Source organism: uncultured Dubosiella sp. (assembly GCF_964018005.1).
GTDB lineage: Bacteria > Bacillota_I > Bacilli_A > Erysipelotrichales > Erysipelotrichaceae > Dubosiella > Dubosiella muris.
The window spans coordinates 1-53,944 of the sequence record NZ_CAXHOA010000018.1 but is presented as its reverse complement, the minus strand read 5'-3'; the positions used below and the strand labels follow the sequence as shown (position 1 = coordinate 53,944).

The window sequence follows — 53,944 nt, the reverse complement described above, 5'->3', positions numbered from 1 at the left end:
TCGAAAGAAGCAAAGAAAAAAAGAGCTGCAACGCTCTAGTGATTTCTAAAAATCACTGATTCGTTACAGCCCCTTTTCATGCGTCAGCGATCAAATTTTTTCCGGCGCGCCGTCGACTGGACCATCGCGGATTTCATCGCGTCCACATCCTCGCGCACGAGCAAGTCCCGAAACTGCTGCACCGAGGCGGCGAACTGGTCGATCTCGTCCAGCAGGATGTCTTTGTTCAGCAAAAACAACTCGGTCCACATATCCTCGTTGATTTTGGCGATTCGCGTCAAGTCCCGGAAGCTGTCGCCCGTATACTCAACAAGATGGCTGTTTTCGTGCGTGTTCATCAGCGCCACCGCGATGACGTGGGTGAGCTGCGACAAAAATCCAATCATCCGGTCGTGTTCCTCGACGCTGAGCACGCTGACGTTTTTGCAGCCGAGCTCTTTGGCGAAGGCGCTCGTAAACACGATCGCGTTCGTCGAATTGGAGGGCTGCGGGATGATGATGAAGTTGGCCTGGTCGAAAATCGCCGGATCGGCGAATTCGATGCCCCGGGATTCGCGTCCGCACATCGGATGGATCGAAAGCAGCTCCAAATCGTCGCGCAAAAGCGCCTGCGCGGGTTGGGTGACGTTGGATTTCACCCCGCTGATTTCCAGGATCAGCGTGCCGGGATTCATGTCGTGCTGGTAGCGAAGCAGCCATTTTTGCATTTGGCGCGGATAAAGCGCCAGCAGCACGATATCGCACTGGTCGAGCAGGATCGACGCGTCCGTGCTGCCTTTGTCCACCATGCCGCGCATGACCGCGTACTCGATCGTGTCCGGATCCAGGTCGATGCCAAGAACCCGGTACCCGAGCGCTTTGGCGCGCTGCGCGAAACTGGCGCCCATGACGCCCAGGCCGACAATACCAATGGTTTTCATTTCCATTCCACCTTTCCACCAATTTTTTGAATATCCTGAAAAAACGTCGGATACGATTTCGCGACGGCTTGCGCGCCCGTGATTTTGGAAGGAGAGCCGGCGCATAAGCCAAACACCGTGCAAGCCATGACGACGCGATGGTCGTTGTGGCCGTCCATCACGATCTCGTGATCGGCCACGTAGTGGCATTGACCGCAAATCGTGATCGTGTCTTCGTCGCTTGTGATGTCGACGCCCCATTTTCGCAGCTCGGTTTCCATCGCCTCGATTCGATCCGATTCCTTCATCCGCAGCCGCCCCGCGTTGCGAATCGTCGTCGTTTCAGGAATGAACGCGGCCAGCACGCATAAAATCGGGCCTAGATCCGGGCAATCCGCCAAGTCGATCGTTTGACCGCGTCGCTGTCCGGGCCGTATGTGAATGCGATCCGCTTCGACATCGACTTGCGCGCCGGCTTTTTGGACGAGGGACAAAATGGCTTTGTCGCCCTGGCGGCTTTCCAAATCCATGTCCCGCAAAACGAGCGGTGCGTTCAACGCGGCCAGCACCGCGAAAAACGCCGCCTGCGAATAGTCTTTTTCCACGTGGAAACGTCCGGGCCGGTACGATTGGGCGCCGGCGAGGCGGTACGCGCCCTTTTCCTCCCGAATGGCGATGCCCGCTTGCGCCAGCGCTTTGAGCGTCAAGTCCACATAGCTTTTCGACTCGAACTTTCCGTCAATCGTGATGACGCTGTTTGCGTCCGCCAGCGGGAGCGCGAACAACAGCCCGGAAACGAACTGGCTCGACACATTGCCGGGCACCCGGTAGTTTCCGCCAGGCAGCGGTCCCTGGACGAGAATTTGTTCCTGGTCGTGGACAAAACGTAAGCCGTGGCTGGAAAACAGCGTTTCGTACACGGTCATCGGTCTGGACAGCAGCCTTCCCTGACCGAGAAAGCGGGCGGGACCGGAACCGAGGGCAGCAACCGGAACGAGAAACCGCAGCGTCGAACCGGATTCTCCCGCGTCCAGCTTTGCCGGGCTGGTTCGGGCTTTCGGGTCGCAGCCTTCCACGATCCACTGGTCGCCGCGTTCCTGAAAGCGCGCGCCCAGCGCTTGCAGACAGCGCATCGTCGCCTCGATGTCCTTGGACATCGACAAGCCGGTGACGACGCTTGTTCCCGCGGCGAGGCTTGCGCACAGCAAAGCCCGGTGTCCCATGGATTTGGAAGCGGGCACGACGACTTCTCCACCTACAAACGAGGGCTGGATCGAGACGATCATCGAACCACCTCCTCGAATGGAGCTCTCGCGGCCTGGCTCATCCACAAGTCGAGCAAGGCGAACGCGCTCATGCTTTCAATCACGACGCACGCCCGATGCGCGATGCAAGGATCGTGGCGGCCCTGGATTTCCAGCTCGACTTCCTCTTTGGAGTCGAACCGCACCGATTGCTGCTTTTGGAAAATCGAAGGCGTCGGCTTGACGACGCAGCGGAAAACGATAGGCATCGCGTTGGTGATGCCGCCGTTGATGCCCGCGTTCCGGTTTGTTTTTGTCTCTATTTTTCCTTCGCGTACGAGCAGGGCGTCGTTGGCCTCGCTGCCTGTAAGCGCTGCGAAGCCGAAGCCTTCGCCAAATTCCACGCCTTTGATGGCGGGAATGGAAAACAAGGCGTGGGACAACACGCTTTCCACCGAGTCGAAGAGCGGTTCCCCGACACCGGCCGGAAAGTGGGTGATGGCGCACTCCACGACGCCGCCTACCGAATCTTTGGCGCAAGCTGCCTGCTCGATGCGCGCGACCATCGCCAGGCCGGCTTGCTCGTCGATGGCTGGAAATTCGCGGGCGTCGAGCGCTTCGATTTGCGTGTCGAGCGCGCAGGCGTCCGCGCAAAACGGGACGTCGCGCACCGTGTGCACCTGGGCCAGATGGGCGCCGATCTTCACGCCTTTGGCGGCCAGGATCTGGCGGCAGATGCTGCCGCAGGCGACAAGGACCGCCGTCAGCCGGCCGGAAAAGTGGCCGCCGCCGCGATAGTCTTGAAAGCCGTGGTATTTCTCGAACGCGCTCCAGTCCGCGTGCGAAGGGCGCAGGCGGTATTTCAGGGAGGCGTAGTCAGCGGAGCGCTGGGCGGTGTTTTGAATGAGCAGCGTCAGCGGGGTGCCGGTCGTCCGGCCTTCGAAAAAGCCGGAAACGATGTGGACTTCGTCGGCTTCGTGGCGCTGGGTGGAAATTTTTCCTTTCGCTTTGCGTCTGGCCATGTCGCGTCGCAGCCGTTCCATGTCGATGGCGAAGCCCGCGGGCAGTCCGTCGAGCACGGCGCCAATCAGCGGGCCGTGGCTTTCGCCAAAGACGGTGAGCGTGACGTTGGAACCGATGCTATTTTTCATACGGACTCCTTTCCAAAATCGTTTCGATTTGATCGTAAGTCATTGGCTCGATCCGGCAGGTGCCGGCGTGGTCGACGACAATCGCGCGCACGCTGTCGCCCTGGCCTTTTTTGTCGTGCTCGACAAAGGCGCGCAGCGCTTTCGGGTCGTAGGCGGGGGTGGCGGGAATGCGCAGCCGCTCCAGAATACGCTGCACCCGCGCCCTCAGCGTGGGATCGGGAAGAAAAAACAGCATACCCATGCCGACGCATTCGCCATGGTAGTAAGGAACGTCGTGGTAGGCGCTTTCGATGGCGTGGCCGATCGTGTGGCCGAAATTGAGAATGGCGCGCTGGCCGTTTTCCTTTTCGTCGTTTTCGACAATCGCCCGTTTCAGGTCGATGGAGCGGGCGATGATCGTGTCTAGATCCAGCGGTTCCTGTTCGAACAGCTCGACGAGGCGCTCGTCGAGAATGAGTCCCATTTTGAGAGCTTCGACAAGTCCGCTGCTCACCTGGCGCTGGTCTAGTGTGGACAGCGTTTCGGGGTCGATGAGGACAGCTTTGGGCTGGTGGAAGGCGCCGACGATGTTTTTATAACCGGCCATGTCGATGGCGACTTTGCCGCCGACGCTGGAGTCCACCTGGGACAGGACGGTTGTGGGGATGTTGTAGAAGTCGATGCCGCGCATGTAGGTGGCCGCGACAAAGCCGGCCAGATCGCCGACGACGCCTCCACCCAGAGCGATGATGGCGTCCTTGCGGGTAAGATGGCTGGAAATGACTTGTTCCATGACGCTTTCGTACGTGGCCAGCGACTTGTTCGCCTCCCCGCAAGGGAAGGTGATGACGCGGGCGTCGGAAAGCTGGCTTTGCAGCAGGTCGACCCAGCGCGCCGGCACGCCATCGTCGGTGACGATGACGTATTTGCGGTGCGGGTCCAGAAAGTCCGCCACATGCTCCAGGGCGTGGCGCTCTATAAATATGGGATAACTGTGATCTTGCAGTTTCACGGTTAGTTTCATAAATTTTCACCTCTTTTCAGCATCATACCACGGAAGGCAATGGATTTGACAGCGGTGTTTTCTCTTTTTTTGTGACTTCCGACGCAAAAAAACATGACAAATCGTTGAAAAGCGTTTCAGAAACGATTTGGAAAGTGTTATGATAGGAACGAGGTGAGATGGTGAACCAATTGGAACAAGCGCGAAAGACGATCGACGCGATCGACGCGCAAATCGCGGCGCTGTACGAGCAGCGCATGGATACGCTCAAAGAGGTGGCGGCTTACAAAATGGCGACCGGCAAACCGATCGTGGACCATTCCAGAGAGGCGGCGATCATTGAACGCAACGCGCGCTACATTCAAAACGAGGCGTACCGGGACTCGTACGTGCGCCTGCTTCGCTTCATGATTCGCGAATCGTGCGACTATCAGCGTTCGCTGGCGGCCAGGGAAGTCGTAGCGTACGCCGGGGTGGAAGGTGCGTTTTCGCACATGGCGGCCGAGCATTTGTTTCCGGGCAACCGCAAGATCGCGAAGCCGGGCTTCGATGAGGTGTTTCAGGCCGTCGTCAACAAGGAGGCCGAATTTGGTGTGATCCCGTTTGAAAACACCAATTCCGGGCTGGTGGGAGAAGTGCTTGACGGCTTGCTGCGCTATCCTGTCCTGATTGAGCGGGTGCAGGACGAAACGATCGAGCAGTGTCTGCTTGGCGTGCCGGCGGCCACGCTCAAAGACGTGGAGGAAGTGTACTCCAAGGACCAGGCGCTGGCGCAGGCGAAGCGGTTTTTGACCGAGCTAGGCGTGCAGCCTGTCGCGTACGCCAACACGGCGCTGGCCGCCCAGTACGTGGCGCGGGAAGGCGACGTGCGCAAGGCGGCGATCGGGGCGAAGGAAAACGCCGTGTTGTATGGCTTGCGGGTGCTGGCTTCCAACATCGAGGAAAATCCGCAAAATACGACCCGTTTTCTCGTGGTGTCGCTCAAAGGCGCGCGGCAAGGCAATCATTCGAGCTTGATCGTGACATTGAAAAACGAAGTTGGCGCGCTGGCGAAAGTCATCGAGGTCATTTCGCGGCACGGCCTGGATATGTGTTCGATTCAGTCCAGACCGCGCAAAGGACATCCGTTTGAATATTTTTTCTTTATCGAAATCGTGGGCGGCGTCGATGAACAAGTCGTGGCGGACTTGCGCGACGTATGCGAGCAAATCAAATATTTAGGAACGTATCCGTTGGGACAGGGGGAATAATCATGAATTTTGTGAAAGACAGTGTAAATCAGCAGCCAATCGTGGACACGGTGTTCGTCATCGTCGACCGGGCGAAAAAAGCGAAAGCGCAGTTTGGCGAAGATGCCGTGGTCGATGCCACAATCGGAAGCTTGTACGACGAGGGCGGCTCGCTCGTGGCGCTGGACACGGTGTTTGACAGCTTAAAACAGCTCGACAACCGCACGCTGGCAAAATACGCGGCGAGCTTTACCGGAAACCCGGATTATCGCGAGGCGGTCGAACGCTGGGTGCTGGGCGGAAACAGCCATCTGTTCCGGGAAGTCATCGCGACGCCGGGCGGAACCGGGGCCGTCGGCATGACGGTTAACGAGTGTCTGGAGCCGAAGCAAACGCTGATCGCGCCGGAAATCGCGTGGGGCTCGTACGATTTGATGGCCCAGATGCATGGCGTGGACGTGGCGAAATACAGCTTGTTCGACGGCGATCATTTCAATATGGACTCGTTCGAGCGCACGTGCCGGGCCGTGATGGAGAAGCAGGACCGGCTTGTGATCATCATTAACGATCCATGCCACAATCCGACCGGCTATTCGCTGAGCGAGGCGGAATGGAAGCGAATCATCGATTTCTTGAACGAGTGCGCGAAAACCCACGCCGTCGTCCTGCTCAACGACATCGCCTACATCGACTATTCGTATCGCGGCGACGAGGCGAAGCGATACTTCCGCGTCTTTGACGACATGAGCGACAACATGGTCGTGATCGTGGCGTTCTCGCTGTCCAAGTCGATGACGTCGTATGGCTTGCGGTGCGGCGCGGCCATTATTTTAGGGAAGACAAAGGCCGCCGTCGACCAGGTGCGCACCGTGTTTGAAAAAGACGCCCGGGCGACGTGGTCCAACATCAACAATGGCGCGATGGCGATGTTCGTCGACGTGATGAACGCGCGTAAGGACGCGTATTTGGCGGAAAAACAAAACTATGTCGATTTGCTCAAGACGCGCAGCGATTTGTTCATGAAGGAGGCCGACGAGGCCGGCCTGGCGTATTATCCATACAAGGAAGGGTTTTTCGTGACGTTGAAAATGGACAACGCGACCCGCGACGCCTATCACGAGGCGCTCATGGCCGAGCACATTTACACGGTAAAAGTGAACAAGGGGATCCGCGTGGCGGTGTGCTCCCTGCCGGTGGACAAGACAAGAGGCCTGGCGAAGCGAATGAAGGAAATTCTCGATCGAATTGGGTGACAAAAAACAAATATGAAAAAATATAAAACAGTGTACGACCATTATCGCAACGCGATCTTGGACGGCTATTTGAAAAAGGGCGACGCGCTGCCAAGCATTCGCAAGGCGTGCGACCAGTTCCAGTGTTCGCAGACGACGATTGAGCACGCGTACGAGCAGCTCGTTTTGGATGGCTATATCGAAGCCATCGAAAAAGTCGGCTACCGTGTCCGGCTGGAAGAGGCACAAATCAAGCTGCACCGCGAAATGGAGGCGGCGCCGGACAAAGCGAAAGAGGACTTGTACGACCTCGATTTCAGGCCGCGCTCGGTCGCCATCCAGACAAGCGACGTCCAGACCTGGAAGCGGTACATCCGCCAGACGTTTGAAAACGAGGTCATGAACACGTACGGGGATCCGCAAGGCGAATTCGTGCTGCGGCAGGCGCTGTCGTTGTACGCGTATAAAAACCGCGGCGTCATGTGCCGGACGGAGCAAGTGCTGGTCGGCCCGAACTACCAGACGTTGCTGTTTGTGCTCTGCGGCATGTTTGACGTGCCTGGCGTTGTCGGGATGGAAAAACCGTTTCATCCGCAGGCGCACCGCGTATTTGAATCGTATGGCTGGGAAGTGCGCGAGGTGGAGCTCGTGGACGACGCGGATTTGTCGGAAATCGACATGCTGTATGTGAACAGCTCGTCGACGGGTCCGAAAAAGGAGCCGTTGAGCGCCTCGCTGCGGGATTATTTGCTGGAGCAAGCCGATTTGCACGATTTTCTCATTATCGAAGACGACTACAATGGCGAGCTGACGTATCGTTCCCGGTCGCGCCGGGCGATGTATGGCAGCGATACGAACGACCGCGTCATTTACTGCGGCTCGTTTTCGCGATTACTGCTTCCGTCGGTTCGAATCAGCTACCTGGTGCTCAACGAAATGTGGACGCAGTATTATTTGTCGCATAAAACCGAGTATGGACCGATGGCGTCCAAGCTCGAGCAGCTCGCGTTTGCCAGCTACATCGCGGACGGCCATCTGGAGCGGCATGTCCGTAAGCTGAAACGGGACTATCGGGAAAAGTCGCTGCGGATGGAACAGGCGCTGGCGCAGCATGGCTTCTCGTTCTTTTTAAACGAGGCTTATTTGTCGTATGTCGTCCAGGTCGACGCCGACCCGCGTAAACTGAGCGAGGAAGCGGAAAAGGCGGATATCGGCTTGCTGCCGATGGAAAACGGGACGGTGGAGTTGTCTTTCGCCTCCATCGAGCAGGAAAACATCGCGGCCGCGGTTTCCCGGTTCGCCAATTTGGTTCGATTGTCAAAAAATGAGCTTTGATCGGCTGATCAAGGCTTTTTTCGTGAAAAAGACCTGCCATGGATTTCGGTTTCGTGATAAAATAGAGAAAATGAAAGGGTTTTCACGGTGAGAATATGACGACTAGAAGGGCAGGGTTGCTGCTACCTATGTTTTCTGTTCCCGCGAATCAAGGAATTGGTGATTTTGGCCAAAAAACGATTCGTATGATCGACGAGATCGCAGATGCGGGTTATACAATTTGGCAGATCCTACCGCTTTATGCCACTGGGGTGTCCCATTCTCCTTACAAGACGTTGTCGAGTTTCGCGGGCGATTCGATCTACATCAACATAGATCGGCTGAGTGAGATGGGACTTTTGACGCAAAGCTCCATCGTCAACTGCAACAAGTTCAAAGATTACGTCAATTACGACGAGGTCCGCGCGTTTAAGGAATCGTATTTTCGAAAAGCGTTCCGGACATTCCGAAAAAACTTTGAAACGTACAAGGTGGAATTTGATCAGTTTGTGAAAGAGGCGTTTTGGCTCAAGGACTGGTGCGTGTACGCGCTGTTCAAGTCGTTGTACGGCAACGTGGCGTGGATCGACTGGGAAGAGGAATATCGCGATTATCCGCTCGATCCATCCAACGTGGATTTGAAGGAGCATGAAAACGAGCTGTTTTACCACGCGTTTTTGCAGTTTATTTTTTATCGGCAGCTCGGTGAAATCGTCGCCTACGCCCGCAAAAGAGGGGTGCAGCTCATGAACGACATGCCGTTTTATGTCGACTACGACAGCGCGGATGTCTGGATGGCGCGCTCCCAGTTTTTGCTGCATCCCGACGGCCGGCCTGCCTTTGTGGGCGGCTGCCCGCCGGACGACCATGTACCGTCCGGGCAGTGCTGGGACATGCCGCTGTATGATTTTGACGCTCAAAGCAAAACCGGCTACGCGCTGTGGCTGGATCGGGCGCGCTGGATGGCGCGCTGGTTCCAAATCATCCGCATCGACCATTTCCGCGCCTTCGACCGGTACTGGCGCCTGCCGGGATTCGCCAAAGATCCAAGACATGGCAAGTGGATGCCGGGACCGGGAGCCGGCCTGCTTGGCGCGATCGTGGAATCGTGCCCCGATGTAAAGTGGGTCGCCGAGGATCTGGGCGAACCGCGCCCGGAAGTCGAGGAACTCGAAACAATGTTTTCCATTTTGGGTACCGAGATTCTGGTGGACCGGCTGGAGGCGAAAAGCCTGAAAAAGCCCGTCAAGAAAAATGTCATTTTGTATACGGGAACGTACGACAGTCCGACAGCCGAGGAGGAATACGGTGCGTTTGAGGGCAACAAGCGCATCAGCTTGCGCCGCTTTTTCAAGAAACGAGGCTATACGACCCGCAGCTTCCACGACATGCTTTGCCAGTACGCCCTCGATTCCGAGGCGGACGTCGTGATTTTGCCGATTCAGGACGTGTGCGGATACAAAGGACAGGCGCGGATCAACATCGCGATGACGCTGGACGAGAAAAACTGGACGTGGAAGCTGAAAGACTTTAAGACGTTTCCCGCCGAATTGATGAAAACAAAAGCGTGGATCGAGAAATCCGGACGATAGAAGGAAGCGTGCGTGCTTCCTTTTTTTCGTGAAATCCGGACTTTTGTTTCGGTGTGTTGAAAGCTATAATGGAAAGCATGAATAAGGAGGAAGGGAATATGGAGCATGGGATGGATATGACAAAAGGCGATCCGGTCCGGCTGATTTTGGCGTTTGGGACTCCGCTTTTGTTTGGAAACATTTTGCAGCAGCTGTACAACTTTGTGGATACGGTCGTGGTCGGACGCGGCGTAGGCATCGACGCGCTGGCCGCGGTCGGAACGACGGGATCCATTCATTTTCTCGTGCTGGGCTTTGTGATGGGCATGGCGCAGGGCGTGTCGATTTTGGTTTCCCAGTATTTTGGCGCCAAAGACGTAAACCGGCTGAAACGCGCGGTGACGATGTCCGCGTACATCAATTTGCTGGTGGGGATCGGAATGAGCGTCGCCTCGGTGGCCGGCAGCCGGTGGATGCTGGAATGGATGAACACGCCGCCCGAGATTTTGGATATGGCCGTCGTCTATATTCAGCGGATCTTTTGCGGCATCCTGATTTCGCTGGCTTACAATTTCTTTTCGGGCATTTTGCGGGCTTTGGGCGACGCGCGCAATCCGCTGATCGCGATGGTCATCGCCTTTTTCATCAACACGATTTTGGATGTGGTGTTCGTGATGGGGCTTGATATGGGCGTGGCAGGCGCGGCGTACGCGACCGTTCTTGCGCAAGGCGTCAGCGCCCTGTATTGTCTGGTTTGTTTGCGAAAAGTGGAAGTTTTGCGTTTGAAGGCGGCCGACTGGCGGATGGACGGGCGGCTGCTTGCCCGCTCGTTTGCCTTGAGCCTGCCAGTGGCGCTCATGAACGCCGTAACGGCGGTGGGCGTCATGGTGCTGCAAGCGGCCATCAACGGGTTTGGGGCACTGTATGTCGCCGGCTACACGGCGGCTTCGAAAATCATTGTCATCCTGGAGCAAATCAGCAGCACGTTTGGATTCGCGACTGCCACCTACGTCGGGCAAAATATGGGCGCGGGGCTGCCGGAACGCATTCGTGCCGGCGTATGGAAAATCAATATGGCGGTGCTCGTCATGAACGCCTTCAGCGCGTTGGTCATGCTGCTGGGCGGCCGGTTTTTGCTTGGGTTGATGGTTTCGAGCGCGCAGCAAGACGTGGTGGACATCGCGTACCACTGCCTCGTATTCCTTTCGTGCTTTTTGGTCGCGCTCGGCGTTTTGTGGGTCGTCCGCTGTTCGCTGCAGGCGATGGGCGATACGGTGTTTCCGATGCTTTCGGGATTTCTGGAGTTTGGTTCCCGGGTGTTTTTCGTCTGGTTGTTCCCGCGCTTTTTTGGCTTTGACGGGGTGCTGGGCAGCGAGGTGTCGGCCTGGATTGGCGCGGCCGTTTTTTTGGGGATCGTGTTTGGATACCGGATGCGCTATTTCCGGCACGAAAGGGCAATCATTCAGGAAGCGTAACGTCTGGTTGCATGTCAACTGCTTTTTGTCCTCCGAAAAATTATAATAGAAATAGATCTTAAGAGAGAGATCATTGAACATAAAGGAGGATTTTTATGTCTGGACTTGGAACTGGAACCAAAATCGGATATATCGTGATTGGCATCATTTCGTGCATCGCGGGGATCTGGTTGTTTATGTACCCGGCCGTGGAGGAGCAGGTGCTCGGCATGGTCATGGGCTGGTTAATGATTTTTTACGGAATCATGGCGATTGTCAGTTATTTTTCGGCGGATGCGTTAAAGCCGATTTTCCGCTTCAATATTTGGTTTGGGATCTTGCTGATCGTGTTTGGCATCGTTTTGCTGACGAACATTCACGGCACGATGAATTTCCTTGGTATTTTGGTTGGCATCTTCCTGCTGTGCGACGCCGCGCTGCGGTGCTGGCTGGCGTTCGAACTGAAAAACACCGGCGTGAAGGGCTGGGGATTCATTCTCCTGTTCGCCATTTTAATGGCGATCGTCGCGTTCTTCTTCCTGTTTAACCCGGGATCGAGCGGATACTTGCTGACGGTTTTGATTGGCGCGATGTTCCTGACGCAAGGCATTACCGATGTCAGTGTTGGCATCTTCGCCATGTAAAAACGAAAAAAAGATCTGGAAACGGATCTTTTTTGTTTGGAGCCATTGAAGGGAAGGCGGGAGCACGATATAATAAAAAAATAAAGGAGAGGAGAAATCCTTTTTTTTTGAAAGCGAGGCGATGATTTTGAAAATCGAACACAATGTTTTGCTCAAATCGTACACGACGCTAGGAATCGGCGGGCCGGCCGATACGATCGTCCATCCGGAAACGATTGAGGAAATCCGCGATTTGATTCGGGAAAATTCGATTGAGCAGCTATATATTTTAGGCAACGGGTCGAACGTGTTGTTCGGCGACGAAGGATACGCAGGGAAAATCGTGCACATTGGCGCGCCGCTGAACGCGATCGAATGGCTGGAAAATGGACTGGTCGCGGTGGAAAGCGGAGCCACCAACCAGGAGCTGGCGGCGTTTTGTCAGAAACACGGCCTGCAGGGGTACGAGTTCGCCAGCGGGATCCCGGGAACCGTAGGCGGGGCCATTGTCATGAACGCGGGCGCGTACAACGGGGAAACCAAAAACGTGCTCGATGGCGTGGAGTACGTGGACGCGGCGGGCGAGCTCGTGTACCGGCATCGGGACGAGCTGGACTTGTCGTACCGGCATTCGTTTTTTTCGGATCACTTTGGCGTGATCGTCAAAGCGTACTACCGGTTTGAAAACGGCGATCCAGAAGAAATTCAGGCGCGCATCGACGATTTGACCGAGCGACGCTACGCCAAGCAGCCGATGGACCAGCATAGCGCGGGCAGCACCTTCAAGCGGCCGGAAGGCCATTTCGCATCCGCCCTGATCGACCAGAGCGGCTTGCGTGGCTATGCGGTCGGGGACGCGGCGGTTTCCGAAAAGCACACGGGTTTTCTCATCAACAAAGGAAACGCGAGCGCCGAAGAGTTTTTGCGGCTCATCGAGGCGGTGCGCCAGAAAGTGCATGACGACCATGGCGTGTGGCTTGAATGCGAAGTGAAGCAAGTGCCTTCGGGGCGCAAGTAGTCGGGCGGATGTCCGGCTTTTTATTTTAAAATGTATTCAAATCGTTTGGACACAGATAAATCCATGGCTGATATAGGCAACTTTATAGCATTGCTTTGGAGATATTTTCTTGATGAATAAAGTCGTGTCATGATGAAAAGAAATTGGAATCAATCATGTAGTAAATGTGACGTCCATTTCTTTGCCTTTTTACAAGACCAGTATCCATCAGTCGTTTAATTGCAATAAGAGCTCCTTGTGATGTATTGATAGAATCCACAGAAGTAACAATATCTTTCGTTGTGATCGTTCCGTTTCGAAGGAGAAATTCGATGATTTCTTGGTCTGTGGCGTTGAGCGAAAGCCCAAGAATTTCAGGAGCTTGAATTTTTGCTTTCTTAAAGTCGGTATTTAAAATATAAAATGTCCAACGGTTTTTGCTACTTTGGATTAGAAAATTCTTATCTACAAGATTTTGCAAAAGTTTACCAATTTCAGTGGGATGCATGTGGAATACAGATTGAAGTCGATGATTTGATACACTTTTTTCTTGTTGAGTAATCATTAAAATTGTTTGTTCCTCTTTGCTAAGTTGTTGATAGGTTTCACCAAAAATCTGCTTTAATTGTTTAGAACACTCATTCGGGATGAAGGACACCATCCAAAGACGAAGGTCGATTCTCCTGGATTCAGTGTCTTCATATAAATCGGGTTCACGCCATTTCTCATTTTCCCAGGCTTTTAAAATCGTAGGAAATCCAGAACCAATATTTTCACCTAAACCAATCATGCGGAACAATGCTTGAATTCTCGGGTTTCGAGCGTAAGAGTGTCCTCCTTCATAAATTGCTTTAGCGGGAATCATTAGATTTCCAGGATTAGAGAAGATAAAACCATCATCTTGTTTTTCGATTTTAAGAATACCATGACTATGGTAATCACTATGCACTAGCATATTAACAAAAGCTTCTCGAAGAGCCGTATGGACAAGAGTAGTGTCAACACGGACAATTCCTTCCATAGAAAAAGGTCTTTTTAAGTCTTGGACGAGTTTTGGCATTACTCGGCGAAAAAAATTATAGAGGTTATTTTCCCAACTTCCATCATATGTTATGCGGTCGCTCCATCTGCTTTCTGGAGCTAAATTGGTGTAATCAAGATAATCCATGCGGATATTATCAAAACGCTCACGAATAGAAAGACCTTTACCAAACATAAGCAAGCCAGCTACAGTTAGACCTTCTTTTTGCGTTTTGCGGTCTTTTCCATAAGCCCCTAAATTTCGTAAAAATTCTTTATCGTCACTACTATTCCAAATTTGATCTGGATTTTGTCGTTCGTATTCGATTCGATAAGCTTTTAGAGTCGGAATGTCGATATCATCTATTGTATATCCTTCTAAAATCATTCCGTCACTTCCACTCGATGAAGCGTCTCGAAGCATTGCTTTTACTTCTTGTTCGGTACAATGATAATCGCCTTCATGGTTGCGTTTGTAGCTTCCTCTTAATGGATTCTCATTTATGTATACGGGTTTATGTTGATAATTTGCCTCAGGTACTTGTATCCAGATAATCGAAGCATTTTCAATTTGTTCAATACCAACATTTTTGTCAAATAAAATATTGACACTGACTTTGTTACTATTGATTGTATCCCAAAAATCTTTAACGCGTTGGTTTGGATTTTGGATTCCTGTTATTTCAAATCGGTCTTTTATATTTTTTGCATGCATGTTTTCCTTGATGCCTAGCAAAATAGTTCCTCCTGATGTGTTTGCGAAGGAAGAATATGTTTCCCAAACAGATTTTGGTACAGTATTTGATCCTTCTTTGCATTCAAGATTTACATGTTCGCCATATTGGAGCAGGTCTTTGATTTCTTGACTTGTCATAAGATCCTTCTTTCTGTTTATTTTAATTATATAATAACACAACAGAGCAATCGGACAGAACAACTAAACAGCCAAACAACCCAACAAAACAGCCCAAAAGAACAACTAAACAGCCAAACAACCCAACAAAACAGCCCAAAAGAACAACTAAACAGCTAAATACCCCAACAAAACAACTCAAAAGAACAACTAAACGGCCAAATATCCCAATAAAACAACTCGATAGAACAACTGCTCAACTTCGTCAACAATTGATTGAACGAGCAAGGGCTTCTCACAAAGATGCATCGTTCTTGAAAGAAAGGAAATTGAAGGTCCTTCGATTTCATTTCTCTCGATCAGGCTTTATCCAAAATACCTTCGAACATGCGTTTGTAGGATAAGCGGCAATCATATTTTGGGCATGAAAAAAGACCCCGGAGGGTCATGTTCGCTATTTTTCGCCAAGCTTGCTGGCGGCGAACCAGCCAAGGGCGAAGGTCAGAATTCCAACGAGAAGCTGGATGATGGTGAATGTGGACCAGTCCGTATTCAGCAAGATCGCGATCGGGCTGGCGACGACAAGGCCGATAATGGCCCAGTACGTTTGCACTTCGAAGCGGGCGAACAGCCATTCGACCAGCTTGGCGATGGCGAAGACGCCAACGACGATTCCCAAGCCAAATGGGATCAGGACGCCAAAGCATTGCAGCAGGCCACCCAAATCAAAATGAATGAGCGAGTCGATCGTCGTGTTGATTGTCGACAAGATCGGTTCGTAATAGCCAAGGCACATGAGCATCATGCTGCCGCTCACGCCCGGAATGACCATGGTCGCGGCCGCGATGACGCCGACAAGAAACAGCAACACCACGTTGACGACGCCAAAGCTTAAATCGGCGCGCAGTCCCGACGTTTCGGAAACGACGGCCATCGCGATGACTAAGACGAAAAAGAGCAGACAAGGAATCGCCATGCTGAGGTTGAATCCTTTATTTTTGACTTTCGCGGTAATGAAAGGCAGACCGCCCAAAATCAAACCGCAAAAGGCGAGGTTTGTCGGGATGGGATACGTTCCCAGCAAAAACTCGAATAAGCGCGAGAGGGCGACGATCGCGATTCCGATGCCGATAAAGATCGGGATCAGGAAGCGCATGCTTTTCTTAAACTGGCTTGCAAGGTGGGTGATGGATTCGATCAGTTTGTCATAGATCCCCATCGCGACCATCATCGTGCCGCCGCTCACACCAGGAATGATGTTGGCGATCCCGATAATGATTCCTTCCAATATTTCTTTGATCATTTCGTTCTCCTTTTGACATTTTCCAAAAAAGTATACCACAAAATCAATTTTCATCATGTAAAATGTATGCGAATATTGCCGGAATGCGCGAATTTGAACTTTGCGTAAAACATCGTGAATATCCCGGAGCGAATGAGATGAAATCCGGAATCCGGTTCGGTATAATGCGTCCATGGAAAAAGGAGAAGCGTGGAAAGGAGAGTGCCAATGGTTATCGTATCCCCTAAAAAAGACCGCTTTCGCGCGGCGAATATGAAAGATGTGAAAAAGAATAAGATCATCCACGACGCGGCCGGAAACCCGTACCGGATTCTCGAGGTCGTCTTCAACGTCGAGTCGTGGAGCATGCTGATTCAAAACATGGATCGGCGCAAGACGAAAAACATCCCGTGCGAGCGAATCAGTCAGTACCGGGTACGCGAAATCGGATAAGCAACACCAGACGTCTTCGGGCGTCTTTTTTTATTTTGGCGGGAGCAGATCGCTGAAATTTGTTTTGAGAAGAGCCGGCTTTTCCGTATGCGCATGCTCTAGCAAAAAAACCATATAAAATGGCAAATACAGAACGTTTCCTTGACGGCGGACATTTCCTTTGCAAAAAACGATTCCTTCTTCGATTTTCCATTCCGGATTGGCGAGCGCGCGGTCGAGCGAAGGATGCTTTGTAAAATCATTCCCGGATTTGATTTCCAAAGTCGTGATTTTCTGCCTGTTTTGGATCACGAAATCCAATTCACCGATCTTTTTGGAATCGAAATAATACAACGGGAACCGGTTGGAGGTGAGCGACTGGGCAAAGACGTTTTCCAAAAGCGAACCATGATTGATCTGCACGTTTCCCTGCAAAACGTCAAACTGGATCTCGTCTAACGACATCGCGCAAAGCAATCCGGTATCGCAAAAATACAGCTTGAATAAATTTCGCTTTAAATTTAAATCGAGCGGAATGACAGGCGCGGTGCAGTTATAGCACGGCAAAGCCACGCCGGCCTCGCTTAACCACAGAAAGCTGCTTTCGAAATGGATGGAACGCGCGTTTTTGGCGATATGTGAAAGCTTGAACCGGTTGTTTTTGGCATTCAGCTGGGAAGGGATCTGATCCAGCACATCGCGGATCTTTGGCTTGTCGGTATTCGGCGCGTATTGGGCAATATCCTGACGATACAGCGCCAGCAAGTCGTGTTGAATGTGCGTGACTTCGGAAATATCACCCGAATCAATAAAAGCCTGCACGACTTTCGGCATTCCGCCAACGACCATATACGTACGGAAAAGCTTGATCAATGTATCGTGAATGCTGGCACTGACTTCCGTTTCATTGCGAAACGCCTGTTGAATATAGGAAATCGTCGCTTCGGGAATTTGATGGGCCCACAAAAACTCTTCAAAATCCAAAGGATACATGCGCACGATTTGTTCAAATCCGACCGGATAGGAACGGACTTCGCGAAACCGAACGCCCAGCATGGATCCCGTTTCGATATAATCGCACCGGCCATCCAGGACGAGCGTTTTGATGTGCGTGCGCGCGGCAGGGCACGCCTCGACCTCGTCAAAGAGGACCAATGTATGGCCGGGGATGATTCTTTGGCGTGTATAGGCGGATAAGTTGCGCAAAATGTCCTCGGCCCGGTCCACATGTTCGAAAATCTTGCCGGCGTCCTCCTGCAGCAAAAAGTTCACCTCGATCGTCTGCTGATAGTGCGTCCTGCCAAATTCTTTGGCAATCGTGGTTTTTCCGGTTTGACGAGCACCCATGATGCAGAGCGCGACTCCCTCGTTTCGCTCTTTCCAGGCTTCCAAAACCGCCATCATTTTTCGTTTCAGCACCGCTTATCACCTCTTCACGTTTATTTTAACGTTTTTCTTCACGCTTTTCTATAAAAAATCAATCGAAAATTCACGTTTTTCCTCACGTTTTTCTATATGCTTTTTTCTTCCATAACAGTTCGCATTCATACCGACGACTCCTGATCGGCAATATCAACCGCCACGATTTTCGTTTCAGCACCGCTTCTTGCCGCTTCACGTTTTCTTTTTGCGGTTTCAACCGAAACCGCACGCAAAAGTATTGTATTCCTAAACTTTTCGTTTATAATATGTTTGTTTGTTTAAATGAATTTTAAGTTTAACAATATTAAACAAAAGGAGAGATGAGGAAACAGGAAATGGATATCGGGACCAAGATCAAACAGCTTCGTCTTGTCAACGACTTGACGCTGGAGGAGCTCGCTTCCCGCTCCGAGCTGACGAAGGGCTTTTTGTCGCAAGTCGAACGAAACTTGACAAGCCCGAGCATTTCGTCGCTGGAGGACATTTTGGAAGCGCTCGGGACGAATCTGTCTGAATTTTTTCAAGAGGAGCCGGACGAGAAAGTCGTGTTCACGAAGGACGACTTTTTTGTCGACGAAAGGGAGGATCACACGATTGAGTGGATCGTGCCTAACGCGCAGAAAAACGCCATGGAGCCAATTTTGCTGACGCTGCCGCCCCACGGCCGCTCGCAGACGATGACCTCCTACAACGGGGAGGAGTTTGGCTACGTACTCAAAGGCGTCGTCGATCTCGTAATCGAAAACAAGCGCTACCGCGTCAAAGCGAAAGAGACATTTTATGTGGATGGCAGCCGCAGCCATACGCTGGTCAATCCGGGCGCCAAGGAGGCGCAGGTGCTGTGGATCACAACGCCGCCTATGTTTTAGAAAGGACGTTTCGAATGGATCAGGAAAAAAAGAAAATTATTCAGTTTAAAAACATCGTCAAGAAGTTTGACGACCAGATCATATTGAAAGGAATCGACCTCGATATTTACGAAAACGAGTTCGTCACCCTGCTTGGCCCGTCGGGCTGCGGCAAGACGACGCTGCTTCGTATTTTGGGCGGGTTTCTCGAACCCGACAAAGGCGAAGTCATCGTCGATGGCAAGGACATTTCCAAGCTGCCGCCATACAAGCGCGAGCTCAACACCGTGTTTCAAAAATACGCGCTGTTTCCGAACATGAACGTGTTCGACAACATCGCGTTTGGTTTGAAAATCAAAAAGATGAGTAAGGACGTCATCGAGCAAAAAGTCATGAAGATGCTCAAGCTCATTGGACTGGAAGGCTACGAAAACAAAGACGTGACGCTCATGTCGGGCGGCCAGCAGCAGCGGGTCGCGATCGCCAGGGCGCTCGTCAACGAGCCAAGCGTGCTGCTGCTTGACGAGCCGCTCAGCGCCCTCGACCTCAAGCTGCGCAAGGAAATGCAGTACGAGCTCAAGCGCATCCAGCAGGAAGTCGGCATCACGTTCATCTTCGTCACTCACGACCAGGAGGAGGCGCTGACGATGTCCGACAAAATCGTCGTCATGAAGGAAGGCGAGATCCAGCAGGTCGGCACGCCGCAGGATATTTACAACGAGCCGGTCAACCGCTATGTCGCCCGCTTTATCGGCGAGTCCAACATCATTCCGGGCCGGATGATTCACGACAAGCTCGTGCGCTTCGACGACCACAACTTCGAGTGCGTCGACGTCGGCTACAAGGAAAACGAGCTTGTGGACGTCATCATTCGTCCCGAGGACATCGACATCGTGCCTGAAGGCCAGGGAAAAATGTCGGGGACGGTCGAGAGCGTGCTGTTCAAAGGCGTGCACTACGAAGTCATGGTGGAAACCGTGCCGGGCACGCACGTCACGGTCAACATGCACGTCAACAAAGTGGGCGCCAACGTCAAAGAGGAAGGCGACGTGCGGATCTCCGCCAACGACTTCTACCTCGATATCGAAGATATGAAAGACTGGGACGATTCCGATTTGATCGCCCGCGCCGACGCGCAGGCGTGGTCGAAAGAAACGGACGAGTATTTTCCGATTCAAAAGGTCGATACCGATCTTAAGGACGAAATTGGCGAATACGAAATCACGTTCCATACGGTGAATGGCTTGTCGATTACGCGGCGCGTGTGGGTCGTGGACCAGAAAGTCGTCGAAAACAAGAAGGCCAACGAAGCCGTTTCGGCGTTCAACTTCTTTAAGACCGTGGACGAGATCAAGGAATCCATGGCGCTGGACACCGATTTAAAGACGTGGGCCAATGCGCAAGGCTGGAAGCTTGACGACGAGAACGAAACGGTCGACCTTTCCGTCGACTACAACTTCGATCCGGAACACATCAAGGAAGGCATCTACAAGGTGACGTTCTGGACGACGGGCCGCGAGTTCAAGATCCATACGACTGATTTTGTGGAGGAAGGTAAAGAGGTCGGACTGACGTTCTTCCCGGAAGACATCCATATTATGGAGAAGATGGGATTCTAATGCGGCGGTTTCGACAACTCACCATTCCGTATTTGATTTGGGCGGTCGTCATGTTGCTCATTCCGATGGGGCTGATTTTAATGTATTCGTTTTTACGGCCCGGCAACTCGATCATCCACTTTCAATTAACGCTGGAAAACTATATTCGTTTCTTTACCGATCAGGACTTTTTGATCATTTTATGGCGCTCGCTGCTGATTGCGCTCAAAACGACGGTCATCTGTTTGCTGCTCGGCTATCCGATCGCCTATTTTATCTCGCGTTGCTCGGAAAAAACGCAATCGGCGCTCATTCTGGCGATTACCGTCCCGATGTGGATCAACATGCTCGTGCGCACGTACGCGTGGATCGGCATCCTGTCCAAAGGCGGACTCGCCTCGTGGTTTTTGTCGCTGTTTGGCGTGAAAAACGCCGAGCTGCTGTATACGGAGGCGGCCGTTTTGATTGGCATGGTGTACAACTTTTTGCCGTTCATGATTTTGCAGATCAACACGGTGCTGTCCAAAATGGACAAGTCGCTGCTGGAAGCGAGCGCCGATCTTGGCGCCAACAAGTTCCAGACGTTTTGGCGCGTCGTGTTCCCGCTTTCGCTGCCAGGCGTCGTGTCGGGTATCACGCTCGTGTTTTTGCCGGCGGTTTCGGCGTTCTTCATTCCGAAGCTGCTGGGCGGCGGCCAGTACTTCCTCATTGGAAACGTCATCGAGAACCAGTTCATCACGGTAGGTGAGTGGAACTTTGGCTCCGCGATCTCGATGATCATGGCGTTTGTCATGATGCTCCTTATGATGCTCGTGCGTCGTCTGGACCGCAAGAGCGGCCGGGAGGATTCGTAATGCACACGAAAGACAAGAAGGTTTTCGGCAAGGCGCTCATGGCGCTGACTATCGTGTTCTTTTATTTGCCTATCGTGTTCATGGTTATCTTCTCGTTTAACGACAGCAAGTCGCTGACGGCGTTTACGGGCTTCTCGATGCGCTGGTACGAGGCGATGTTCAAAAACCACAGCATGATGGAATCATTGTATGTGACGCTCATCATCGCGGTCATCGCGACGATTGTCAGCACGATCGTGGGCACGATCACGGCCATCGGCCTCGTGTATTCGAAAAAATGGGTGAAGCGCTTCATCCAGCAAGTCAACGACTTGCCGATGATGAACCCGGAAATCGTGACGGCCATCGGCTTGATGCTGTTGTTTATTACGTTCCAAATCGAGCGCGGCTTTACAACGCTGCTCATGGCGCACATCGCGTTTTGCATCCCGTACGTCATGCTTTCGGTCATGCCGAAGCTGCGCAGCCTGGACCCGAACCTGGCGGACGCGGCGATGGATCTGGGCGCGACGCCGTGGCAGGCGCTGACGAAAGTCATCGTGCCGCAAATCATGCCGGGCATCGTTTCGGGTGCCTTGATCGCGTTTACGATGTCGTTTGACGACTTTATCATTTCGTACTTTACGACCGGGCAGGGCGTGAAAAACTTGTCGATCATGGTGTATACGATGAGCAAGCGGGTCAATCCGAGCATCAACGCCATTAGTACGCTTGTCGTCGTGTTTATCACGATCAGCTTGCTCATTGCTAACATCATTCCCGTCATGCGTCAGAAAATACGGAAAAAGGAAGTGGCGGAAAGCGGCGCGTTCAAGCAGCCGAAAAAAGGACCGAAAATCGTCATCGGCCTGCTCATCGCGGCGCTGGCGATCGGGTTGTTCTCGTATAAAAAGGCGGCGGACGACAACAAGCCGTTTGCCGGCCAGACGCTGCACGTGTACAACTGGGGCGAGTACGTCGGGGAAAACTTCTTATCGAATTTCGAGGAGCAAACCGGCGCCAAAGTCGTGATGGACAACTTCGACTCCAACGAGCAGATGTACATCAAGGTGGCCAACAACGAGTCGTACGACGTGCTTGTGCCAAGCGACTACATGATCCAGCGTTTGATTTTGGAGGATTTGCTCCAGCCACTTGATCGTGAAAAAATCCAGCCGTCCCTCGACTTGCTCGATCCAAATGTGCTTGACCAGCCGTTTGATCCGGGCAACCAGTATTCTGTGCCGTATTTCTGGGGCAGCGTGGGTATCGTGTACGACAAGCGCAAAGTCGACGTGAAAGACCTCGAAGAGGAAGGGTTCAACATTTTCCTCGATCCGAAATACAAAGGGGATCTTTACTTGTACGATTCGGAGCGTGACTCGTTCATGATGGCGCTCAAGGCGCTGGGCTACTCGATGAATACCGAGAATCCGGACGAGATCCAGGCGGCGTACAACTGGCTGCTGCAATGCGTGCAGACGATGAATCCGGAAATCGTGACGGACGAGATCATCGACAACATGGCGCAGGGACGCAAGGCGCTTGGCCTCATTTATTCGGGCGACGCCACGTATGTCATGAGCGAAAATGAGAATATGGGCTATTTTATGCCGACACAAGGCTCCAACTTGTGGAGCGACGGCATGGTCATTCCGAAAAACGCGAAAAATGTCGATTTGGCGTACGCGTTTATCAACTACACGTGCCAGTACGAGGCGGCGTACGACAACTCGAGCTACGTAGGCTACACGGCGTCCAACATGGAGGCGCAGGACGAGCTGGCGGAAGGCGAATACGCGGGCATCGACTCGTACGTGCCGCGTTCGGGCAATCCGAAAGACGAGGTGTTCACGTACAACGAGAACACGCGCAAAACGATCGCGGATCTGTGGTCGCGGGTGAAGATCGCGGCCAGCAACGCGACGGAATAAGCGAAAAATGTTCATGGAGAAGACGGTTTAAAACGCGCCTTCTCTTTTTTTTGCGAAAGAAGCGAGAAAAACGACATGCGCGTGTCCCAGTTGTTTTCTTCCTGTGGTACGATAGTTTACAAGGAGATGTTGTTATGAAATATGAATGGCGAAAACAAAAGAAAACCGAATACGGAGCGAAAACGTCCCCGTCGCTCGTGAATGTTTTGCCAACAAACTATATTTTGATAGACGGGAAGGGAAATCCCAACGAGGCGGATTTTTCGAATCGCGTGTCTGTTTTGTATGCGTGGGCGTACGCGATCAAAAAGGCGTACAAGGAAGCGCCGCTTTCCGACGTGTTCGACGATTTTACCGTGTTTCCGCTCGAGGGCGTCTGGTCAAACGGCATGGAGGACGGAAAGCTTGTCAAAGACCATTTGGCGTATACGATCATGATCGCGCAGCCCGATTTTGTCGACGAGAAACTGGCGCAAGCCGCGCTGGCGCGGGTGAAGGAGAAAAAGCCGAGTCCGCTTTGGGAAAACGTGCGGTTTGGCGCCATGGCGGATGGGCCGTGCGTGCAGGTGCTGCATGTGGGATCGTACGACGACGAGCCGGCTTCTTTCGCGAAAATGGATGCGTTCACGCGGGACAATCATTTGGAGCGGGCGCAAGCCGCGCATCGTGAAATTTACTTGAGCAACGCGAACCGGGTGGAACCGGCCAAACGGAAAACGATTTTGCGGTATGCGGTAAAATAAGAAAGAAATGGAGAAAGAGGAAGATGAAAAACTGGAAAAAGGCGGTGTTGTTTGACTTGGACGGCACGTTGTGGGATTCGACGGCGAGCGTGATTTTGGCGTGGAACGAGGTGCTGGCGCGCTATCCGGACACGCGGCCGGTTTCGCAGGAGGAAATGAAGCGCGTGATGGGGTTTTCCATGGATCAAATTGGCGACAAGTTGTTTCCGTATTTGCCAGAGGCGCGTCGCGAGGCCATCCTGCGCGCTTGCGAGCTGCATGAAAACGAGTATATCCGCCAGCATGGCGGCGTGCTGTTCGACGGGGTGCGGCCTTTGCTGGAAAAGCTTCATGATCAATACGGAATCGGGATCGTATCGAATTGCCAGGCCGGCTATATCGAGGCGTTTCTGGAGCATTACGGGTTGCAAGATGTCGTGGATTGGACGCGGTCGTTTGGCGACTTCCGCAAGGAAAAGGCGGAAAACATTCGGGATGTGATGGTGGAAAACGGCATTGAGCAGGCCGTGTACGTGGGCGACATTGCCAACGATTTTCTTTCGGCCAGGCAGGCGGGTGTGCCCTTCGTGCTGGCGGGATACGGGTTCGCGCCATTTGAATACGAGCCAACGGCGCGCACGGTGGCGGATATCGAAGCGCGGGTGGACGAAGTCTTGCAGGCACATTGATTTCTTTGAAAACTTTCGTGCCGTACAATAAGAAAAAAGGAGGCGGGCGTATGGCACATTTTTTTAAGACGCTTGGCGAGGATTTTAAAAAAGCCATGAACGAGATGGACGAGGAAATGAGTCCGGACGATGTGAAGAAGAAGGATGACGCGGCTCTTCAAAGCGCGATCGAGGCGATTTTGGCGGATCCGAATATCGCGAAGCTGGATTTGAACGCGAAGGACGCGCTCAAGGCCCAGCTGGAAGAACGGATGCAAAAAATCGTCGATCAAAGCTTTCAGGATGGTTTTTCCTGCGGATACATGAATGGCAGCATGGTGAGCGACGAGGAAGGCTTCGAGTAAAAGCGAAGCCTTTTTTGCGCTTTGGTTTCTTGAAATGGCGGGGGATCCTCGATATAATGGGCGCGATTGTTCGTGGGATACGAAGGACAGGAGTGACGCGATGAAAACAACGGAAAAGAAGCCGGAACGGCAAATCCATTTTGATTTGCTGCGGATTTTGGCGTGCTTTATGGTGGTGGTGCTGCACGCGGCTTCGCGCTTTTTTGACACGACGCCGGTGGAAGCGGAAAACTGGATGGCGTACAACGCCTACGACGCGCTCGTTCGTTCGGCGGTCCCGCTGTTTGTGATGCTGAGCGGCGTGTTTTTCCTCGCGCCGGAGCGGCGAATTTCGCTGCGAAAGCTGTATCGAAAATCCATTGGCCGGATCGCGCTGGCGTATGTGGTTTGGTCGGCGGTGTATACGGTTTATGACGTGTGGACGGGGGCCGTGGCGTGCCAGCCGCTGTATGTGTTGCAGGCGTGGATCGCGGGACCGAAGCATTTGTGGTACATTCCGATGCTGATTGGCTTGTATGTGATTTCCCCGCTGCTTAAAAAGATAACCGAGCGCGCCGATCGGGATTTGATTCGGTATGGAATCGTCGTGTTTTTGGTGGCGGCCATCGTCAAGACGCTGAAGGCGTGCCCGTTTTTGCCGGGCGCGCAAACGATTGTTTTGCTGGCCGACCAAATTCCGACGGAGCTCGTGCTGTTGTATTCCAGCTACTTTTTGCTCGGGTGGTTTTTGACGCGCTGCTCGTTTTCCAAAACCCAAAAGCGAATTCTTTATGGGGCGGGCGCGCTTTGTCCGGTGGTGTGCGCTTTATTGACAGCGCTCGTTTCCCGGCAAAACGGTGAGGCGTATGCGGACCTCTACAACAATTTCACGATTTTCACAGCGCTGGAGGCGGTCGCGGTATTTGTGTTTTTCAAAGATTTCGCGCCTTCGGTTTCGGCGCGGATGAAGGCGTGGATCCATGTCCTATCCCAATGCACGCTGGGCATTTATTTGACGCACATTCTCGTGCTGCGGATCCTGGCTTCGCAAATGGATTTGCAGGCGGTCGCCGGGATCTGGATGGTGCCGTCGGTTTCGGTCGTCGTTTTCGCGCTTTCTTTTGTTTTGACTTGGAGTTTGCGGAAAATCAAAGGAGTTCGGGCCTTGTTGTGAGGGACCCGTTTTTTTATTTTTTGTACAAATTCCTGTTGTGAGCTGTAAAAATGTGCAATATAATCAAAATTCTGATATACTGTGGGCAATAGAGAGGGGATTGACATGGAACTATCCTGGTTTTCCATGGGAATCGCGGGACTGGAAGCTGCGATTTTGATCGGCTTGCTCGCTGTGCTTCTTAGTCGAAAGGAACATTATCGGTATGTTCGCGGCGGCCTGATTCAAGGATTTCTTGTTGTGATTTTCCTTCGGCTTTGGCTGCCTTGGACCTTTTGGGATGGACGGGAATTTTTTTCTCCTGCTTGTCAAAGTCTGGTCGGTTGGATATGGCTGGCGGGAATGATGGTGCAAGGCGTTCGATACGCGATCGTTTCGATTCAGCAAAGGGCATGGCTTCGGCATCTGCGAACGTTGTATCCGCTTCAAAGGATTGCGGGGTGTCCCTATCCGGTACGGATGGGCGAGCGAATCGAAGAGCCAGGCGTTATGGGATGGGAAAAAACGATTTATTTGCCGGACTTGCACTGGGAGCCTATGGAGCTTCGCTGCGTTTTACTTCATGAAAGCGCGCACCTGGATCATCGGGATTTGTGGTGGTTGCGATTTGGAAACGGATTGCGTATCGTGTACTGGTGGTGTCCGTGGATGGGGCGTCTAGGCGCACAGCTGGAGTTTTTTTTAGAAACCCGTGTGGATCAAAAGGTGGCATCCAGCCTAGCGCCGGACGAGTATTTGATTTACGCCCAAGTTCTTCTGGGGATGGAAAAGAAGCTTCGTAAGAGTAGTGCGCGAGGAAAAGCGCAGCAAATGTCATCGTATTTGTGGGGACTTCGCATGGAGCAAAGGTTAAAACGCGTGCTGACGGCTGGATCGCTGGCGCTGGTGCTGACACTGGCTTTTGGATTTCAAGGATTGGAATCTCCCGCTTTTGACGCGTATTGGGTGGCGCGAGCCGATGGCACAATGTGGTTGATTGAAAATGGAAAAGTCAAAGAAAGAAAACCGGCGGAACGGTTTTTCGAGCAGGAAAGCGATTTGCCTGTCGTTTGGGAGAGAGAAAGAGGTGGATGAGAATGAGAAGGATCTTGACGAAAATGGAGTTTGAAGTGATGAGTGTGTTGTGGGAAGGCGAGGGACCGATGTCCTCGACAGATATTATCATGGCCGCTCCGATTGAATTTAAGCAAAGCACGGTGCAAGCCGTTTTGCGGACGCTGCTAAAAGAAGGATGGATCCAGATTGGCGGCGTTTCGATTCATACGAAAGTGCCGGCGCGCGAATTTGTGCCGGTCATCACGAACGAGGAATACGTGCAGTCGATGCTGGGGAAAAAGAGCGGATTTTCCATGGCGTCGCATCTGATTGAAAAAACAGAAGATGTGGAGGAGCTAGAAAAACTGGAAGGAATGATTCAGGCTCGCTTAAAAGCAAAGCGATGATTTCTGTTTTCTGGATGGTTGCCGGGATTTGGATCGTGGGATGCGTTGCGCAGTTGATTCGTTTGGGCATTTACTGGTATCGGCGGGTCGTGGTGCTTCGCTATCGGGATTTATGGCCGGAAGCGGAGAAAAAGAATATGGACTTGCTCAAAAGAAAGAGCTGGTTTTCGTTTCGCATGCTTCGTTCGATTGTGTTTTGGTGGATGTGGAATCAGGAAAAGCCGGGATTTTTTCTCGGCTTTACGACGTTTGAGTCGCAGTTGTTTGTCAATCGCCTTTATTTTTATTTAGAAGGGGAGCAGCATCGGCGAAGCTCGCCTCTTGTGCTTGGCGGAATTGGCTGTCTTGTTTTTGTGATGGCAGCCGCTTTCTCATGTTTACAGGGGATGGATCGCGAAAAAGAATGGTCTCGCTACTATTTGAAGCGGGACGATGCGACATATAGTTTAGTTGAGAATGGGAAAATCGTGCAGGAGCGGGTAAAGAAGCGGGATCTTTCTTTGCCCGTTGTTGTGGAAGAAGGAGAATAAGAATGAGAAAGGGAATGATTGCGACGGTTTTATGCCTTGCTTTGAGCGGATGTGTGGCGAAGCCGGATTCAATTTCTTTATCGGCAGAAAAAGAGAAAATTCAAGTCAAGGAGCCTTTGGAAATCGTGGTGAGCAGTTCGCGATCGTTATCGGCGGACGCGTTTGAACCCATCGAAGATGCGCAAATCGTGGAGCAGAATGGACGGTTTTACTTTGAGGCGTTCGAAAATGGTGTTTATTCGATTGTCGCACGACAAAATCAGATAGTAAGCAACGCACTCATTGTCGATGTCGGCTATCATGATCCAAAGCCGGAGGAGTACGAATTGGAGCCGGTGCCGGATGAGGAGCGTCCAAAAACGCTGGATGCGGGCTGGGTGCTGGCGGACCCGGCGGCTTATGTCGACCGGCAAATTACTGTTTTGGCTTCTTTGCCGCAAGTCGTGATGCGGGATGAAAACGGACAGCCATATGCGGTGGCTTTGCCTGCGGATGGAAACGAGGAGCATGGATTGTTGCGCTTGTCGGGCGAGCCGCTTTCGTTTGGTGGATGCTTGGCGGAGCTGGATGGCGTTTTGGAACAGCGAGAGGATGGCACGTATGAATTGTATGTGGTGGAAGCGCGGATGGTTTTGGATGGCGCGGCGCGCAATACAACGGAACAATAGAGCGGAAACGCTCTTTTTTCGTATAAATAGAAAGAAGCCCGCTAAACAGCGGGCTGGAGAGAAACGGAATGACGAACCCCCTTCGTCATTTTCACAAAAATTCGATGGTTAACTATGTGCGGATTCGTCCGATACTTCCTCGAAGCTGGTTACGTTGAACACGTATTGATCGTTGCCGATTTTCTGCTTTTCAAGCGTGCCGGTTAGTTCGGCGATACATCCGCCAATCGTGACATTGGCCCCTTCAAGACGAAGCCGGTCGCTTGGATCGTTGATATCGCTACCGCCGCTTGTCGGGTAAATGATTTCGTATGGGTTGTTGTTGGCGTCGTAAGCGGCGGTTTGTGGCAACGCGCCAATGATCGTGATCGACTGGCCGACATAATCGTCCGGATCGCTTAAGATCGTGGCGACGTCAATCGCGTCTGGCGAGGCTTCGCCAGGGTTTTGCGTTTGTGTTTGTGTGGAAGCAGAGCTGCCCGCGTTTGAGGAGGAAGAGGCAGTATTGTCTGTGCTCGTCGTCGCATCGTTGCTGGTCGTCTGGGAATCGTCCGTTGCCGGCGCGCTGCTTGTTGTCTGGTCGGTATCGGCTGCTGCAACCAGTTCGCTTTCTTCAGCAACGACAGTGATGGTGATCGTGTTGCTTGTTACGTTGCCCTGTTTGGCGGAAATCGTGTAGGTTCCCGCGTCGGAGGCGGAAAATTCGGCATTGTCTTTTGTCACTTTGACATTTCCTCCAGAACAAGTGAAGTCTTTATCGGTTAATTGAATAGTTGCCGGATCGGTTTTGATATGGATATCGGTGTCGGTGTCGACAAGAACTTTGTCGGCTTCCGGATCCAGCTGAATGGTTTTTAAAGTTTCGGTTTTTTTGCTGGTTGCTGAACAGCCTGCCAAAAGGATGAGCGAGCATACCGCGAAAAAGCTAATTATTTTTTTCATAAAATGCCTCCAATGTTATCTTCAATATAATTCATTTTGGAAAAAGCGCAAAGAAATATGACCAACATAATACAAAATATAAGTGTTGCCTGTGCGAAAAAAAGACTTTGCGTAAGCAAAGTCGAAGAAAGTTTATTGAACTTGGGCGTAGCTGGTGACATCCAGCGCGTAAGAGCCATCGTCTTGCTTTTCCAGTGTTCCTGTCAGCTGCGCTGGAACGGAATGGATTCCGACTGGATAGCCAATAAGCTTCATGCCATCCAGTGAAGTGCCTTTGTCGTTCAACGTTCCGACAACGGTCACGTCCTGTCCGGCGTATTTGTCGGGATCTTTTGTGAGGTCGGATGCGCTGAGTGCGTCGGCGTCGGCCTTTGGTGGAATGTAAGGCTGGTCGTCATCCTGGCTGTCGCTTGTCGACTGGGACTGGCTTATGCCCGCATTGCTCGAAGACGAGCTGGTTGTGCTGGAGCTTGGCGTTGTTGTTGTCGAGCTGCTGCTTTCTGTCTGGGACGAGCTGCTTGTGTTGTCGGAAACGTTGACGTTGATGTCCGTTTCGGATTGGGAAACATTCGCTTCGCTGTTTGCGCTTGTGTCGGTCTTTGGTTTTGTATCCGGCACTTTGACTTTGGCGAGTTCTGTTTGCTGCTCGACCACGGTAATTTTAATGGTGTTGCTTGTGATACCGTCTTTTTTCGCTGTAATAGTGTAGGTTCCCGGTTTGGAAGCGGAGAATTCCGCGTTGTCTTTGTTGACTTCCACGTTGCCGCCAAGGGTTGAAAAATCCGAATCGGTGAGCTGCACGTTTTCAGGATCGGTGACGATCGCGATATCCGTATTGGTATCCACAAGAACTTTGTTCGCTTCTGGATTGAGCTGAATGCTGGTCAGCTCTTTTTTATTTCCGCATCCGGCGCAGAGGACAAGTCCGCCCGCCAGAAAGAGTCCAATGATTTTTTTCATACTATCCTCCATTGTTTCTTTTAATAATCATAAGATGTTTTGCGGGAAATTCAAAGGGTCGTGCCTATTTACTCAACTTGGGTATGGTCTTTCCACGCTTCTAAAAATTCAGGCTTGTATTTTCTTGACAGTGGAAGGGTTTGCTTGTTTAGTAAGGTGATTTCGTTTTTTTCAATTTTTAAAATCGCATCCAGTCGAACGTAGATGGATTTAAAGCATTGGGCGAATCCGGTATTTCTCAGTTTCTTCATCCAAACATGAAGCGGGTAAGGCGTTTTAATTTTTTGACCGGAGCAAAGAATCATGTATGTCGTTTTCCGTTGAAATTCAAAATATAAAATGTCATGCAGCGCGATGCGCGTGCTTGAAACGGACGGATCGTAAAAAGAAAGATGGTTTTGAAACGAGTGGATCAAGGCGGGTTTCAAAGCCTTTTCAAATTGCGAAAAAGAGGTGGAGTCGATCATATAGTAAGTGGCTTGTGTCAAGTATCCCTGCCGGAGCTTGGCACCGTTTTTTGAATTCAGGACGATCAGACAGTCTTTGTTGGTGTGCTTGATTTGCATGCCAGTTTCAATCGCTTTTGGATCGTGGTCGATATCGAGAAACAACAGCTGGACTTGGTGACGCACGGCCATAAGGGAAGCGCGGTCCAAAAGAATATGAATCTCGCAAGGAAAATGAAGCTGATGGAAAAGCTGGGCGACAAAGTGTTTGGTGTTTTCTGCGCGTACGATGTCCTGATCGAAAATCGCAATGTAAATGTTCATGATGACCTCCGGTTATAAATCGTAAAAACAGTGGGTGAATTTCATGCCTTGGATTATAGGAGCACTCTGGATAGGGTTCAAGTGTTTTCATAGAAAAGGCGTCCGAAAACGGAAGAAAGATAACAGTATTGAATTAGATTACGACTGGATAAAAAATAAAAATGTGTAACTTATCCATAAAAACGGCATCTTATTCCGCTCCCATTGAAAACAACAATGATAGTCTATAAAATGTAAAAAAGAACAGATAGAATTATCTTATGAAAAAGGTAATAAAGGCATGACTTGTCTTTTATAAAAAAGCGAGCATAAAAAATACGATAAGAATGGCCGTTTTTTTAAAAGAAAAAGCAAAGCAGCTGTCAAATAAATGATAAAACAAAATAACTTATCTATCAAATAAAAATATTGTTTAATTTTTGTTGAAATAGGCAATCGTTACATGTATAATGAAAGCGATTACAGGGGGAATGATATATGAAAACAATCACAAAAGCATTGGCGCTCTGCCTTGGCCTCGCGTTGACGGTCGGATGCGCAAGCGCGCCAAAAGAGGAACCAAAGAAAGAAGCGGAAAAGAAACTGGAAAAGATCGAATTGACGGCCGCGAAAACGGAAGTCGATGTGGATGAGGAACTGGAAATCACGGTGAACGCCACACCAAAGAACTTTACGATCCAAACGGAGTCGTTCGCGGCCATGAATGGGGCGAACATTACGATGAAAGACAAAAAGTATGTCTTTAAAGCGTCCAAAGCCGGCGACTACGCCGTGCAGGCCAAACAGGACGCCATCGACAGCAACGTTTTGAAAATCAAAGTGGTGGAGGAAGAACAGCCGGAAAAAGAAGACCAGTCCGCAAAACAGCCGGAAACCGAAACCGTTTCCGACGAAAAGGCGGCGGAAAGCGCGGTAGGCTACAACGGCTATCCGCACAACAATCCAAACTGGAACGCCGACGAGGAACAAGTTGTTGTTGGCGGCGATGGCACACCACACAACGGGCCGGCAAGTGTTGACTGGGTGTTAGAGAATGTAGATCAATATTTGGTTCCCAATCAGGAAACATGGGTAACTGGAAACGTACCGCAGGCTTTGAAAGAAGATGCGAACGGAAATATGTCCATGGTATTATGGAATGCAGATCAGACGCAATATATTGTCCTTAAAGGATATACAGGAAACGGTGGGCAAGAAGTAACATTGACTGGAACCTTAAGTAAAGATGGAAACGTTTATGTTTTGACCGTACAATAAAGAATGGGAAGACCAATCGTCTTCCTTTTTTTTGTCGGGAAAGATTATTTTTCGTGTTGACGGTCGCTTTTTTGCAACTTATAATAATGATATACCTTTTAAGGGAGAGGAGAGGACTATGGAAATCAAACGTTCCCCGTTTTTCCATGACTGGGAGGCGGGGTTAAAATCGGAGCAGATGGAAACCTCCATCAAGCGGTATCGGGACGCGAAAACATTTTATAAAAGCGTGGATGAAACGCTCGATCCCGACACGATCATGTATTCGGTGCAGTGTCTGACGGACCCGGATATTGTGGGCGGCCATTTGAACTGGGGGATTTCAAAACTGGAACCTGTCACGGTGGATGGCGAATGCAATATGACGCGCGGCCATTTTCATTCGAACCTGGATTGCCAGGAATATTACTGGTGCGCTAAAGGAAGCGGATTGCTGATGCTGATGGATGAAACGGGCACGTGCTGGTGCGAAGCGATGGAGCCGGGCACGTTACATAAAATCGACGGGCACTACGCGCATCGCCTCATCAATACGGGCGACGAGGCGCTCGAAGTCATTTGCGTATGGAACAACGATGCCGGACACGACTACGCGCGCGTGGAGGCGATGCCGTTTCCGGTCCGCGTATTCAAACGCGATGGAAAAATCGAATGGGAAGAATGAAGGAGAAACCAATGAAAAGCTTATATGATCCGCATCCAAAAACAAAAATCAACGGATATCCCGACGCGCTCATCGACGGATGGGACGCGATTCGCGCGACGTTGCAACCTCAAGGACCGACGCTCGTGTTCGACACGTATCCGGGCGTATACGACGAGAAAGTGAAGACCGAACTCAAACAAATACCGCACGACGTATGGATCGACGCGATCGACATGTTCAAAGCCAAGGAAACGATTCGCGAACAGCTTCGATACCATATCACGGACGACCGCATTTTCGGACGGATGTACTATGGGGAAATCGACAACTTTATCGTACCGGAAAAGCGGGCCGCGCTGCAAGCGCGCGCCAAAGAAGCGGCCGAGGCGGGACAGCGTGTCATCGTGTACGGGTATGGCGCCAGCCTGATAGCAACCGGGACCCTCGTGTATTTGGATATGGCGCGTTGGGAAATCACGCTGCGCTATCGCAATGGAATGGCGAATTTTCAGGAAGACAATTTCGACGAGGACGCTTTGCGGAAAATCAAACGCGGATTCTTTACCGAATGGCGGGTGGCCGACAAGCATAAACGATCGCTGTTTGATTCCATCGACTATTTTCTCGACACGAACGACATGGATCATGTGAAAATGGTAGCCGGTGAAGCGGTGCGTGCCGGTCTGGCGCAAATGGCGCACCGGCCGTTCCGGCTCGTGCCGTATTTTGATCCGGGTGTCTGGGGCGGCCAGTGGATGAAAGACGTGTGCAATTTGGATCCGGACAAGGAAAACTACGCGTGGAGCTTTGACGGCGTCCCGGAAGAAAACTCGATTTATTTGGATTTTGGCAACGGGTACATCGAGCTGCCGGCCATGGATCTCGTTCTTTACGAGCCAAAACCGCTGTTGGGCGCGTCCGTCTATTCCCGGTTTGGCGCGGAATTCCCGATTCGTTTCGACTTTTTGGACACGATTGGCGGGCAAAACCTGTCGCTGCAAGTTCACCCGCTCACCGAATACATCCACCGCACGTTCGGCATGGCGTACACGCAAGATGAAAGCTATTATATTTTGGACGCCAAAGACGGGGCGACGGTGTATTTGGGCTTGAAAGAAGGCGTCGACAAAGAACAAATGATCGCGGATTTGTACGCGGCTAACCGGGGCGAGATCTTGTTCGACGCCGAAAAATACATCAACAAGTTTCCGGCGAAGAAGCACGACCACTTCCTCATTCCGGCAGGGACTTGCCATTGCTCGGGCGCGGACGCGATGGTGCTGGAAATTAGCGCGACGCCGTACTGTTTCACGTTTAAATTGTGGGACTGGGCGCGTGTCGGGCTGGACGGACTGCCTAGACCGGTTCATATCGACCACGGAAAGCAAAACATTCAATGGGACCGGACGACAAAATGGGTCGAGGACAATCTTGTCAACGCGGTTTATACCGTTCGCGAGGACGAACATGTCAAAGAGGAACATACCGGATTGCACGAGCTGGAATACATTGAAACGCGCCGGTTGTGGATCGAGGACGAGGCGCTGGTGGAAAACGAGGACAATGTCAACATGCTGAACTTGATTGAGGGCCAAATGGCGCGAATCGAAAGCGTGGACGGATCGTTTGAACCATTTGAAGTGCATTACGCGGAAACGTTCATCGTGCCGGCATCGGTGAAAAACTACAAGATCGTCAATCCGACCGATTCGACGATTGGCGTCATTCGGGCGTATGTACGAAAACCGCAAGCGTAACGAAGGAAGGCGATTGCCTTCTTTTTTTTGCGCGTGTCAAACCAACAAAAAAAGGACAGCTTTTTCGCTGTCCCGTTCATTTGAATTAGTGAGCCAGTTCTCCGGTTGCCGGGTCGATGTCCACAAGGACGTTTTCCTGGCTGTCTTTGTCGAAGATGTGGATCTTGTTGTTGTCGAAAGCGAGCTTGATCGTGTCGCCAACACGCACTGGCGTATCCGGCTCCACAGTCGCTGTGATTTGCTGCCCGTTGACGTTGACATACAAGTTGGAAGTCGAACCGAGCATTTCATACACGTCGACATGGCCTTCCACGGTGGAGTCCGCGAATTTCGCGAGCATTTCCGGCGCGTCACCCAGGTCTTCCGGACGGATGCCGACTGTGACTTCCTGACCGTCTTTGTATCCTTTTTTCTTTAAACGGGCCGCTTTGTCCGCGGAAAGTTTCACATCGTGGTTGGCAATCGTCACGAAGACGTCCTCGCCTTTTTCTTTCAATGTCGCTTCGATGAAGTTCATTTGCGGCGCGCCGATAAAGCCCGCCACGAATTTATTGACTGGCGAGTCATACAGATTTTGCGGCGTGTCGATCTGCTGCACTTCGCCATCGCTCATCACGACGATCCGGTCGCCCAGCGTCATAGCTTCGGTCTGGTCGTGCGTTACGTACACGATGGTCGAGCCGAGCTTTTCGTGCAGTCTGGAAATTTCCACACGCATCTGGCCACGCAGCTTCGCGTCCAGGTTGGACAAAGGCTCGTCCATGAGCAAAACCTTTGGATGACGAACGATGGCGCGTCCCATCGCGACACGTTGTCTTTGTCCTCCGGAAAGCGCCTTCGGCTTGCGGTCAAGCAGGCTTTCAAGCCCCAGCGTTTTTGCCGCCTCGTCGACGCGGGCGTCGATTTCGTTTTTCGGCAGTTTGGCAATCTTTAACGGGAATTCCATGTTTTCGCGAATCGTCATGTGCGGATACAGAGCGTAGCTTTGGAACACCATCGCGATGTCGCGGTCTTTTGGCTCCTCGTCGTTGACGCGCTTGCCGTCGATGACCAGATCGCCACCGGTAATGTCTTCCAGTCCTGCAATCATGCGCAGGGTCGTCGATTTTCCACAGCCGGAAGGGCCTACGAAGATCACAAATTCCCCGTCCTGAATATCCAGGTTAAAATCTTTTACGGCGACAAATCCGTTTGGATATGTCTTATTGATGTGCTTTAAATTTAAATCAGCCATTTGAGCATTTTTCTCCTTATCTTGTCATACTTTCTGTTTTTAGCAACATAAAAGCGGTTTCATTTCGGATATTATTTCATGAATATAAAAAAAACTTCAAGTGAAATGCCCGAAGTTTTTCTATTTGTTTTCTTTTTGATCCATTTTGAACACTTGCGCGATGTACATCGCCATAAGCAGGCCGAACGCGATCATGACTATCAGCAAGATCCACAAGTTCCAGTGCCAGACATTTTGACCGAGTCTGGAAATACAGTTGACAAACGATTCCAGCCCGATGCAAATCCACAGGAACTTTTTCTTTTTTGTCCGCAGCGCCTGCATGATGAGCAGCGACCAGCCGATTTGCATGACGAGCAGGCACAACTGCCCGACACCTTCGGCCAGCATCGCCATCGAGGCTCCCGCCTTTACGATGTACGCGGAAGCGAGAAGGCTGATGATGACGTTCATCCCGACCGTCAGCGCCGTTTCAAAACCTCCATAGCCCAAGCCAAACGCGACCGCGTCCATGTTGGACGTGTCGTGCGCCAAAAAGACTTTGATGATCAAATAGCGGAAAAGCTCTCCCAGCGCGGCGCCGGCCAGAGAAAGAAGAATAATATAGAGGGCGTAATGGCCCGAGATCCACGCTTTCACGGATGGCTCGTTGGCGATCAAGGAGACGACAGGAAGAAACAGCGCGATTTGAAAGAGTATGTATGTGAGCGCGCCAAATAGAAGCAGTTTCCATTTTCCCTCATAATGGAGTCCTAAATAGATGACCAACGCAAGCGGAATCAAAATGGAGCAGCAGATCGCGAAGAACTGCGAAAAAATCAACATAACCGATTACCTCATATTTCTAATGCTTTTTTTGCGTTTCATTCCCTATAATACACAAAAAACGTCAATTTTTCCACAATTTTCCCAAGAATTGATATATATTTTGTAGGCTTTTTTCTTTTTATCACAAGAGAAACGCCCAATGTGTCCTAGTTGGTATTAAAAGTGGAAAAGTTGGTAGTATCGTGCAAGGTGTTCGAAATAATACGAACCATGCTTTATGCTGTGTCATAGTACAAGCGCTTACAATCGTGGCGCAAATGACTGTTTCTTAGAAAACAAAGGAGGAAGTTTTACAATCATGAAGAAATGGCAAACGATGTTGTCCGCAGGTATGGCGGCAACGATGTTACTTGCAGGATGCGGAAGCTCTGATGGCGGAAGCTCTGAGGGGGGCAAGACAGACGGATCGAAAGGTTCGGTTTACTACTTGAACTTCAAACCTGAACAAGACGAGGCATGGCAGAACCTGGCCAAAAAGTATACAGAAGAAAAAGGCGTGGACGTAAAAGTTGTGACAGCGGCTTCCGGACAGTATGAAACGACATTGATGTCTGAAATGGGAAAAAGCGGCGCACCGACTTTGTTCCAGGTCAACGGGCCAATCGGTTTGAAAAACTGGGAAGACTACGCGTACAATTTGAAAGGCACACCGGTTTTTGATCAGTTGACGAGCGACGCTTACGCGTTGTACAACGGCGACGACGATGTTCCGGCAATCGCTTACTGTATCGAATCGTACGGTTTGATCGTAAACGAGAAACTGCTGAAAGAAGCGGGCTACACGGTAGACGACATCAAATCGTTCGACGATTTGAAGAAGGTTTCCGACGATATCGCGAAACGTAAAGACGAGCTTGGATTCACGGCTTTCACATCCGCCGGTATGGATGGATCGAGCGACTGGCGTTACAAAACGCACCTGGCGAACATGCCGATCTACTTCGAATACACGGACAAGGGAATCAACTCTTCCGAAGCAATCGAAGGCAAATATCTCGACGAGTACCGCAAGATTTTCGATTTGTACATTACGGATTCGACGGTTCCGGGAAAAGATCTGGCAGCCAAGACGGGCGACGACAGCCGGAACGAATTTGAAAAAGGCGAAGCCGTATTCTATCAAAACGGTTCCTGGGAATACACGAACTTGAAAGACGCCGGCATGAATCCGGAAGAACTCACGATGATTCCAATTTACTTCGGTGTTGGCGAAGAGGAAAACCAGGGTCTTTGCACCGGTACGGAAAACTACTGGGTTGTAAACAACGAAGCTTCCGAAGAAGACATTCAGGCGACGCTTGATTTCATGGAATGGTGCGTAACGTCCGATGAAGGAACGACAGCGATGGCTGATGACATGGGATTTGTCATTCCGTTCAAAGACGCGAAGAAGAGCGACAACGTATTCGTAGCGAAGAATCAGAAAATGACCGAAGAAGGCAAAACGCCAATCATCTGGGCATTCACGACGATTCCAAGCGAAGAATGGAAAAACGGTGTTGGTTCCGCGTTGACTGCTTACGCAGCCGATCCAACGGACGCAAACTGGGATAAAGTCAAGACCGCATTCGTCGACGGATGGAAGACGGAATACGATCTGACAAACGAAAAATAGACAGCTGTCTAAAGTTTAAACAAAAATGAATGACAGGCAGATAGAAATGTCTGCCTGTTTCATTTGTATATGAAGGAGGTTCTATGGAACGAACATTAAAAAAATATGGTTGGCTGTTCGTGCTTCCGACACTTGCCGCGTTTACGATTGGATTTATCATTCCGTTCGTAGAAGGTTTGTACTTGTCGTTTTGTCAGTTCACGACAGTAGGGAATGCGACTTTTATCGGATTTGAAAACTATGTTTCCGCTTTGACGGACTCATCGTTCATCCAGTCGGCGGGATTCACGATCCTCGTCGCGATTGTGAACGTGCTGGCGATCAATATTCTCGCGTTTGCGCTGGCGATGGCTTTGACGCAAAAATTGAAAGGAACGAATTTGTTCCGTACCGTGTTCTTTATGCCAAACTTGATTGGCGGTATCGTATTGGGCTACATCTGGCAGATCTTGCTCAACTGCGTGCTGTCCATCGTTGGGGAACCGCTGCTGCGTTTGAACGCGACGGCGGGGTACTGGGGCATTATCATCTTGATGTGCTGGCAGCAAATTGGATATATGATGATCATTTATATCGCCGGACTTCAAAATGTGCCGGATGATTTGATCGAAGCCGCGAAAATCGACGGCGCGACCGACTGGCAGATTTTGTGGAAAATCAAGGTGCCGATGATGATGCCATCCATTACGATTTGCGTATTCCTGACTTTGACGAACAGCTTCAAATTGTTCGATCAAAACTTGGCTTTGACGGCTGGTGACCCGAACCACATGACCGATATGCTCGCCCTCAACATTTATCAGACGTTCTATGCGCGCGCTGGTAAGATGTGGAAAGGAATCGGACAGGCGAAGGCCGTTCTCTTCTCGATCGTTGTCGTTCTTGTCAGCTTCTGGCAATTACGGGCAACCCGCTCCAAGGAGGTACAACAATAATGACAAAGAAAAAGAAAGTGATCAATGTCATCCTGCTCGTCATTTTGATTCCGCTCGCGCTGGCCTGGATTTATCCGATTTTCATGATTTTGAACAACTCGCTCAAACTGGAATCGGCCATCACGACAAGCTCGGCTTTCGATCTTGTCAACGCTTCCACGCTGGGCGGACTGGAAAACTACGTAAAAGCGATCAATTCCTTCGGATTTCTCGCTTCGCTGGGTTACTCGGTTTTGATTACGATCACATCCGTGGCGGCTATCATTATCCTTTGCTCGATGTGCGCGTGGTACATTACGCGGGTGCATACGAAGTTTAGCAACTTCTTATACTATTTGTTCGTATTCTCGATGGTCGTTCCGTTTCAAATGGTCATGTTCACGCTGTCGCAGACGGCGGATATGCTGAAGCTGAACAACCCGTTCAACTTGTGGATCATCTATTTGGGATTCGGCGCCGGACTGGCGGTCTTCATGTTTGCCGGTTTCGTGAAGTCGATCCCGGTTGAAATCGAGGAAGCGGCCATGATCGACGGCTGCACGCCGTTGCAGATTTTCTTCAAAGTCGTTGTGCCGATTTTGAAGCCAACCATGGTTTCCGTCGCGATTTTGGAAGCGATGTGGGTATGGAACGACTACTTGTTGCCAACACTGGTATTGGATATCACCAAATACAAGACGATTCCGATGCTCATCCAGTATTTCCGCGGAAGCTACGGCCGTGTCGAGATGGGGCCGATGATGGCGTCCATCATGCTGACGGTCATTCCGGTTATCGTGGTGTACATTTTTGGACAAAAATATATTATCAAAGGCGTGGCGGCTGGAGCCGTCAAAGGCTAAAAAATAAAAGAAATCGCAAAAGCTCAATGCACGATTGGGCTTTTTGCATGTATAATAAAGCCAAGTGAAAGAGAGATATGAATCTTATGAGAAAAAGTGGAGTATTGTTACACATCACAAGCCTTCCTAGTCCATATGGCGTCGGAACGATGGGCAAGGAAGCGTACGAATTTGTAGACTTCCTCAAGGAAAGCGGACAATCGTACTGGCAGATCCTGCCAATTCATCCGACAAGCTTTGGCGATTCGCCATACGCGTCGTATTCGACATTCGCGGGCAATCCGTACTTTATCGACTTCGACATGCTCGCGCAAGACGGGCTGTTGATTCCTGAAGAGTACAACTGGATCGACTGGGAGAATAAAAAAGACGAAGTGGATTTTGGAATTCTTTATAATAACCGCTTCAATGTGCTGCGGCAGGCGACGAACCGCTTTCTGGAAAATCCGGATCCAAAATACGCTGAATTTTTAGAGGAAAACAAGGACTGGGTCGAAGACTACGCTTTGTTTATGGCCCTCAAAAAACATTTTGACGGAAAGCCCTGGTATGAATGGGACGAGGAATACAAGTTCTACGATCCGAAAAAAGCCGAGGAATGGCGCGAAACGTTCAAGGAAGACGTGGATTTCTACAAAGCGCTGCAATTTTTCTTCCGCAAGCAATGGAACGCGATGAAAAAATACGCCAACGAAAACGGCGTGGAAATCATTGGCGACTTGCCAATTTACGTCGCGCGGGATTCGGTGGACGTCTGGTCGCATCCGGAACTGTTCGCCTTGGATGCGGATTTGAATCCGGAACGCGTTGCCGGCTGCCCGCCAGACGGCTTTTCGGCCGACGGACAGCTCTGGGGAAATCCATTGTACAACTGGGACTATCATAAAAAGACCGGATACGACTGGTGGATTCGCCGCATCGCGTACTTGTTGAATATGTACGACGTGCTTCGCATCGACCATTTCCGCGGATTCGATTCCTACTACGCGATTCCGTACGGGGACAAGACGGCGAAAAACGGAAAATGGCTGGAAGGCCCGGGAATCAGCTTGTTCAAAACGCTGGAAGAAAAAATGGGAAAACAGCGCATCATCGCCGAAGACCTTGGCTTCCTGACGCCATCCGTGAAACAGCTGCTGGCCGACACGGCGTATCCGGGCATGAAGATTCTTCAATTCGCCTTCGATTCCCGCGACGCGGCGGCGATGGACTACTATCCGTTCAACTACCCGGCCAACTCGGTCGCGTACACGGGAACACACGACAACGACACGATCCAGGGATGGTTTAAAAACGCCGACAAGGACGACGTGGCGCTGGCCATCGACTACCTTCAGGCCGACGATCCGAAAAACTATCATTGGACGATGATTCGCGAATTGCTGAAATCGCCATCCGATTACGCGATCGTCACCGCGCAGGATTTGCTTGGACTGGACAGCGACGCCCGCATGAACGTGCCAAGCAAGCTGGGGGGCAACTGGGCATGGCGCCTGCTGCCAGGCCAGCTGAACGAAGAAGTGCAAGACGAGCTTCTTCATTTAACCAAGTTGTTTAAACGCTATCCGCTTGAACGTCTGGAAGAAAAAACAGAAAAAACCGAAGCGTAAATAAAAAGCGCCAGCATCCGTAAAATGCGGAAACCGGCGCTTTTTCTTTTGCTAGTCTTCTACGTCGGAATCGTCTGGCTCCAAAGCGGACTCGCCATCCGCTTTCTTTTCATTGCCGTCGGTTAAAGTCTGCCCGATTAGACGGCGCAGGTCCATCCATCCAAGCTGGCGACGCAAGACGTTTGAGAAAAAATCCTGTGACATATTTTATTTTTGTTCCTGAATATACTGGTCGATATTTTGTTTGATCAAGTCAAAATTGACGCTTCCCGCGCTAAGCAGCGCGTTGTTGAAGTCGACTTCGTCAAAGCGGTCTTTCAGCTGTTCCTTCGCGTCCTGGCGAAGCTGGTTGATTTTGTAAAAACCATAGTAGTACGACATGAACACACCCGGATTGTCCGCCAGCTGGGCGTAAATGTCTTCCAGCGCCGCCGCGTCGAACATGTCGAATTCGGATTTGAACGTGTCCAGATCCATGTTTTCATAATGAACGGCGATGTCCATAAGCAAAACGTAGTAGTTCGACATTAAGTCGTTGTACACGTACATATCGACAAGATCCGGGTCGAGATCAAGGAACTTGAGCGCCTGGTTTTCAACGTACGTCGCGTAGCCTTCGCTAAAGCCCGGATTCGACAAAAAGTATTCAATCGTGTACACAAAGTTTTGTTTATTGTATTGCGCCTGGTACATATGGCCGGGAATGCCCTCGTGCGCCAGCGTTTGATAAAGCGAGATCGCGGTCGGATCGTCGCCATAATCGCGGCGGTTGTAACGAATGCGGTACTTGCTGGTGGAATCGACCGCCGGCAGCATAAAGTACGCCACGATGCCTTCCTGCGACTGATCGTCCGCCAGTGGCTGCAAGTCGTATTCCATCGCCTCCAGCTGCGGGAACTGCTTCGAGTAATGGCTGTTCAAATAAATCAAAATGTCGTCCACGCTGGAAAAATCGGTATGCAAAGACATAAAGTCAATCAAGTTGTTCATATCCTCGTCAATCAAAAGCGACATTTGCGCGCTGATTCCACTCAGCTCCTCCTCGATGTTTTTCTTGATTTCCGGAACGCTGTCGTCGGTGCCCGTCGCCTCCTGGACGAGCAGCTCGTAGTATTCCTTACCGTTTTCCAAAGAGGAAAGGCCGGCCAGCGGCTGGATATCCGGCTTCAAAGCGTTCAAACCGTCGATCATCGTCTGGTACGAGGGGAAAAACGCCTCGTCCAGCGCCATGTTGATTTGCTGCTTGTATTTGTCCGTCGCATCCTTGTCCAGCCCGAGCTGTTCGACTTCCACCATCAGTTCCGCCCGCACCGCGCTGTCGGCCTGGGTGTCCAGGGTGTTTTGACACGTCTGGATCGTTTCGTCGTAATCGAGCATGAGCGTGTCGCGCTCCGCCTGCTTTCGCGAATAATCCAAAGCGTCTTTCGTGTATCGCGGCACATCTTGAATCAAGGTGATCAGCGGGGCGATATCCGCCTCCTCGCGCAGCTCGTATTCGCTAAAGAAGGAAATCAGCGACTGCGGCAATCCGTTCATCGTGCTCCACACGTTGCCCAAATAGCGGAATTTTTCTTCTTCCTCCTTGTCGCTTTGCTCAAACTCGTATTGCAGCTGATCGTAAATGCGCTGCTGCCGGGAATCCAGACTGGACCGGTCAAACGTGTCGAGCTGTTTGTCCAGCTCGTCCTCAAGGGCGAGCGTCTTTTCATCCGGCTCGATGGAACCAAGCGTGATTGTGACATCTTTCATGTCGATCCCGTATTTTTCCGGGTGTTCAAAATAGTGATGCAGCGTCGTGTAGTCGTTTTCGGCGACTTTGACGACATAGTCGTTCAAGTATTCGGTAAACGATTCGTTTTTCGAGGCGCTAGCCGGTGGCTCGTCGGGCTGGGACGGAGCGGCCGAACAGGCGCTTAAACCAAGCGCGAGCGCCAGCAAAAGAGCAATTTTTCTTTTCATCATGTTTTCATCCTTTTCATTTCTTGACCATATTATAACGAAAAGGAACGGGAAAGTGCAATTTTCCGAAACGGGTCTTGATGATGTGCACAATCGCCGGTAAATGGTATAATGAACGCAAAGATTTTGGAAGAAAAGAAGAGGTTGATTTCATTATGAAAACTTTATTCATCGAATGCGGCATGGGCGCCGCCGGCGACATGCTGACCGCCGCCTTGTTCGATTTGGTCGAAGAGAAGGAAACGATGCTGGCGCGAATGAACGCCATCGGTCTGGAAGGCGTTCACGTCCATATCCATCCCGTCCAGCAATGCGGGATCCAGGGCTTGCACGCCCAAGTCCACGTTCACGGCCACGAGGAAGGCGAACACGAGCATGCGCATGACCACGACCACCCGCATGCCGGGCATGGACACGAGCACGCGCATTCCCACCACACGTTAAGCGATGTCCACCGCATCATCCACAAGCTCAACGTTTCGGAAACGGTCAAGGAAAACGCGGTCGCCGTGTACCGGCTGATCGCGCAAGCGGAAGCGAAAGCCCACGACATGCCGATTACGAACATTCATTTTCACGAAGTCGGCACGCTGGACGCCATCGCCGACATCGTGTACGTGTGCATGCTTCTCGAACATCTCGCCTTCGATCAAATTGTATGCTCTCCGGTTTGCACGGGAAGTGGAACGGTGCGCTGCGCCCACGGGATTTTGCCCGTCCCCGCGCCGGCGACCGCCTACTTGCTCGAAGGCATTCCGGCGTATGCCGGTACGATCCAGACCGAGCTTTGCACGCCGACCGGCGCCGCGCTCCTCAAGCATTTCGTCGACCGGTTTTGCGAAATGCCTGTGCTGCGCACGCGCAAAATCGGCTATGGCATGGGAACGAAAACGTTTGAACGAGCCAACTGTCTTCGCGTCTTTTGGGCCGAGGACGAGGAGGCGAGTGACGAAGTGTACGAGCTGCGCTGCAACATTGACGACATGAGCGGCGAAGAGCTTGGCTTCGCGATGGACCGCCTGTTTGAAAGCGGGGCCCGCGACGTGTTTTTGATTCCGCTAACCATGAAAAATCCCGTCCCGGCGTGTTGTTGAGCGTGATTTGCGCGACTGCGGAAAAAGAGGCGATGGTCCGCGCCATCTTCCGGCACACGACCACGCTTGGCATTCGGGAAAGCCGGTGTTCGCGCTACGTGCTCAAACGCCACATCGAACAAGAGGAAACCCGTTTTGGAACCATTCGAAAAAAGGGCGCGTCCGGCTACGGGATTTTGAAAGAGAAATACGAGTACGAGGATTTGGCGAAATTCGCCAAGGAAATGGGAATTTCTTTATTTGAAGTGAAAAAGAGGTTGAAATGAAAAAGAAACTGCTGTTTTTGCTGGGCGCGGTTTCCGTGCTCGGCGCCTACTACTATCAGGAACGACGAAAAAAGTTCGACGTGCCATCCGCGTACCGGCCGCTGTCGATGGTCACGACACCGCCTTGGGCGCTGGAGAAACCCGTCGTCAAAGCGGCCAACGAATTGCTTAGCCGGTTGCCAAGAAAAGACGTGGACGCGTTCGTGAGCGAGGAAACGTTGAATGGCGTTCCCGTGACGATTTACAGCGCCACCAACGAGGAGGCGCCCGTCGTGCTGTATTTCCATGGCGGCGCGTTCGTCTACGAAGCCGGGCCCCACTACCATGAAATGATGGCCGACTACGCCAACGCGAGCGGGTGCACGATTGTATTCGTCCACTATCGTCCGGAGGCGTATCCCGCGCCGCTCGCCGACGCGATCCAGGTTTTGAAAGCCGTCTATGAAACGACCGGAAAGCCAGTCGGCGTGGCGGGCGACAGCGCGGGTGGCTGCCTTGCGGCCGCGCTCAGTCTTTGGGCGCGTGATCATGGCATGCCGCTGCAGGCCCAAATGCTGATTTATCCTGTGCTCGATCGCGAGATGACGAGCGTGTCGATGCAGGAGTATACCGACACGCCGTTGTGGAACGCCCGCGCCAATCGGGCGATGTGGGAAAACTACACGCAAAACGGCGATTTTGGCTATCCGCAATACGTGTCCCCGATGAGGGAAACGGATTTTTCCGGCTTGCCTTCGACGTACATCGAGGCGCAGCAATTCGATTGCTTGCGTGACGAGGATTTAGAATACGGCCGCCGCTTGTTTGAGGCGGGCGTGCCTGTGCGCACGTATTTGAACAAAGGATTGTTTCATGGCTTCGACGTGTTGTATTCGCAAGACAAAACCAGGGAAATCGTCTTACGGCGCGCGCGGCGGCTCAAGGAAATGATGGAAAACGTCTAGTTCGCTAGGCGCTTTTTTTACAAAAAAAGGGCACTCATTGTGCCCAGTGGATCGTCCCGTTTTCAATGGCCGCGATGGATGCGACGGCGCAGAAGTCGTAGCCGCGCCCGACAACGTATTGATGGCCGGCTTGAAAGCGTTTCTCGATGCAAATGCCGACGCCAGCGATGTGCGCACCGGCTTGATGGATCAGCGACTCCGCGCCTTTGAACGCTTCGCCGTTGGCTAAAAAGTCGTCAATAAACAAAACGCGTTCGTCTGGCTCGATCAAGCCACTTTCCATGCAAACGTTGTATGATTTCTGCTTAGTAAAAGAAAACACCTGAACGCAAAGCGGCTGCCGCATCGTCCGTGGCTCGCTTTTTTTCAAAAAGATAACAGGAACACCCAGTCTTCTCGCCGTGGCGTAAGCCGGCGCGATCCCGCCCGTTTCAATCGTCACGACTTTGGTGATGCCGGCGTTTTTAAAATGATTCGCCAAACATTCGCCAATCGTTTCAATGAGCGGAATGTCAAGCTGATGATTGAGAAACGAATCGACTTTGAGCACGTCGCCGCCCAGCAGGACGCCGCACTGCTCAATTTTCTTTTTCAGTGGATTCATCCAATAAGACTCCTTTTTCCAGTTTGGTGACAATGGTTTGCCCGATTCGATGGTTTTTGATTTCCTTCACATGGATGTCAAGCGGTCCAAGTACAATGTCGAATTTGGTGCCATCTTGCGGAATGTGGCCGTAGCTGCCCAAAACGTAGCCGCTAAACGTGTCGTATTCTTCGACCGGCAGCGGGACGCCTAGCTTTTTTTGCACTTCGTCCAAATCGGCCAGACCATAGATCCGCCACTGGTTTTCGTTGATGGGGTCGATTTCCTCCGGTTCGATTTCGTCGTCGACTTCGTGCATCTCGCCCAAAATCGTTTCAATGATGTCGTGGAGCGTGACGATGCCGGTCATTCCGCCATACTCGTCGAGCACCACCGCAAAATATGTCCGGTGGTTTTTCATCTCGAAAAAAAGATGGTCGACTTTGACGTTTTCGCTGACAAAAAGCGGCTGGTCGACAGCGTGCTTGAGGACGTTGGCTTGACATGTGTCCTCGAGCCGGAAATAGTCGCGGGTATCCAGAATTCCGACGATGTCGTCGTCGTCCTTCCCCGTCACAGGATAAAACGTGTGCCGGTTGTCGTGAATGATCCGCTTCCAGGTCTGGTCGTTTTCATCCAGCGAGAGCGAGACGACTTGCGAGCGATGCGTGCAAATTTCCTCGATCGAGGTATCGTCCAGCTCGAACACGTTTTCGATAATGTCTTTTTGTGGCTCGTCGATGTTTTCGCTTTCGCTGGCCGCGTTGATCATTTCCCGAATGTCCTCTTCGGAAATTTTTTCCTTCACCGGTTTTGGATCTATGGGAATCAGGAAAGTGAATAAGGCGAACACGCGGGCGATGGAACGAAAGAGCGGGAGCGACCGTTCGCAAAGCGCTTCGTGTGTGGAAGCCCAGCGGCACGGCAGCAGCTCGCCAAAAATAAATACGATATATAAATAGAGCGCCAGCTCTATATAAGGATTGACGACGCGGGAGCGAAGGCAGAAAAACAAGCCGGCGCACAGCGCGAGCAGTTTCAGCCAAAGAATCGTCTTGCTTGTTTGCTTAAAGACCTGGTCCGGGTCGTCGGCAATAGCGGTTTGCCCGAAAGTGAAAAATCCGTAAAGAGCCACGCACAGGATGCTCAAGGTCAACGGCTCCATAAGGCTGCTCCTTCCGGATGGGTTTTGGGCTTGGGCCAACTATCGTCTGATTTCATAAATTTGTTTGCTTCCTTTCTTTTCTTGAACAGTACAATCATACACAATTTAAAAGACGTTTTCAATGTGGCGCCAGGCCGGGTGCGTCGCAGCCGCCAAAAATGAAACCGTTTACGAAAGGCGGCGCATGTCTTTCGCTTTTTGACTGGCAGGTGTGGTAGAGTTAAGCATATGAAAAAAACGATGATCCAGTACTTTGAGTGGGATTTGCCGGCCGATCGCACTTTGTATAAAAAACTGACAAACGAAGCTTCCTCCCTGGCCCGGACCGGCTTTAATATGGTGTGGATGCCGCCAGCCACCAAAGGGGCGGGCGGAGTCTTCGACGTTGGATACGGCGCGTACGATTTGTACGATTTAGGCGAATTCAACCAAAAAGGCAGCCGGAGTACAAAATACGGAACGAAGGCGCAGTACTTGCGCGCGATTGGCGCGCTCCAGCACAAGCAAATCGACGTCATCGCGGACGTGGTGCTCAATCATAAAATGGGCGGCGACACGCTTGAGGACGCGATCGCCAGCACCGTGATTCGCTACGATCGCAACGAAGTGCAGGAAGGCACGCATCCTGTCAAAACGTGGACGGGCTTCACGTTCGCGGAAAGAAACAACACATATTCCTCGTTTCAATGGACATGGCGCCATTTCACGGGCACCGACTACAACGCCGCGACGGGTCAAAACGATATTTTGCTGTTTGAGAACAAGCGGTGGAACGACCGCGTCAGCCATGAAAACGGCAATTACGATTTTATTATGGGCTGCGATGTCGATTTCACGAATCCGGACGTTCTTTCGGAATTGTACACGTGGGGCCGCTGGTACACCCAACTCACGGGCATCAACGGATTCCGGCTGGACGCGGTCAAAAACATCGACTCTTCCTTTTTTAAATGCTGGCTGGAGGAAATGCATCGAACCGGCAACCATCCGGACTTCGCGGTTGGGGAGTTTTGGACGGGCGACCTTTGGGAGCTTAAACAATATTTAAAGGATTGCGACTACTGCATGCGCCTCATGGACGTGCCGCTTCATTACGAGTTGCAGCGCGCTTCGATGTCGAACGGAACGTACGATATCCGGCATTTGTTTTTGAACACCCTCTCGCGCACCGATCCACATCACGCGTGCGCGTTTGTCGACAACCACGACACGCAACCGGGACAGTCGCTGGAAAGCTGGGTGCTGGACTGGTTCAAAACGGCGGCGTACGCGTCGATCCTGTTGTATAGATGCGAATGTCCGTGCGTTTTTTATGGCGATTATTACGGCTTGCCTTCCTCGGGACGGGAGCCGGTGCACAATTTGCGGGAAATGGTTTGGATCCGCAGCCATCTGCTGAGCGACAACATGTTGGATTTGTTTGACGAGGACCGGCAGAAGGCGTGCTGGATGGCGTATGGTCCCCATCCGGTTGTCGTGATTTACACAATCGCGGACTGGAAGGAAAAAGTGTTCACCGAGCCAAACTACGCGGGATACCGGATGGTGGATGTGATGGAGCCTTCGCACGTCGAAACGTTTGACGCGCAGGGAACGATTCGCGTCACGTGCCGCCCGGGCTGCGCGTCGGTGTACATTTTGGAAAAGGACTACACGCGGATGAAAAAGGAACTGGAAAAAGCCGTGCCAAAGCGCGGACGAAAAACGAAACGGATTTAAGATGCCTCCGGGCGTCTTTTTTTGCGCGCACGTAAAAAAGCCCGCGTCAAACGGGCTTTTGGCTGTCAGGCTTTCATCAACGAAGTGTAAATATAGGATTCAGTTTCTGCGGACCGGCATCTTTTTTCTGCAAGGCATTTTGGTAGGGGGAAAGGTCGGCCGAATGATGCGTCATCAAGTACGAGATGATCGTCTTTCGGGTCACGATCCCGATAAAAATGTTGCGGTCGTCAACGACTGGCACGTAGTTTTGCTCAAGCGAACGATTGAACAACTCACTCATTGAGATGTTGAACGGCACGGCAGGCATGAATCCATCGCGGACGAGCTCGCTGATTTCCACCGTGGAAATTTGCTCGTGCGTGATGTGCGGGTGATCTGTGATGTAGTACAAGAAATCCCCTTCGGTTACAGATCCTAAATAGTGGCCTTGATAGTCGATGACCGGAGTCGCGGTGAATCCGCTTTCCCTAAAAATGCGGAGGCCTTCACCGAAACTCAGGTTCCCATATAAATAATGGGTGTTTTTTTTGTTTTTTAAAAAAAAGAAAATGTTTTGTTCCATGAACTCCTATTACTCTCTATTCCGATTCTAAAATACAATCATCGAACCGGTTTCAAAAGAAAATGGGAAATTAGGGTGCCAGACAAAAGTCCCCTTCTTTTGTATCTGGTTTCATTATATCCTAAAACAAAAAAGATCTTTGTTTTTTTTGAACAATGAACCATTTATGCCGAAAGACCGGTCGATTCCACCGGATCTTTCCGCTTTGTTCTTATATTGTAACAAAATATATAATACAATCCAAGGAGCGCAATAATTTTTTTCTCTTCCCCCTGTAACAAATCCATTCTTTTGCGCATGAATAGATGAAAGGAGAAAAGCATGGAAAATTTTGAACAAGTGTATCAGGAGCACGCCCGACTCGTTTACCGCTATCTTCTTTCTCAATGCCATGACGAATTTGTCGCGGAGGAGCTTTGCCAGGAAACGTTTTACCAGGCGTTTCGCTCTTTAAAGCAGTACGACGGGACATGCCGTTTATCGACGTGGCTTTGCGCGATCGCGAAAAACCAGCTTCGTGCCTACCGTCGCAAGCATCCGGCCATGGAGGAACTTGACGACCGTTGGCTGGCCGCCTCGAGCGAAAACGAGCGCGGAAAAGTCGAATTGCTCCGGGCGATGCAGACGTTGCCGGCCCCGCAGCGGGATATCGTGTATTTGCGGATGTATGGCAATTTGAGCTTCGCGCAAATCGGCGACGTGCTTGAAAAAAACGAGACTTGGGCGCGAATCAATTTTTATCGAGCCAAGGAAAAGCTGCGAAAGGAGATGGAAAACAATGAAAACGAATTTACCGCATGAGGTGGTGCTCGACTTGCTGCCGGGTTATATCGAGCATTTGAACCACCCGGAAACGGACGCGCTCGTCCAGGCGCATTTGAACGCGTGCCCGTCGTGCGCCCAAACGTATGCGCGCATGGCGCACGAAATGGACAGCCCGCCCGAACACGCGCATGAAATCGACTATTTGAAGAAGATCCGGCGGCGCGGCCGGTGGAAAGTCGCGGGCGCGGCGCTGCTGGCTATCGTGCTGGTTTTTGGAAGTTTTGGCTTTTGGACTTACGGAATCGGCAAGATGGCGCCGACCCGGTCGCTTCGGTATTTTCTGTATGTGAGCGAACCGTGCGTCGTCATCGACGGGTCGATGTTGAACGAATCGGAAACCGTCAAAGGCGTCCAGTGGAAGCAGGACGGATCGACGTTGGTTGCCACGATTCGCACGGTTCCGAAGCGAACCGACGCGTCTTCGACGTTTCACTCGCAGTATTCGCCAAGCGCGCCTGTCGAAACGGTTGTCGTCAACGGGCGCGTCGCCTGGGAAAACGGGGAAAAAATCGAGCAGTCGACGAGCCGGCTTTACGACTTGCGAACCCCGGGTGGCGACGATTTGGAAAAGATCCGCCAGATCGTGGCGTTCGATGGCGCGATCCAGGACTTCGATGTGGCGTTCGAGGCCGGAACGGTGTCCATCGAAACGCCGGAAGACGTCGACGCGACCGCGATGAAAGCGGCGTCGCAGCGGCTGCTTGCCTTGGTCCAGGTGGCGCATACCGTGCGCTGGAACGACCGCGTTTCCTATCGTTGTTCGGATTTTTTGGAAGGGGACAAGCTCAAGGAGGCGTACGACCATCCACTCGTCTTGCAGCAGGCGCTGCAAAGCGGGCAGGCGAACCGGACGATTGCGTATGCGTGGGACGATCCAGCCATCGAAATGGTGGAACTTCGTTTGTGGAACGGAGATGAACTGCGGAAACGATTTGGAACCACGTCGGCAGGACAGTCGAAAGTGCCGCTGGAGGATGGTCCGGTGACGATTGGCGTGCGGGCGAAAAAGGAAGGCGAATGGCATGATTTTGGCACGCGAAAACTGGAACTGGACCCGGATACGTATTCGGTGCTCGTTGAGGTGAAAGCAAACGGATTCGATGTGCAAGGAGGTGGAATCCAATGAAACGATGGAAAGCGGGTTTGATGGTGGCGCTGCTGGCCGGTATGGCGGGGTGCGCCCCGATGAGTCAGCCGGTCGCAAAGGAGAGCGTTGTGCATACGCTGGAAACGGCGTATCGGCAGGCGAAGGACGCGAAAGAAAGCGCGTACCGGATGGAAACGGCTTCTCTGGACGCGCAAATGGATACGGGAAACTGGCAGCGGGAAATGATGTGGGAAGAAGGCGGCGCCACTTACGAGTACATAGAGTACGCGCACAAGGATTTGCCGGAGGAGGACGCGGGATTTACCCTTTTCCGGCAACAGGAAAACACATGTTTGACAATCCGGGGCACGCGTACGGAAGATGATTTTTTGATGGAGTCGTTTTGGGTGGAAGAAAACACCCAAAAGGCCGGGATGGCGGTATCGGCGCTTGAACCGCTTTTGGATGTGCAGGATGGAAGCATGCGTGGCGTCAATCCGGATTACACGTTTGAGCAGGATGGAACCGTGATTCGGGCGCGCTTGGCGGATCGGGCGCGAGCGGAGGAGGAAGCGCTGAATCGGGAAGGCGACGATCTTGTGGCCATCAAAATAGAGCGGGATGAATATGAGATCGCGGTGGACGCGCAGGGTGCGCTTCAGCGGATGAAGCATGTCGTGGCCCGGACGTTTGAGGATATGGATCAGGCGTGGCCGATTTCCCAGGAGTCCACCATCACCAAGACCGGATCCTTTTTGTCGACGGCCGAAAGAGCGGCGCTGATCGGACTGTTTGACGAGCTACCTTAAAAATTTGCCAGCCATAGGGTGGTGTGGTACCATGGGGAAGCTTGCTTGTGCGTCAAGCCAGGTCAAGCGGAAAAAACACACTATAATGGAGTTTGAATATGAGAGGTACCGCAAATGGCAGTAAACAATGAAAAAGTGTTTTCCGGTCTTGTTTATTTACCAAAAGGCCGGGCGGACGATACAGTGATTGAGGGCTGCATCGTATTGGAGGGCGGCGCTTTTCGCGGCGTGTATGGCGAAGGCGTTTTGGACGCTTTGATGGAAGCGGGCATCAATATGCAGACGACGATTGGAACGTCGGCAGGCGCATTGAATGGCATGAATTATGTGTCGGGACAAATTGGACGGTCGGCCCGAATCAATTTGGAGTATCGTCACGATTCCCGGTACGTGGGCCGGCAGGCGCTCATACACAACGGGGGCGTGGTTGGTTTTGATTTCGCGTTGCAGCAGGATTTGGAAGACAATCCGTTTGATATGGAGCGGTTCATGGATCCGCGTCGCCGCTTTATCGCGGTCGTGACCAATATCGCGACGGGAAAAGCGGAATATATGGAAAAGGGAAAGGTCGACAACATTTTGAAGGCGATCCAGGCGTCCGCGTCGATGCCGATTTTCTCCCGGGCAGTGGAAATCGACGGGCAGTACTACCTGGATGGCGGTTGCGCGGATAAGATCGCCTTTCAATGGGCGCTGGATCAGGGGTTTAAGAAAATCGTGGTTGTCAAGACCCAGCCGGACGACTATCGCAAGCCGCCGATGAGCGAAAAGGAAAAGAAAGCGTTCAATACCGTGTTTCGCAACCATCCGCAGTTTTGCGACGTGTTTGCGAAATCCAACGATTTGTACAACGAGCAATGTGACGAGATCGCGCGTCAGCATCGTCGGAAAAACCTGTTCGCGATCGCGCCAAGCGAATACATTCCGGTTTCCCGGCTGGAAAAAGACATGGAGAAGCTGGGACGGTTGTATTATTTAGGCTATCACGATGGCCGGAAAATCATTCCGGCGCTGAAGCAGTATTTGGAAATCGACTAGAAGCTGAAGCGATTCAGCTTCTTTTTTT

The 53,944-nt window shown here is 51.6% G+C and carries 52 protein-coding genes and 1 pseudogene; 35 read left to right on the top strand and 18 right to left on the bottom strand.

The genetic code is table 11. The annotated features are described in order from the left end of the window. Window positions 1-83 precede the first annotated feature (83 nt). Genes ABNS49_RS11445 through aroB form a run of 4 tightly spaced genes read right to left on the bottom strand, consistent with a single transcriptional unit; the run spans window position 84 to window position 4,297 of the window. Complete coding sequence (locus ABNS49_RS11445) at window positions 84-920, bottom strand: prephenate dehydrogenase (RefSeq protein ID WP_135979086.1); 837 nt, start codon at window positions 918-920, stop codon at window positions 84-86. Further along, complete coding sequence (aroA, locus tag ABNS49_RS11440) at window positions 917-2,185, bottom strand: 3-phosphoshikimate 1-carboxyvinyltransferase (RefSeq protein WP_135979085.1); 1,269 nt, start codon at window positions 2,183-2,185, stop codon at window positions 917-919. Before aroA ends, ABNS49_RS11445 begins: the two co-directional genes overlap by 4 nt. Further along, window positions 2,182-3,294: a chorismate synthase gene (gene aroC / locus ABNS49_RS11435; protein ID WP_135979084.1), complete on the bottom strand. Its 1,113-nt coding sequence runs from the start codon at window positions 3,292-3,294 to the stop codon at window positions 2,182-2,184. The genes aroA and aroC overlap by 4 nt, the downstream gene beginning before the upstream one ends. Further along, window positions 3,284-4,297: a 3-dehydroquinate synthase gene (aroB, locus tag ABNS49_RS11430; RefSeq protein ID WP_135979083.1), complete on the bottom strand. Its 1,014-nt coding sequence runs from the start codon at window positions 4,295-4,297 to the stop codon at window positions 3,284-3,286. The genes aroC and aroB overlap by 11 nt, the downstream gene beginning before the upstream one ends. A gap of 158 nt (window positions 4,298-4,455) precedes the next feature. On the opposite strand from aroB, the gene ABNS49_RS11425 reads away from it, so the two are divergent. The 7 genes from ABNS49_RS11425 to murB all read left to right on the top strand — a co-directional run bounded on the left by ABNS49_RS11425 (window position 4,456) and on the right by murB (window position 12,717). Continuing rightward, window positions 4,456-5,526, top strand: coding sequence for a prephenate dehydratase domain-containing protein (locus tag ABNS49_RS11425; RefSeq protein ID WP_277820708.1), 1,071 nt, complete (start codon window positions 4,456-4,458; stop codon window positions 5,524-5,526). A 2-nt stretch (window positions 5,527-5,528) separates the two neighbouring features. Further along, window positions 5,529-6,758: an aminotransferase class I/II-fold pyridoxal phosphate-dependent enzyme gene (locus ABNS49_RS11420; protein ID WP_135979082.1), complete on the top strand. Its 1,230-nt coding sequence runs from the start codon at window positions 5,529-5,531 to the stop codon at window positions 6,756-6,758. 12 nt (window positions 6,759-6,770) lie between these two features. Next, complete coding sequence (locus ABNS49_RS11415) at window positions 6,771-8,072, top strand: PLP-dependent aminotransferase family protein (RefSeq protein ID WP_135979081.1); 1,302 nt, start codon at window positions 6,771-6,773, stop codon at window positions 8,070-8,072. Between the two features lie 95 nt (window positions 8,073-8,167). Continuing rightward, window positions 8,168-9,643, top strand: coding sequence for a 4-alpha-glucanotransferase (gene malQ, locus ABNS49_RS11410; protein ID WP_135979080.1), 1,476 nt, complete (start codon window positions 8,168-8,170; stop codon window positions 9,641-9,643). Window positions 9,644-9,741: 98 nt separating this feature from the next. Further along, window positions 9,742-11,097 (top strand): MATE family efflux transporter, encoded by a 1,356-nt coding sequence (locus ABNS49_RS11405; RefSeq protein ID WP_168353479.1) that lies wholly within the window; start codon window positions 9,742-9,744, stop codon window positions 11,095-11,097. Between the two features lie 95 nt (window positions 11,098-11,192). Continuing rightward, window positions 11,193-11,720 (top strand): DUF308 domain-containing protein, encoded by a 528-nt coding sequence (locus ABNS49_RS11400; protein WP_135979078.1) that lies wholly within the window; start codon window positions 11,193-11,195, stop codon window positions 11,718-11,720. A 121-nt stretch (window positions 11,721-11,841) separates the two neighbouring features. Further along, window positions 11,842-12,717: a UDP-N-acetylmuramate dehydrogenase gene (gene murB / locus ABNS49_RS11395; RefSeq protein WP_135979077.1), complete on the top strand. Its 876-nt coding sequence runs from the start codon at window positions 11,842-11,844 to the stop codon at window positions 12,715-12,717. Between the two features lie 127 nt (window positions 12,718-12,844). Here the strand turns inward: murB and ABNS49_RS11390 are convergent, their stop codons facing one another. Together ABNS49_RS11390 and ABNS49_RS11385 are read right to left on the bottom strand one after the other, a co-directional pair. Next, a complete protein-coding gene (locus ABNS49_RS11390; protein ID WP_135979076.1) occupies window positions 12,845-14,590 on the bottom strand; it encodes an RNA-binding domain-containing protein in 1,746 nt (581 codons plus the stop codon). A 433-nt stretch (window positions 14,591-15,023) separates the two neighbouring features. Beyond that, the gene (locus ABNS49_RS11385) at window positions 15,024-15,872 is read right to left on the bottom strand and encodes a DUF368 domain-containing protein (RefSeq protein WP_135979075.1); all 849 of its coding nucleotides are present in this window, start codon (window positions 15,870-15,872) and stop codon (window positions 15,024-15,026) included. A 207-nt stretch (window positions 15,873-16,079) separates the two neighbouring features. On the opposite strand from ABNS49_RS11385, the gene ABNS49_RS11380 reads away from it, so the two are divergent. After that, the gene (locus ABNS49_RS11380; RefSeq protein ID WP_135979074.1) at window positions 16,080-16,304 is read left to right on the top strand and encodes a hypothetical protein; all 225 of its coding nucleotides are present in this window, start codon (window positions 16,080-16,082) and stop codon (window positions 16,302-16,304) included. 30 nt (window positions 16,305-16,334) lie between these two features. Here the strand turns inward: ABNS49_RS11380 and ABNS49_RS11375 are convergent, their stop codons facing one another. Beyond that, the gene (locus ABNS49_RS11375; protein WP_135979073.1) at window positions 16,335-17,702 is read right to left on the bottom strand and encodes an AAA family ATPase; all 1,368 of its coding nucleotides are present in this window, start codon (window positions 17,700-17,702) and stop codon (window positions 16,335-16,337) included. A 338-nt stretch (window positions 17,703-18,040) separates the two neighbouring features. Between ABNS49_RS11375 and ABNS49_RS11370 the strand changes: the two genes are divergently transcribed. From ABNS49_RS11370 to ABNS49_RS11315, 12 genes are all read left to right on the top strand, one after another. Then, window positions 18,041-18,574, top strand: a complete 534-nt coding sequence (locus tag ABNS49_RS11370; RefSeq protein ID WP_135979201.1) for an XRE family transcriptional regulator — start codon at window positions 18,041-18,043, stop codon at window positions 18,572-18,574. Between the two features lie 14 nt (window positions 18,575-18,588). Further along, on the top strand, window positions 18,589-20,172 hold the full coding sequence (locus ABNS49_RS11365) for an ABC transporter ATP-binding protein (protein ID WP_135979072.1): 1,584 nt from the start codon (window positions 18,589-18,591) through the stop codon (window positions 20,170-20,172). Further along, window positions 20,172-21,005, top strand: a complete 834-nt coding sequence (locus ABNS49_RS11360; protein ID WP_135979071.1) for an ABC transporter permease — start codon at window positions 20,172-20,174, stop codon at window positions 21,003-21,005. The genes ABNS49_RS11365 and ABNS49_RS11360 overlap by 1 nt, the downstream gene beginning before the upstream one ends. Further along, the gene (locus ABNS49_RS11355) at window positions 21,005-22,918 is read left to right on the top strand and encodes an extracellular solute-binding protein (protein ID WP_135979070.1); all 1,914 of its coding nucleotides are present in this window, start codon (window positions 21,005-21,007) and stop codon (window positions 22,916-22,918) included. The genes ABNS49_RS11360 and ABNS49_RS11355 overlap by 1 nt, the downstream gene beginning before the upstream one ends. 134 nt (window positions 22,919-23,052) lie before the next feature. After that, on the top strand, window positions 23,053-23,661 hold the full coding sequence (locus tag ABNS49_RS11350; RefSeq protein ID WP_135979069.1) for a GyrI-like domain-containing protein: 609 nt from the start codon (window positions 23,053-23,055) through the stop codon (window positions 23,659-23,661). 23 nt (window positions 23,662-23,684) lie between these two features. Further along, window positions 23,685-24,329, top strand: coding sequence for an HAD family hydrolase (locus ABNS49_RS11345; protein ID WP_135979068.1), 645 nt, complete (start codon window positions 23,685-23,687; stop codon window positions 24,327-24,329). Window positions 24,330-24,379: 50 nt separating this feature from the next. Further along, window positions 24,380-24,673 (top strand): hypothetical protein, encoded by a 294-nt coding sequence (locus ABNS49_RS11340; RefSeq protein ID WP_135979067.1) that lies wholly within the window; start codon window positions 24,380-24,382, stop codon window positions 24,671-24,673. A gap of 100 nt (window positions 24,674-24,773) precedes the next feature. Beyond that, window positions 24,774-25,826: an acyltransferase gene (locus ABNS49_RS11335; protein WP_168353478.1), complete on the top strand. Its 1,053-nt coding sequence runs from the start codon at window positions 24,774-24,776 to the stop codon at window positions 25,824-25,826. A gap of 105 nt (window positions 25,827-25,931) precedes the next feature. Continuing rightward, window positions 25,932-26,900: a M56 family metallopeptidase gene (locus ABNS49_RS11330; protein ID WP_288342396.1), complete on the top strand. Its 969-nt coding sequence runs from the start codon at window positions 25,932-25,934 to the stop codon at window positions 26,898-26,900. A 2-nt stretch (window positions 26,901-26,902) separates the two neighbouring features. After that, complete coding sequence (locus tag ABNS49_RS11325) at window positions 26,903-27,268, top strand: BlaI/MecI/CopY family transcriptional regulator (protein WP_168353477.1); 366 nt, start codon at window positions 26,903-26,905, stop codon at window positions 27,266-27,268. Then, the gene (locus ABNS49_RS11320; RefSeq protein WP_135979063.1) at window positions 27,265-27,798 is read left to right on the top strand and encodes a hypothetical protein; all 534 of its coding nucleotides are present in this window, start codon (window positions 27,265-27,267) and stop codon (window positions 27,796-27,798) included. Before ABNS49_RS11325 ends, ABNS49_RS11320 begins: the two co-directional genes overlap by 4 nt. A gap of 2 nt (window positions 27,799-27,800) precedes the next feature. Continuing rightward, window positions 27,801-28,466, top strand: coding sequence for a hypothetical protein (locus tag ABNS49_RS11315; RefSeq protein ID WP_135979062.1), 666 nt, complete (start codon window positions 27,801-27,803; stop codon window positions 28,464-28,466). 108 nt (window positions 28,467-28,574) lie between these two features. Here the strand turns inward: ABNS49_RS11315 and ABNS49_RS11310 are convergent, their stop codons facing one another. The 3 genes from ABNS49_RS11310 to ABNS49_RS11300 form a co-directional block, all read right to left on the bottom strand. Further along, window positions 28,575-29,408 carry a hypothetical protein gene (locus tag ABNS49_RS11310; protein ID WP_135979061.1) on the bottom strand — a complete coding sequence of 278 codons (834 nt, stop codon included), beginning with the start codon at window positions 29,406-29,408 and terminating at the stop codon, window positions 28,575-28,577. Window positions 29,409-29,540: 132 nt separating this feature from the next. Further along, the gene (locus tag ABNS49_RS11305) at window positions 29,541-30,368 is read right to left on the bottom strand and encodes a hypothetical protein (RefSeq protein ID WP_135979060.1); all 828 of its coding nucleotides are present in this window, start codon (window positions 30,366-30,368) and stop codon (window positions 29,541-29,543) included. Between the two features lie 68 nt (window positions 30,369-30,436). Beyond that, complete coding sequence (locus ABNS49_RS11300) at window positions 30,437-31,138, bottom strand: LytTR family DNA-binding domain-containing protein (RefSeq protein ID WP_135979059.1); 702 nt, start codon at window positions 31,136-31,138, stop codon at window positions 30,437-30,439. A 477-nt stretch (window positions 31,139-31,615) separates the two neighbouring features. Between ABNS49_RS11300 and ABNS49_RS11295 the strand changes: the two genes are divergently transcribed. From ABNS49_RS11295 to ABNS49_RS11285, 3 genes are all read left to right on the top strand, one after another. Then, window positions 31,616-32,395 carry a hypothetical protein gene (locus ABNS49_RS11295; protein ID WP_135979058.1) on the top strand — a complete coding sequence of 260 codons (780 nt, stop codon included), beginning with the start codon at window positions 31,616-31,618 and terminating at the stop codon, window positions 32,393-32,395. Window positions 32,396-32,513: 118 nt separating this feature from the next. Continuing rightward, window positions 32,514-33,059, top strand: coding sequence for a glucose-6-phosphate isomerase family protein (locus ABNS49_RS11290; protein WP_135979057.1), 546 nt, complete (start codon window positions 32,514-32,516; stop codon window positions 33,057-33,059). Between the two features lie 11 nt (window positions 33,060-33,070). Next, window positions 33,071-34,798, top strand: a complete 1,728-nt coding sequence (locus tag ABNS49_RS11285; RefSeq protein ID WP_135979056.1) for a class I mannose-6-phosphate isomerase — start codon at window positions 33,071-33,073, stop codon at window positions 34,796-34,798. Window positions 34,799-34,883: 85 nt separating this feature from the next. On the opposite strand, the gene ugpC is transcribed toward ABNS49_RS11285, so the two are convergent. Both ugpC and ABNS49_RS11275 read right to left on the bottom strand, forming a co-directional pair. Further along, window positions 34,884-36,032 (bottom strand): sn-glycerol-3-phosphate ABC transporter ATP-binding protein UgpC, encoded by a 1,149-nt coding sequence (gene ugpC / locus ABNS49_RS11280; protein ID WP_348688194.1) that lies wholly within the window; start codon window positions 36,030-36,032, stop codon window positions 34,884-34,886. Window positions 36,033-36,152: 120 nt separating this feature from the next. After that, window positions 36,153-36,857 (bottom strand): YhfC family glutamic-type intramembrane protease, encoded by a 705-nt coding sequence (locus tag ABNS49_RS11275; RefSeq protein ID WP_288342157.1) that lies wholly within the window; start codon window positions 36,855-36,857, stop codon window positions 36,153-36,155. Window positions 36,858-37,158: 301 nt separating this feature from the next. Between ABNS49_RS11275 and ABNS49_RS11270 the strand changes: the two genes are divergently transcribed. The 4 genes from ABNS49_RS11270 to malQ (ABNS49_RS11255) all read left to right on the top strand — a co-directional run bounded on the left by ABNS49_RS11270 (window position 37,159) and on the right by malQ (ABNS49_RS11255) (window position 41,862). Then, complete coding sequence (locus ABNS49_RS11270; RefSeq protein ID WP_348688193.1) at window positions 37,159-38,475, top strand: ABC transporter substrate-binding protein; 1,317 nt, start codon at window positions 37,159-37,161, stop codon at window positions 38,473-38,475. 83 nt (window positions 38,476-38,558) lie between these two features. Beyond that, a complete protein-coding gene (locus ABNS49_RS11265) occupies window positions 38,559-39,410 on the top strand; it encodes a sugar ABC transporter permease (RefSeq protein ID WP_135979052.1) in 852 nt (283 codons plus the stop codon). Continuing rightward, window positions 39,410-40,252 (top strand): carbohydrate ABC transporter permease, encoded by an 843-nt coding sequence (locus tag ABNS49_RS11260; protein WP_135979051.1) that lies wholly within the window; start codon window positions 39,410-39,412, stop codon window positions 40,250-40,252. Before ABNS49_RS11265 ends, ABNS49_RS11260 begins: the two co-directional genes overlap by 1 nt. 86 nt (window positions 40,253-40,338) lie before the next feature. Continuing rightward, window positions 40,339-41,862, top strand: coding sequence for a 4-alpha-glucanotransferase (gene malQ, locus ABNS49_RS11255; RefSeq protein ID WP_135979050.1), 1,524 nt, complete (start codon window positions 40,339-40,341; stop codon window positions 41,860-41,862). A gap of 51 nt (window positions 41,863-41,913) precedes the next feature. On the opposite strand, the gene ABNS49_RS11250 is transcribed toward malQ (ABNS49_RS11255), so the two are convergent. Both ABNS49_RS11250 and ABNS49_RS11245 read right to left on the bottom strand, forming a co-directional pair. After that, window positions 41,914-42,066: a hypothetical protein gene (locus ABNS49_RS11250; RefSeq protein ID WP_168353476.1), complete on the bottom strand. Its 153-nt coding sequence runs from the start codon at window positions 42,064-42,066 to the stop codon at window positions 41,914-41,916. A 3-nt stretch (window positions 42,067-42,069) separates the two neighbouring features. Then, window positions 42,070-43,824: a DUF885 family protein gene (locus ABNS49_RS11245; protein WP_135979049.1), complete on the bottom strand. Its 1,755-nt coding sequence runs from the start codon at window positions 43,822-43,824 to the stop codon at window positions 42,070-42,072. Between the two features lie 152 nt (window positions 43,825-43,976). On the opposite strand from ABNS49_RS11245, the gene larC (ABNS49_RS11240) reads away from it, so the two are divergent. The 3 genes from larC (ABNS49_RS11240) to ABNS49_RS11230 are packed head-to-tail and all read left to right on the top strand — an operon-like array spanning window position 43,977 to window position 46,125. Next, the gene (gene larC / locus ABNS49_RS11240) at window positions 43,977-44,915 is read left to right on the top strand and encodes a nickel pincer cofactor biosynthesis protein LarC (RefSeq protein ID WP_348688192.1); all 939 of its coding nucleotides are present in this window, start codon (window positions 43,977-43,979) and stop codon (window positions 44,913-44,915) included. Continuing rightward, on the top strand, window positions 44,906-45,181 hold the full coding sequence (gene larC / locus ABNS49_RS11235; protein ID WP_348688191.1) for a nickel insertion protein: 276 nt from the start codon (window positions 44,906-44,908) through the stop codon (window positions 45,179-45,181). The genes larC (ABNS49_RS11240) and larC (ABNS49_RS11235) overlap by 10 nt, the downstream gene beginning before the upstream one ends. Further along, window positions 45,178-46,125: an alpha/beta hydrolase gene (locus tag ABNS49_RS11230; protein WP_135979047.1), complete on the top strand. Its 948-nt coding sequence runs from the start codon at window positions 45,178-45,180 to the stop codon at window positions 46,123-46,125. Before larC (ABNS49_RS11235) ends, ABNS49_RS11230 begins: the two co-directional genes overlap by 4 nt. 34 nt (window positions 46,126-46,159) lie before the next feature. Here the strand turns inward: ABNS49_RS11230 and ABNS49_RS11225 are convergent, their stop codons facing one another. Continuing rightward, window positions 46,160-46,729: a xanthine phosphoribosyltransferase gene (locus ABNS49_RS11225; RefSeq protein ID WP_135979046.1), complete on the bottom strand. Its 570-nt coding sequence runs from the start codon at window positions 46,727-46,729 to the stop codon at window positions 46,160-46,162. Continuing rightward, the gene (locus ABNS49_RS11220) at window positions 46,704-47,873 is read right to left on the bottom strand and encodes a hemolysin family protein (RefSeq protein ID WP_135979045.1); all 1,170 of its coding nucleotides are present in this window, start codon (window positions 47,871-47,873) and stop codon (window positions 46,704-46,706) included. The genes ABNS49_RS11225 and ABNS49_RS11220 overlap by 26 nt, the downstream gene beginning before the upstream one ends. A 228-nt stretch (window positions 47,874-48,101) precedes the next feature. On the opposite strand from ABNS49_RS11220, the gene ABNS49_RS11215 reads away from it, so the two are divergent. Then, window positions 48,102-49,592 carry an alpha-amylase gene (locus ABNS49_RS11215; RefSeq protein ID WP_135979044.1) on the top strand — a complete coding sequence of 497 codons (1,491 nt, stop codon included), beginning with the start codon at window positions 48,102-48,104 and terminating at the stop codon, window positions 49,590-49,592. A gap of 76 nt (window positions 49,593-49,668) precedes the next feature. Here ABNS49_RS11215 and ABNS49_RS11210 read toward each other — a convergent pair whose 3' ends face one another. Continuing rightward, the gene (locus ABNS49_RS11210) at window positions 49,669-49,986 is read right to left on the bottom strand and encodes a CBS domain-containing protein (protein WP_277820719.1); all 318 of its coding nucleotides are present in this window, start codon (window positions 49,984-49,986) and stop codon (window positions 49,669-49,671) included. After that, a pseudogene (locus ABNS49_RS11205) lies at window positions 49,987-50,157 on the bottom strand (CBS domain-containing protein); the annotation flags it as partial. 321 nt (window positions 50,158-50,478) lie between these two features. On the opposite strand from ABNS49_RS11205, the gene ABNS49_RS11200 reads away from it, so the two are divergent. The 4 genes from ABNS49_RS11200 (at window position 50,479) to ABNS49_RS11185 (ending at window position 53,916) form a co-directional block, all read left to right on the top strand. Further along, a complete protein-coding gene (locus tag ABNS49_RS11200; RefSeq protein ID WP_135979042.1) occupies window positions 50,479-50,958 on the top strand; it encodes a sigma-70 family RNA polymerase sigma factor in 480 nt (159 codons plus the stop codon). Next, the gene (locus ABNS49_RS11195) at window positions 50,936-52,108 is read left to right on the top strand and encodes a hypothetical protein (protein ID WP_135979041.1); all 1,173 of its coding nucleotides are present in this window, start codon (window positions 50,936-50,938) and stop codon (window positions 52,106-52,108) included. The genes ABNS49_RS11200 and ABNS49_RS11195 overlap by 23 nt, the downstream gene beginning before the upstream one ends. Then, window positions 52,105-52,878: a hypothetical protein gene (locus ABNS49_RS11190; RefSeq protein ID WP_289108057.1), complete on the top strand. Its 774-nt coding sequence runs from the start codon at window positions 52,105-52,107 to the stop codon at window positions 52,876-52,878. Before ABNS49_RS11195 ends, ABNS49_RS11190 begins: the two co-directional genes overlap by 4 nt. A gap of 114 nt (window positions 52,879-52,992) precedes the next feature. Further along, window positions 52,993-53,916 carry a patatin family protein gene (locus ABNS49_RS11185; RefSeq protein ID WP_135979039.1) on the top strand — a complete coding sequence of 308 codons (924 nt, stop codon included), beginning with the start codon at window positions 52,993-52,995 and terminating at the stop codon, window positions 53,914-53,916. Window positions 53,917-53,944: the final 28 nt, after the last annotated feature.

Bases quoted from the DNA above. Each gene is read 5' to 3' on its own strand.
- ABNS49_RS11445 (WP_135979086.1), bottom strand. From the start codon at position 920: ATGAAAACCATTGGTATTGTCGGCCTGGGCGTCATGGGCGCCAGTTTC.
- aroA (WP_135979085.1), bottom strand. From the start codon at position 2,185: ATGATCGTCTCGATCCAGCCCTCGTTTGTAGGTGGAGAAGTCGTCGTG.
- aroC (WP_135979084.1), bottom strand. From the start codon at position 3,294: ATGAAAAATAGCATCGGTTCCAACGTCACGCTCACCGTCTTTGGCGAA.
- aroB (WP_135979083.1), bottom strand. From the start codon at position 4,297: ATGAAACTAACCGTGAAACTGCAAGATCACAGTTATCCCATATTTATA.
- ABNS49_RS11425 (WP_277820708.1), top strand. From the start codon at position 4,456: ATGGTGAACCAATTGGAACAAGCGCGAAAGACGATCGACGCGATCGAC.
- ABNS49_RS11420 (WP_135979082.1), top strand. From the start codon at position 5,529: ATGAATTTTGTGAAAGACAGTGTAAATCAGCAGCCAATCGTGGACACG.
- ABNS49_RS11415 (WP_135979081.1), top strand. From the start codon at position 6,771: ATGAAAAAATATAAAACAGTGTACGACCATTATCGCAACGCGATCTTG.
- malQ (WP_135979080.1), top strand. From the start codon at position 8,168: ATGACGACTAGAAGGGCAGGGTTGCTGCTACCTATGTTTTCTGTTCCC.
- ABNS49_RS11405 (WP_168353479.1), top strand. From the start codon at position 9,742: ATGGAGCATGGGATGGATATGACAAAAGGCGATCCGGTCCGGCTGATT.
- ABNS49_RS11400 (WP_135979078.1), top strand. From the start codon at position 11,193: ATGTCTGGACTTGGAACTGGAACCAAAATCGGATATATCGTGATTGGC.
- murB (WP_135979077.1), top strand. From the start codon at position 11,842: ATGATTTTGAAAATCGAACACAATGTTTTGCTCAAATCGTACACGACG.
- ABNS49_RS11390 (WP_135979076.1), bottom strand. From the start codon at position 14,590: ATGACAAGTCAAGAAATCAAAGACCTGCTCCAATATGGCGAACATGTA.
- ABNS49_RS11385 (WP_135979075.1), bottom strand. From the start codon at position 15,872: ATGATCAAAGAAATATTGGAAGGAATCATTATCGGGATCGCCAACATC.
- ABNS49_RS11380 (WP_135979074.1), top strand. From the start codon at position 16,080: ATGGTTATCGTATCCCCTAAAAAAGACCGCTTTCGCGCGGCGAATATG.
- ABNS49_RS11370 (WP_135979201.1), top strand. From the start codon at position 18,041: ATGGATATCGGGACCAAGATCAAACAGCTTCGTCTTGTCAACGACTTG.
- ABNS49_RS11365 (WP_135979072.1), top strand. From the start codon at position 18,589: ATGGATCAGGAAAAAAAGAAAATTATTCAGTTTAAAAACATCGTCAAG.
- ABNS49_RS11360 (WP_135979071.1), top strand. From the start codon at position 20,172: ATGCGGCGGTTTCGACAACTCACCATTCCGTATTTGATTTGGGCGGTC.
- ABNS49_RS11355 (WP_135979070.1), top strand. From the start codon at position 21,005: ATGCACACGAAAGACAAGAAGGTTTTCGGCAAGGCGCTCATGGCGCTG.
- ABNS49_RS11350 (WP_135979069.1), top strand. From the start codon at position 23,053: ATGAAATATGAATGGCGAAAACAAAAGAAAACCGAATACGGAGCGAAA.
- ABNS49_RS11345 (WP_135979068.1), top strand. From the start codon at position 23,685: ATGAAAAACTGGAAAAAGGCGGTGTTGTTTGACTTGGACGGCACGTTG.
- ABNS49_RS11340 (WP_135979067.1), top strand. From the start codon at position 24,380: ATGGCACATTTTTTTAAGACGCTTGGCGAGGATTTTAAAAAAGCCATG.
- ABNS49_RS11335 (WP_168353478.1), top strand. From the start codon at position 24,774: ATGAAAACAACGGAAAAGAAGCCGGAACGGCAAATCCATTTTGATTTG.
- ABNS49_RS11330 (WP_288342396.1), top strand. From the start codon at position 25,932: ATGGAACTATCCTGGTTTTCCATGGGAATCGCGGGACTGGAAGCTGCG.
- ABNS49_RS11325 (WP_168353477.1), top strand. From the start codon at position 26,903: ATGAGAAGGATCTTGACGAAAATGGAGTTTGAAGTGATGAGTGTGTTG.
- ABNS49_RS11320 (WP_135979063.1), top strand. From the start codon at position 27,265: ATGATTTCTGTTTTCTGGATGGTTGCCGGGATTTGGATCGTGGGATGC.
- ABNS49_RS11315 (WP_135979062.1), top strand. From the start codon at position 27,801: ATGAGAAAGGGAATGATTGCGACGGTTTTATGCCTTGCTTTGAGCGGA.
- ABNS49_RS11310 (WP_135979061.1), bottom strand. From the start codon at position 29,408: ATGAAAAAAATAATTAGCTTTTTCGCGGTATGCTCGCTCATCCTTTTG.
- ABNS49_RS11305 (WP_135979060.1), bottom strand. From the start codon at position 30,368: ATGAAAAAAATCATTGGACTCTTTCTGGCGGGCGGACTTGTCCTCTGC.
- ABNS49_RS11300 (WP_135979059.1), bottom strand. From the start codon at position 31,138: ATGAACATTTACATTGCGATTTTCGATCAGGACATCGTACGCGCAGAA.
- ABNS49_RS11295 (WP_135979058.1), top strand. From the start codon at position 31,616: ATGAAAACAATCACAAAAGCATTGGCGCTCTGCCTTGGCCTCGCGTTG.
- ABNS49_RS11290 (WP_135979057.1), top strand. From the start codon at position 32,514: ATGGAAATCAAACGTTCCCCGTTTTTCCATGACTGGGAGGCGGGGTTA.
- ABNS49_RS11285 (WP_135979056.1), top strand. From the start codon at position 33,071: ATGAAAAGCTTATATGATCCGCATCCAAAAACAAAAATCAACGGATAT.
- ugpC (WP_348688194.1), bottom strand. From the start codon at position 36,032: ATGGCTGATTTAAATTTAAAGCACATCAATAAGACATATCCAAACGGA.
- ABNS49_RS11275 (WP_288342157.1), bottom strand. From the start codon at position 36,857: ATGTTGATTTTTTCGCAGTTCTTCGCGATCTGCTGCTCCATTTTGATT.
- ABNS49_RS11270 (WP_348688193.1), top strand. From the start codon at position 37,159: ATGAAGAAATGGCAAACGATGTTGTCCGCAGGTATGGCGGCAACGATG.
- ABNS49_RS11265 (WP_135979052.1), top strand. From the start codon at position 38,559: ATGGAACGAACATTAAAAAAATATGGTTGGCTGTTCGTGCTTCCGACA.
- ABNS49_RS11260 (WP_135979051.1), top strand. From the start codon at position 39,410: ATGACAAAGAAAAAGAAAGTGATCAATGTCATCCTGCTCGTCATTTTG.
- malQ (WP_135979050.1), top strand. From the start codon at position 40,339: ATGAGAAAAAGTGGAGTATTGTTACACATCACAAGCCTTCCTAGTCCA.
- ABNS49_RS11250 (WP_168353476.1), bottom strand. From the start codon at position 42,066: ATGTCACAGGATTTTTTCTCAAACGTCTTGCGTCGCCAGCTTGGATGG.
- ABNS49_RS11245 (WP_135979049.1), bottom strand. From the start codon at position 43,824: ATGATGAAAAGAAAAATTGCTCTTTTGCTGGCGCTCGCGCTTGGTTTA.
- larC (WP_348688192.1), top strand. From the start codon at position 43,977: ATGAAAACTTTATTCATCGAATGCGGCATGGGCGCCGCCGGCGACATG.
- ABNS49_RS11230 (WP_135979047.1), top strand. From the start codon at position 45,178: ATGAAAAAGAAACTGCTGTTTTTGCTGGGCGCGGTTTCCGTGCTCGGC.
- ABNS49_RS11225 (WP_135979046.1), bottom strand. From the start codon at position 46,729: ATGAATCCACTGAAAAAGAAAATTGAGCAGTGCGGCGTCCTGCTGGGC.
- ABNS49_RS11220 (WP_135979045.1), bottom strand. From the start codon at position 47,873: ATGGAGCCGTTGACCTTGAGCATCCTGTGCGTGGCTCTTTACGGATTT.
- ABNS49_RS11215 (WP_135979044.1), top strand. From the start codon at position 48,102: ATGAAAAAAACGATGATCCAGTACTTTGAGTGGGATTTGCCGGCCGAT.
- ABNS49_RS11200 (WP_135979042.1), top strand. From the start codon at position 50,479: ATGGAAAATTTTGAACAAGTGTATCAGGAGCACGCCCGACTCGTTTAC.
- ABNS49_RS11195 (WP_135979041.1), top strand. From the start codon at position 50,936: ATGAAAACGAATTTACCGCATGAGGTGGTGCTCGACTTGCTGCCGGGT.
- ABNS49_RS11190 (WP_289108057.1), top strand. From the start codon at position 52,105: ATGAAACGATGGAAAGCGGGTTTGATGGTGGCGCTGCTGGCCGGTATG.
- ABNS49_RS11185 (WP_135979039.1), top strand. From the start codon at position 52,993: ATGGCAGTAAACAATGAAAAAGTGTTTTCCGGTCTTGTTTATTTACCA.